This is a genomic window from Flavobacterium ginsenosidimutans (assembly GCF_037478105.1).
GTDB classification, from domain to species: Bacteria; Bacteroidota; Bacteroidia; order Flavobacteriales; family Flavobacteriaceae; genus Flavobacterium; species Flavobacterium ginsenosidimutans.
The window spans coordinates 4786731-4844401 of sequence record NZ_CP147988.1 but is presented as its reverse complement, the minus strand read 5'-3'; the positions used below and the strand labels follow the sequence as shown (position 1 = coordinate 4844401).

48 protein-coding genes and 1 other RNA gene (2 of these 49 cut by a window edge) are annotated in these 57671 nt (G+C 33.2%); 25 read left to right on the top strand and 24 right to left on the bottom strand.

The window, feature by feature from the left end:
• Positions 1–6784, bottom strand: the 5' portion of a protein-coding gene (locus V6624_RS20760; RefSeq protein WP_338840032.1) for a gliding motility-associated C-terminal domain-containing protein. 5417 nt of this gene lie to the left of the window's left edge; the window shows 6784 of its 12201 coding nt (coding positions 1–6784); its start codon is at positions 6782–6784; the stop codon falls past the left edge of the window.
• A 16-nt stretch (positions 6785–6800) separates the two neighbouring features.
• Positions 6801–7202 (bottom strand): hypothetical protein, encoded by a 402-nt coding sequence (locus tag V6624_RS20755; RefSeq protein ID WP_162614902.1) that lies wholly within the window; start codon positions 7200–7202, stop codon positions 6801–6803.
• A gap of 648 nt (positions 7203–7850) precedes the next feature.
• Here V6624_RS20755 and V6624_RS20750 point away from each other — a divergent pair.
• The 6 genes from V6624_RS20750 to V6624_RS20725 all read left to right on the top strand — a co-directional run bounded on the left by V6624_RS20750 (position 7851) and on the right by V6624_RS20725 (position 13299).
• Positions 7851–8336 (top strand): SixA phosphatase family protein, encoded by a 486-nt coding sequence (locus tag V6624_RS20750; RefSeq protein ID WP_111283496.1) that lies wholly within the window; start codon positions 7851–7853, stop codon positions 8334–8336.
• Between the two features lie 5 nt (positions 8337–8341).
• Positions 8342–10420, top strand: coding sequence for a polyphosphate kinase 1 (ppk1, locus tag V6624_RS20745; protein ID WP_162614903.1), 2079 nt, complete (start codon positions 8342–8344; stop codon positions 10418–10420).
• 33 nt (positions 10421–10453) lie between these two features.
• A complete protein-coding gene (locus V6624_RS20740; RefSeq protein WP_008467933.1) occupies positions 10454–11344 on the top strand; it encodes a Ppx/GppA phosphatase family protein in 891 nt (296 codons plus the stop codon).
• A gap of 19 nt (positions 11345–11363) precedes the next feature.
• The gene (locus V6624_RS20735) at positions 11364–11936 is read left to right on the top strand and encodes a TMEM175 family protein (protein ID WP_111283426.1); all 573 of its coding nucleotides are present in this window, start codon (positions 11364–11366) and stop codon (positions 11934–11936) included.
• Between the two features lie 22 nt (positions 11937–11958).
• Positions 11959–12519, top strand: a complete 561-nt coding sequence (locus V6624_RS20730; RefSeq protein WP_338840029.1) for a Crp/Fnr family transcriptional regulator — start codon at positions 11959–11961, stop codon at positions 12517–12519.
• A 201-nt stretch (positions 12520–12720) separates the two neighbouring features.
• Positions 12721–13299, top strand: coding sequence for an NAD(P)H-dependent oxidoreductase (locus V6624_RS20725; protein ID WP_111283430.1), 579 nt, complete (start codon positions 12721–12723; stop codon positions 13297–13299).
• Positions 13300–13383: 84 nt separating this feature from the next.
• Here the strand turns inward: V6624_RS20725 and V6624_RS20720 are convergent, their stop codons facing one another.
• Together V6624_RS20720 and dnaX are read right to left on the bottom strand one after the other, a co-directional pair.
• Positions 13384–13671: a DNA polymerase III gene (locus V6624_RS20720; RefSeq protein ID WP_239455556.1), complete on the bottom strand. Its 288-nt coding sequence runs from the start codon at positions 13669–13671 to the stop codon at positions 13384–13386.
• Between the two features lie 398 nt (positions 13672–14069).
• Complete coding sequence (gene dnaX / locus V6624_RS20715) at positions 14070–15155, bottom strand: DNA polymerase III subunit gamma/tau (RefSeq protein WP_111283434.1); 1086 nt, start codon at positions 15153–15155, stop codon at positions 14070–14072.
• A 243-nt stretch (positions 15156–15398) separates the two neighbouring features.
• On the opposite strand from dnaX, the gene V6624_RS20710 reads away from it, so the two are divergent.
• The 4 genes from V6624_RS20710 to V6624_RS20695 all read left to right on the top strand — a co-directional run bounded on the left by V6624_RS20710 (position 15399) and on the right by V6624_RS20695 (position 16938).
• On the top strand, positions 15399–15878 hold the full coding sequence (locus tag V6624_RS20710) for a BON domain-containing protein (protein ID WP_338840028.1): 480 nt from the start codon (positions 15399–15401) through the stop codon (positions 15876–15878).
• Between the two features lie 7 nt (positions 15879–15885).
• Entirely contained in the window at positions 15886–16257 is a 372-nt protein-coding gene (locus V6624_RS20705; RefSeq protein ID WP_338840027.1) for a LysM peptidoglycan-binding domain-containing protein, read from the top strand.
• Positions 16258–16403: 146 nt separating this feature from the next.
• Positions 16404–16652 (top strand): type II toxin-antitoxin system ParD family antitoxin, encoded by a 249-nt coding sequence (locus V6624_RS20700; protein WP_338840026.1) that lies wholly within the window; start codon positions 16404–16406, stop codon positions 16650–16652.
• Complete coding sequence (locus V6624_RS20695; RefSeq protein WP_338840025.1) at positions 16645–16938, top strand: type II toxin-antitoxin system RelE/ParE family toxin; 294 nt, start codon at positions 16645–16647, stop codon at positions 16936–16938. Before V6624_RS20700 ends, V6624_RS20695 begins: the two co-directional genes overlap by 8 nt.
• A gap of 99 nt (positions 16939–17037) precedes the next feature.
• Here the strand turns inward: V6624_RS20695 and V6624_RS20690 are convergent, their stop codons facing one another.
• Positions 17038–17331 carry a hypothetical protein gene (locus tag V6624_RS20690; protein WP_111283442.1) on the bottom strand — a complete coding sequence of 98 codons (294 nt, stop codon included), beginning with the start codon at positions 17329–17331 and terminating at the stop codon, positions 17038–17040.
• A 126-nt stretch (positions 17332–17457) separates the two neighbouring features.
• Between V6624_RS20690 and rnpB the strand changes: the two genes are divergently transcribed.
• The 3 genes from rnpB to V6624_RS20675 all read left to right on the top strand — a co-directional run bounded on the left by rnpB (position 17458) and on the right by V6624_RS20675 (position 20113).
• An RNA gene (rnpB, locus tag V6624_RS20685) (RNase P RNA component class A) lies at positions 17458–17785 on the top strand.
• A 32-nt stretch (positions 17786–17817) separates the two neighbouring features.
• Entirely contained in the window at positions 17818–19068 is a 1251-nt protein-coding gene (locus tag V6624_RS20680) for a cation:dicarboxylate symporter family transporter (protein WP_111283444.1), read from the top strand.
• Between the two features lie 124 nt (positions 19069–19192).
• Entirely contained in the window at positions 19193–20113 is a 921-nt protein-coding gene (locus V6624_RS20675; RefSeq protein WP_338840024.1) for a 2-dehydropantoate 2-reductase, read from the top strand.
• A 142-nt stretch (positions 20114–20255) separates the two neighbouring features.
• Here the strand turns inward: V6624_RS20675 and V6624_RS20670 are convergent, their stop codons facing one another.
• The gene (locus V6624_RS20670) at positions 20256–20450 is read right to left on the bottom strand and encodes a hypothetical protein (RefSeq protein WP_111283448.1); all 195 of its coding nucleotides are present in this window, start codon (positions 20448–20450) and stop codon (positions 20256–20258) included.
• 176 nt (positions 20451–20626) lie between these two features.
• Here V6624_RS20670 and V6624_RS20665 point away from each other — a divergent pair, with 176 nt between their 5' ends.
• A complete protein-coding gene (locus V6624_RS20665; RefSeq protein WP_111283450.1) occupies positions 20627–21175 on the top strand; it encodes a hypothetical protein in 549 nt (182 codons plus the stop codon).
• A gap of 32 nt (positions 21176–21207) precedes the next feature.
• Here V6624_RS20665 and V6624_RS20660 read toward each other — a convergent pair whose 3' ends face one another.
• Positions 21208–21897, bottom strand: coding sequence for a response regulator transcription factor (locus tag V6624_RS20660; RefSeq protein WP_111283452.1), 690 nt, complete (start codon positions 21895–21897; stop codon positions 21208–21210).
• Positions 21898–21907: 10 nt separating this feature from the next.
• On the bottom strand, positions 21908–23266 hold the full coding sequence (locus V6624_RS20655) for a sensor histidine kinase (protein WP_111283454.1): 1359 nt from the start codon (positions 23264–23266) through the stop codon (positions 21908–21910).
• Between the two features lie 139 nt (positions 23267–23405).
• On the opposite strand from V6624_RS20655, the gene V6624_RS20650 reads away from it, so the two are divergent.
• The 3 genes from V6624_RS20650 (at position 23406) to V6624_RS20640 (ending at position 27052) form a co-directional block, all read left to right on the top strand.
• Complete coding sequence (locus V6624_RS20650) at positions 23406–25520, top strand: TonB-dependent receptor domain-containing protein (protein WP_338840023.1); 2115 nt, start codon at positions 23406–23408, stop codon at positions 25518–25520.
• A 71-nt stretch (positions 25521–25591) separates the two neighbouring features.
• Positions 25592–26260 carry a hypothetical protein gene (locus V6624_RS20645; protein ID WP_338840022.1) on the top strand — a complete coding sequence of 223 codons (669 nt, stop codon included), beginning with the start codon at positions 25592–25594 and terminating at the stop codon, positions 26258–26260.
• 111 nt (positions 26261–26371) lie between these two features.
• Positions 26372–27052, top strand: a complete 681-nt coding sequence (locus V6624_RS20640) for a hypothetical protein (RefSeq protein ID WP_338840021.1) — start codon at positions 26372–26374, stop codon at positions 27050–27052.
• Positions 27053–27099: 47 nt separating this feature from the next.
• Here V6624_RS20640 and V6624_RS20635 read toward each other — a convergent pair whose 3' ends face one another.
• From V6624_RS20635 to V6624_RS20625, 3 genes are all read right to left on the bottom strand, one after another.
• Entirely contained in the window at positions 27100–27522 is a 423-nt protein-coding gene (locus V6624_RS20635) for a hypothetical protein (RefSeq protein WP_111283462.1), read from the bottom strand.
• Between the two features lie 162 nt (positions 27523–27684).
• Positions 27685–28290, bottom strand: coding sequence for an RsmD family RNA methyltransferase (locus V6624_RS20630; RefSeq protein ID WP_111283463.1), 606 nt, complete (start codon positions 28288–28290; stop codon positions 27685–27687).
• Positions 28287–29108, bottom strand: coding sequence for a DUF3822 family protein (locus V6624_RS20625; RefSeq protein ID WP_338840020.1), 822 nt, complete (start codon positions 29106–29108; stop codon positions 28287–28289). The genes V6624_RS20630 and V6624_RS20625 overlap by 4 nt, the downstream gene beginning before the upstream one ends.
• Positions 29109–29413: 305 nt before the next feature.
• On the opposite strand from V6624_RS20625, the gene V6624_RS20620 reads away from it, so the two are divergent.
• From V6624_RS20620 to V6624_RS20600, 5 genes are all read left to right on the top strand, one after another.
• On the top strand, positions 29414–30823 hold the full coding sequence (locus V6624_RS20620) for an ATP-dependent DNA helicase (RefSeq protein ID WP_338840019.1): 1410 nt from the start codon (positions 29414–29416) through the stop codon (positions 30821–30823).
• A gap of 74 nt (positions 30824–30897) precedes the next feature.
• Positions 30898–31728 (top strand): 4,5-DOPA dioxygenase extradiol, encoded by an 831-nt coding sequence (gene ygiD / locus V6624_RS20615; RefSeq protein WP_338840018.1) that lies wholly within the window; start codon positions 30898–30900, stop codon positions 31726–31728.
• 292 nt (positions 31729–32020) lie between these two features.
• Entirely contained in the window at positions 32021–32833 is an 813-nt protein-coding gene (locus V6624_RS20610; RefSeq protein WP_111283466.1) for a class I SAM-dependent methyltransferase, read from the top strand.
• A 213-nt stretch (positions 32834–33046) separates the two neighbouring features.
• Positions 33047–33781 carry a 3-deoxy-manno-octulosonate cytidylyltransferase gene (kdsB, locus tag V6624_RS20605; RefSeq protein WP_338840017.1) on the top strand — a complete coding sequence of 245 codons (735 nt, stop codon included), beginning with the start codon at positions 33047–33049 and terminating at the stop codon, positions 33779–33781.
• A 207-nt stretch (positions 33782–33988) separates the two neighbouring features.
• Positions 33989–35232 (top strand): IS3 family transposase gene (locus tag V6624_RS20600; protein ID WP_422389319.1). Its coding sequence is split into 2 segments (ribosomal slippage): positions 33989–34328 and positions 34328–35232, totalling 1245 coding nucleotides; the frame shifts between segments, so codons are not numbered across the junction.
• Positions 35233–35275: 43 nt separating this feature from the next.
• Here the strand turns inward: V6624_RS20600 and V6624_RS20595 are convergent.
• From V6624_RS20595 to V6624_RS20550, 10 genes are all read right to left on the bottom strand, one after another.
• On the bottom strand, positions 35276–37690 hold the full coding sequence (locus tag V6624_RS20595) for an alpha-ketoacid dehydrogenase subunit alpha/beta (protein WP_338840015.1): 2415 nt from the start codon (positions 37688–37690) through the stop codon (positions 35276–35278).
• Positions 37691–37879: 189 nt separating this feature from the next.
• A complete protein-coding gene (locus V6624_RS20590; RefSeq protein WP_338841921.1) occupies positions 37880–40627 on the bottom strand; it encodes an aminopeptidase in 2748 nt (915 codons plus the stop codon).
• 269 nt (positions 40628–40896) lie between these two features.
• Complete coding sequence (locus tag V6624_RS20585; protein ID WP_111283468.1) at positions 40897–41625, bottom strand: TIGR00730 family Rossman fold protein; 729 nt, start codon at positions 41623–41625, stop codon at positions 40897–40899.
• On the bottom strand, positions 41622–41786 hold the full coding sequence (locus tag V6624_RS20580) for a hypothetical protein (protein ID WP_338840014.1): 165 nt from the start codon (positions 41784–41786) through the stop codon (positions 41622–41624). Before V6624_RS20580 ends, V6624_RS20585 begins: the two co-directional genes overlap by 4 nt.
• Positions 41787–41972: 186 nt before the next feature.
• A complete protein-coding gene (locus tag V6624_RS20575) occupies positions 41973–43067 on the bottom strand; it encodes a hypothetical protein (protein ID WP_338840013.1) in 1095 nt (364 codons plus the stop codon).
• 12 nt (positions 43068–43079) lie between these two features.
• The gene (uvrA, locus tag V6624_RS20570; protein WP_338840012.1) at positions 43080–45911 is read right to left on the bottom strand and encodes an excinuclease ABC subunit UvrA; all 2832 of its coding nucleotides are present in this window, start codon (positions 45909–45911) and stop codon (positions 43080–43082) included.
• A 100-nt stretch (positions 45912–46011) separates the two neighbouring features.
• The gene (locus V6624_RS20565) at positions 46012–46965 is read right to left on the bottom strand and encodes a Fic family protein (RefSeq protein ID WP_338840011.1); all 954 of its coding nucleotides are present in this window, start codon (positions 46963–46965) and stop codon (positions 46012–46014) included.
• A 63-nt stretch (positions 46966–47028) separates the two neighbouring features.
• Positions 47029–48813, bottom strand: a complete 1785-nt coding sequence (locus V6624_RS20560; protein ID WP_111283472.1) for a chloride channel protein — start codon at positions 48811–48813, stop codon at positions 47029–47031.
• Positions 48814–48885: 72 nt separating this feature from the next.
• A complete protein-coding gene (ggt, locus tag V6624_RS20555) occupies positions 48886–50568 on the bottom strand; it encodes a gamma-glutamyltransferase (protein ID WP_338840010.1) in 1683 nt (560 codons plus the stop codon).
• A gap of 31 nt (positions 50569–50599) precedes the next feature.
• Positions 50600–51184, bottom strand: coding sequence for an acyl carrier protein phosphodiesterase (locus V6624_RS20550; RefSeq protein ID WP_338840009.1), 585 nt, complete (start codon positions 51182–51184; stop codon positions 50600–50602).
• A 206-nt stretch (positions 51185–51390) separates the two neighbouring features.
• On the opposite strand from V6624_RS20550, the gene glmM reads away from it, so the two are divergent.
• The gene (gene glmM / locus V6624_RS20545) at positions 51391–52779 is read left to right on the top strand and encodes a phosphoglucosamine mutase (RefSeq protein ID WP_338840008.1); all 1389 of its coding nucleotides are present in this window, start codon (positions 51391–51393) and stop codon (positions 52777–52779) included.
• A 242-nt stretch (positions 52780–53021) separates the two neighbouring features.
• Here glmM and V6624_RS20540 read toward each other — a convergent pair whose 3' ends face one another.
• Both V6624_RS20540 and V6624_RS20535 read right to left on the bottom strand, forming a co-directional pair.
• Positions 53022–54506: a glycosyl hydrolase gene (locus tag V6624_RS20540; protein ID WP_338840007.1), complete on the bottom strand. Its 1485-nt coding sequence runs from the start codon at positions 54504–54506 to the stop codon at positions 53022–53024.
• Positions 54507–54710: 204 nt separating this feature from the next.
• Entirely contained in the window at positions 54711–55583 is an 873-nt protein-coding gene (locus tag V6624_RS20535; protein WP_111283477.1) for a lysophospholipid acyltransferase family protein, read from the bottom strand.
• Between the two features lie 111 nt (positions 55584–55694).
• Between V6624_RS20535 and V6624_RS20530 the strand changes: the two genes are divergently transcribed.
• A complete protein-coding gene (locus V6624_RS20530; RefSeq protein ID WP_111283478.1) occupies positions 55695–56333 on the top strand; it encodes a rhomboid family intramembrane serine protease in 639 nt (212 codons plus the stop codon).
• A gap of 51 nt (positions 56334–56384) precedes the next feature.
• On the top strand, positions 56385–57074 hold the full coding sequence (locus V6624_RS20525) for an SIMPL domain-containing protein (RefSeq protein ID WP_111283479.1): 690 nt from the start codon (positions 56385–56387) through the stop codon (positions 57072–57074).
• 82 nt (positions 57075–57156) lie between these two features.
• Here V6624_RS20525 and V6624_RS20520 read toward each other — a convergent pair whose 3' ends face one another.
• Positions 57157–57671, bottom strand: the end of a protein-coding gene (locus V6624_RS20520) for a HAMP domain-containing sensor histidine kinase (protein WP_338840006.1). It continues 589 nt past the right edge of the window; the window shows 515 of its 1104 coding nt (coding positions 590–1104); its start codon lies beyond the right edge, outside the window; it ends in the stop codon at positions 57157–57159.

Below are 57671 nucleotides of genomic sequence, written 5' to 3'. Positions count from 1 at the left end.
CATCTTTTACTGTCCATGTATTGGTGTAGGTTCCAGCATTTGCGCATCCTTCAGAAGCCGTGAACTGTCCGCTTACTTTTACGATATTTGAAACATCGGCATCGCATAAATCTGAAGCAGATGGGAATAAAGCCTGAGCATTTGCAAGTCCAGCTGTGTCGCTGCATTCTAAAGTAACGTTTAGAGAACCCGCAGCAGTTGTCCAGCTTGGCGCAGTAATATCTTGAACAATAATAGTCTGACTAACCGGAAGTGAAATGTTTTCACAAGCATCTTTAGCAGTCCATGTTCTTGTTACAGTATATGATCCTGCACAATTTCCCTGAACAGTGTTATCTACATATGTTAATGAAGAAATAGTTCCATTATTATCCGTAGCAGTTGCTTGTACAAAAACAGGCTCTTCTGGACAATTGATAGTTGTTGTTTGTGGCAGTGCATCTATAACAGGTATGATTGAATCACCATCTAAAATCGTAAATGATTCAGAAATTGTACATCCATTTGCATCAGTAATAACAACTGTATAATTTCCAGCAGTTAAATTATTTGCAGTTGCAGTTGTCTGTGCAGGAGTTGAATTCCAGTTGTATGTATATCCTGAAGTTCCTCCAGAAACAGTTACTGTTGCAGAACCATTACTACCTCCACCGCAAGTAACATCTGTTTGAGTTTTTACTGCACTCAATGCGTTTTGTGGTTGCGTAATTGTTATCGAACAAGTTGTAGTATAATTTAATTTATCTGTTACGGTTACAGAGTGTGAACCTGCAGTTAAGTTTATTGCTTGTGCTGTAGTTTCTCCATTATCCCAAAGATAAGTATAGTCTCCGTTACCACCTATAGCATTTACAGTTGCTTTACCATTATTTTCACCAAAACATTTTACAGCACTGTCTTGAGAAATACTGCAAGAAAGCACATTAGGTTCAGTTATAGTAACAGTACAAGATGTTGTACACCCTTTTGAATCAGTAACAGTTACTGAGTGAAGTCCTGCACTTAATCCAATTGCTGTTTGTGTAGTTTCGTTATTATCCCATTGATAAGTGTAATTGCCATTACCGCCAATTGCTGTTACAATAGCTTCTCCATTGCTTAAACCGTTTGAAGTAACCGCTTTAGTTTGAATAACTGAACAGGTTAGAACTTCAGGTTGCCCTACAGTCACAGAATTTGTCTGTGAAGAGCATGAATCAGTTACAGTTAAAGTATATGTTCCGGCAGGCAGGTTTGAAACTGAAGCTGCTGTTCCCACTTCTGCGTTAGCGCTGTTTTTCCAAGAATAGGCAACAGTTCCCACAGAGTTTGCTACAGTTCCCGCAGTTACGGTTCCGGTGCTTGCCCCATAGCATGAAGCATCCGTTTTAGATGAAGCTCCCAAAGCCAAAGCTGCAGAAGGCTGTCCAACAGTTACAGAATTTGTTTGGGATGAGCATGAATCCGTCACAGTTAAAGTATATGTTCCGGAAGGCAGATTAGAAACGGAAGCTGCTGTTCCGACTTCTGCGTTTGCGCTGTTTTTCCAAGAATAGGCCACAGTTCCCACAGAGTTTGTTACAGTCCCCGCAGTCACGGTTCCGGTGCTTGCTCCGTAGCATGAAGCGTCTATTTTAGATGAAGCCCCCAAAGCCAAAGCTGCAGAAGGCTGCCCAACAGTTACAGAATTTGTCTGGGATGAACAGGAATCCGTTACGGTTAAAGTATAGGTTCCGGCAGGCAGGTTTGAAACAGAAGCTGTTGTTCCCACTTCTGCGTTAGCGCTGTTTTTCCAAGAATAGGCAACAGTTCCCACAGAGTTTGCTACAGTTCCCGCAGTCACAGTTCCGGTGCTTGCTCCGTAGCATGAAGCATCCGTTTTAGAGGAAGCCCCCAAAGCCAAAGCTGCAGAAGGCTGTCCAACAGTTACAGAATTTGTTTGGGATGAGCATGAATCTGTCACGGTTAAAGTATATGTTCCAGCTGGCAGATTAGAAACAGAAGCTGCTGTTCCGACTTCTGCGTTAGCGCTGTTTTTCCAAGAATAGGCAACGGTTCCAACAGAGTTTGTTACAGTTCCCGCAGTCACGGTTCCGGTGCTTGCTCCGTAGCATGAAGCGTCTATTTTAGATGAAGCCCCCAAAGCCAAAGCTGCAGAAGGCTGCCCAACAGTTACAGAATTTGTCTGGGATGAACAGGAATCCGTTACGGTTAAAGTATAGGTTCCGGCAGGCAGGTTTGAAACAGAAGCTGCTGTTCCCACTTCTGCGTTAGCGCTGTTTTTCCAAGAATAGGCAACGGTTCCAACAGAGTTTGTTACAGTTCCCGCAGTCACAGTTCCGGTGCTTGCTCCGTAGCATGAAGCATCCGTTTTAGAGGAAGCCCCCAAAGCCAAAGCTGCAGAAGGCTGTCCAACAGTTACAGAATTTGTCTGAGACGAGCATGAATCTGTCACGGTTAAAGTATATGTTCCAGCTGGCAGATTAGAAACAGAAGCTGCTGTTCCGACTTCTGCGTTAGCGCTGTTTTTCCAAGAATAGGCAACGGTTCCAACAGAGTTTGTTACAGTTCCCGCAGTCACGGTTCCGGTGCTTGCTCCGTAGCATGAAGCGTCTGTTTTGGATGAAGCCCCCAAAGCCAAAGCTGCAGAAGGCTGCCCAACAGTCACAGAATTTGTTTGGGATGAGCATGAATCCGTCACGGTTAAAGTATATGTTCCGGCAGGAAGGTTAGAAACAGAAGCTGCTGTTCCCACTTCTGCGTTAGCGCTGTTTTTCCAAGAATAGGCAACGGTTCCAACAGAGTTTGTTACAGTCCCTGCAGTCACAGTTCCAGTGCTTGCTCCGTAGCATGAAGCGTCTGTTTTAGATGAAGCTCCCAAAGCCAAAGCCGCAGAAGGCTGTCCAACAGTTACAGAATTTGTCTGTGAAGAGCATGAATCCGTTACGGTTAAAGTATATGTTCCGGCAGGCAGGTTTGAAACTGAAGCTGTTGTTCCCACTTCTGCGTTAGCGCTGTTTTTCCAAGAATAGGCAACAGTTCCAACAGAGTTTGCTACAGTTCCCGCAGTCACAGTTCCGGTGCTTGCTCCGTAGCATGAAGCATCCGTTTTAGATGAAGCTCCCAAAGCCAAAGCTGCAGAAGGCTGTCCAATGGTCACAGAATTTGTCTGGGAAGAGCATGAATCGGTCACAGTTAAAGTATATGTTCCGGCAGGCAGATTAGAAACAGAAGCAGTTGTTCCGACTTCTGCGTTTGCGCTGTTTTTCCAAGAATAGGCTACAGTTCCAACAGAGTTTGTTACAGTCCCTGCAGTCACAGTTCCAGTGCTTGCTCCGTAGCATGAAGCGTCTGTTTTAGATGAAGCTCCCAAAGCCAAAGCCGCAGAAGGCTGTCCAACAGTTACAGAATTTGTCTGTGAAGAGCATGAATCCGTTACGGTTAAAGTATATGTTCCGGCAGGCAGGTTTGAAACTGAAGCTGTTGTTCCCACTTCTGCGTTAGCGCTGTTTTTCCAAGAATAGGCAACAGTTCCAACAGAGTTTGCTACAGTTCCCGCAGTCACAGTTCCGGTGCTTGCTCCGTAGCATGAAGCATCCGTTTTAGAGGAAGCTCCCAAAGCCAAAGCCGCAGAAGGCTGTCCAATGGTCACAGAATTTGTCTGGGAAGAGCATGAATCGGTCACAGTTAAAGTATATGTTCCGGCAGGCAGATTAGAAACAGAAGCAGTTGTTCCGACTTCTGCGTTTGCGCTGTTTTTCCAAGAATAGGCTACAGTTCCAACAGAGTTTGTTACAGTCCCTGCAGTCACAGTTCCAGTGCTTGCTCCGTAGCATGAAGCGTCTGTTTTAGATGAAGCTCCCAAAGCCAAAGCCGCAGAAGGCTGTCCAACAGTTACAGAATTTGTCTGTGAAGAGCATGAATCCGTTACGGTTAAAGTATATGTTCCGGCAGGCAGGTTTGAAACTGAAGCTGTTGTTCCCACTTCTGCGTTAGCGCTGTTTTTCCAAGAATAGGCCACGGTTCCAACAGAGTTTGCTACAGTTCCCGCAGTCACAGTTCCGGTGCTAGCTCCGTAGCATGAAGCGTCTGTTTTAGAGGAAGCACCCAAAGCCAAAGCCGCAGAAGGCTGTGTAATAGTGATTGTCAATTTTCCTTGGCATCCATTTGTATCAGTTGCAGTAACCTCATAACTTCCAAATCCTAAATTGCTTAAAGTTTGAGAAGTGCCAGCATAAGCAGATCCATTTTTTTTCCATGAATAGCTATAAGGGGCAACACCGCCAGAAGCATTGTTTACAGTAATAGACCCTGTAGATTGATTAAAACAAGTTACATCTACATGAGAAGCTATTACTTCAGTTACAGTTACAGTACTTTTTGTAACAACAACTGGTTTTATATCGTAACAATTAGAAGCGTTTGTTCCTTTAATGTAATATGTGCCAGGAATCGCGGTTGCATAATTTGCATACGGAATTGTCGCTGCCGAATCTGTCCAATAGGTGTAAGTTAATCCTGATGAACTTCCAGCAGTAATGCTTGTAGCAGTCAAATCTAACGAAGTGGCTGGCGCACAAATAGGAAGCGGATTAGTTATTGTTACTGTAGGTTTCGCATTTACATTAACTACAATAGCTTTTTTAGGACCAATACAAGCGTTTGTTTTTCCTTCGGCTACATAATAAGTAAATTGCCCTGCAGTATCAGTAGAAGGAGTTAACGTTTGCTGTCCTGTTGAATTCGCATTTAGATAATAGTATAATATATATTCCGGTTTACTTGGTACAGCAGTTAATGGAACTGCAGTATCACCAACACAATAATTTAATGGAGTAGTAACTGTCGGCATTGTTGTAATGCTTTCGATAGTTATAGTAAATTGGAAATAACATCCACCAGTAGCTCCAGGAGGAATTGCATAATATGTTGATGTACCAACTGTAGCAGGGAACGGATTGTTAATTGTATATTGCGTTGTTGTTCCAGCAACTACTGGATATGCATTGTAAAATGTAGATCCAGGAGGAAACGAACCTGTTACATCTGTAATTGGTATTGAAGACGCACCATTACAAAAAGTAAAAGCAATAGTAGGCGAAGTTGCCTGACAATTTGCATTAGTATAATTCGTAGAATTTATTGTGGTCTGAAGCGGAGCAGAAATCGCAGTTCCTGTACAGCTTCCAGATGATGTATAACCTAAGATTAAAGCTTTATCAGTTACGGTTACGCCAGAATTAACACCTTTTCCACTCAATGAACCGTTTACTTGAATTACATTGCTGCAATTTGAATTTTTAAGTAAAGCGCAGTTTTCTGTAGATTTTAATTTGAATGTTAATTCTGCTAAAACAGTATTTGGATCAGAAGGAAGTGGTAATGTTCCTATATCCCAAACAATTGACCCATTTGCACCAATTGTAGGTTCATACGTCAAAGCATTTGGTGTAGGAGCAGGAGTGAAATTTACTGTTTTTGCTAAACTTCCGCTTACAAACGTAGCGTTGTACGGGATCGGAATAACAATTTTACTATTTTGTATTGCTTCAGATCCTCTGTTTTTTATTTGAATTTTATAACCAAGTTCTTGACCAGGTAAAACGGTGTATGGACCAGCACCAGCAGCACTTCCATTAATTGTTGTTGCAGTAAGAACACCTTCTATTTCTGGCACATAAGCATCGACTGCCATGACAATAGAGAAGATGGTGTAGGTGTCAATCGTTGATCCGTACTTAAAAGTGGTCGAAGTTTGATTGTTTCCAATAATATCTTTAGCACTGTTTGGAAGATCAAACATACTGATGTCAACTCCTGAATTATTAACCAAATTAGGGTTTCGGGAATTTCCTCCAGTACTGATCGATGAATTAAAGAAATTATTTGCCGTATTTCCTGTTCGGCTTAAACTAAGATAATTGTTGGTATTTAATTTTTGAATTTGAAAATAATCTCCGTCATAATTCACATCACCTTCACCAGCCATAACCCCAAGTTTAATTCCAACAGGGCCTGAGGCTACAGAGTTAAATCCAGAAACTGGAATGCTGTAATTTGCAGTTACTGAATTTTGTACAAAAGCATGACCATCAAAAACAGTTATATCTCTGTTTTTCATATTAGAGTTTTCATAGACTACTACCAAACCCCATCCAGCATATTTTCCAATTGAACCTCCATCAGATCCTTCAGTCGCTGCAATATTAGCTGCGAAGTATTCACCAACTCCATTTGTTCTTACATAGTCTGTAACTTCTGCATAAGCAGTAAACATATTGTTATCGGCATTTGTTGGAAAATAAATATCGGTAGCTGTAAATTCATCATAACTGCTATCAAGCGGACCTTTAAATAAAATTTTTCTTTTATCTAAAGTTTTGGTCACCCCATTTTTAGTAACAGAAAAAGAGTTAGGGCTATTATTTGCATCAGAAACCCTTCCTGTCCAGTACAATCCAGCATAAACGATATTGTAGCAGTTTGTCAATTTTGTTCCGCTATCGTTTAGCAAATCTAAAGTCGCAGAAGAAGAGTTATGCGTTTGATTATCACTATCCTTATCGACATAAACCATTGCATTTGTTCCATTGGTTCTGTCAACAGCATAATTCTGTAAAGTCAAGTTAGTATTCCCCATCATCGTAAAATTCCCTTTAATTTTATAGATAGTTTTTGTAGGAGAATACGAAGAAGTTCTTTCTTTAAACGGTTTTATAACTTGCGCTTTTCCTTCAGTAATGCCAATAACAAGCATCAAAAAGAAATAAAAAACCGCAAAATGTTGAGAGTAGAATTTTTTCATAGTAATGGGTTTTAAATTATCCGCCTATAGAGATTTTATAAATAAGAATATATTTTGAAGAGTCATTTTTAATCAGATTATTAATGACAGAAGGGCTGGTTTCAATTTCTGAAATGATGAAAATGTATTGCAACTTTTCAAAGCCAGAGAAAGAATTTAGATCGATAGATTTATTTAAATCTGATGACTTCTCAATTTTAATCGTGGCAATTTCAATATTGTTTTTTAAAGACACAGAAGTATTTAGACTATTGATTGAGTTCATATCTGTAAATAAGACAGTAGGCTGATCGCCATAAACGTTTATTTCCCCCGACGAAGAATAAACCGCCGACTGTAAATCATACAGAAGATGCTTGACGTGGCTAAGCTTAGAATTCTGACCAGAGTTTTCTAAGTTTGTTAAGTACGAATCCACATTCTCACTTTGAGCAAATGAAAAAGTTGTTATCAAAAAAAACAGCAGGAAAAAAATGCTCTTTTTGAAGATATTTCTTTTCGAGAAAAAAATATACTTACAATTGTTTACAAATTTTACTGCTTTTTCAAGAGTAGATTTAGTTTTCATAACTTAAGATTTTGTTTTAAAGTATTTATGAAATTTTAACAGAATCAAAGTTATATTAGAGTTTTTCTAATTATATTTTTTTATCTGTAACTAACCTAAAAACTCGTTAAAGTGTTCGTTTTTTATTAAAATTTCCGTCGAAAACGATTTTTTTTAACTTTAAAAAGCAAAAAATATCGTCTTAAAATTTTGACTTTTTGTCTAAAATGGAAACTTTTTAAACTGGCTAAATAATTAATAATCAAGTATTTGGTTAAAATTTTACGAAATTGCAAAATATCGATCAAATACTTATTTTATAGATGAAGTACATAAAACACAAATTTTGAAGATTATTTTTTTTTAACTTTTTGTGTTTTGCGAATAATTCATTCTTGTTAAAATTTAGATATAATGTTAACAGAAATAAAAAATAGAAAAGGTTTAAAATAACTTTTGTAAATTAGAACTTATTTAAAAAAAGAACCTCCAAATCAGGGTTTTAAAAAATTGATGCTTATGAAAAATCTCATTTTAATACGTCATGCCAAATCAAGTTGGGAAGCACCATTAAAAGATTTCGATCGTCCTTTAATGAAGAGAGGAATTTTAGATGCGCATGATGTTTCATTAAATATTTCTAAATATCTTCCAAAGACTTATATTATCTGGAGTAGTACTGCAGCGAGAGCTTCAGAAACGGCTTTGATTTTTGCTCAAAACATTTCTTACCCCATAGAAAGTATCGTTTACAGAGACGATCTTTACACTTTTGACGAAAAACAATTAGAAAAAGTTATCAAATCGTGTGATAATAGTTTTGAAAGCGTTATTCTTTTTGGACATAACGAGGCTATTACAAATTTTGTTAATAAATTTGGGGATGTTTTTATAGAAAATGTTCCAACTTCGGGATTTGTGTCATTGCGATTTGACTCTGACAGCTGGGATGCAATCAATAAAGGCAAAACACATAAAACTATTTTCCCCAAAGATTTAAAATAATAACAGTGTACGAACAGAAATATATCGATAGAGAAAAAAGCTGGTTAGCGTTTAATGCAAGAGTTCTTCAGGAAGCTGGAGATAATACGGTTCCTCTTTTAGACAGACTCCGTTTTGTTGGAATTTTTTCAAACAATTTAGATGAATTTTTTAGAGTTCGGTACGCAGCCATTCGACGATTAAGTCTCTCTGGTATTTCTGGCGAAAAATATTTAGGTGGTATTTCTGCTCATCAATTAATTAAGGATATTACCGAAATCGTAATTCAGCAGCAATCTGAAAGTTTACGTATTTTAGGAAATATCGAAACAGAGCTTGAAGCTGAAAACATCTTTATTATAAACGAAACTCAAATTACCCCAAAACAAGAATGTTTTTTGAAGGACTTTTATAATCAAAAATTAAGTCCAGAATTGGTAACCATTATTTTGAATGATTTAGCTGTTTTTCCAATTCTAAAAGATACATTAGGTTATTTGGCAGTTCGTTTAGAATTGGCTAATGAAGAAGTTCGTTATGCTTTAATCGAAATTCCGAAAACTATAAATCGTTTTGTAGTTCTTCCTTCTGAAGACGAAAAACAATATGTAATCTTAATTGATGATGTTATCCGTTTCAAACTGAAAAACATCTTTAATATATTTGATTATAAGAGTGTTTCGGCACACATGATCAAAATTACTCGTGACGCCCAATTAGACATCGATAGCGATTTGAGTAAAAGTATGCTCGAAAAAATTGCTTCATCGGTAAAAGACCGTAGAATTGGAGAGCCAGTTCGTTTTATTTATGATAGTTTAATTGAAGATGACACGCTTCATTTCTTCTTAGATAAAATGAAAATTGTAGAAACAGATAGTATAATTCCGGGTGGAAGATACCACAATCGTCGTGATTATATGAGTTTTCCAAATTTAGGACGTTACGATTTATTATATAAACCAAACGAACCAATGCCGGTTCCAGGGTTGAGTTTGGAAGGAAGTATTTTAGAAAAAATCTCTAAAAAAGATTATTTAGTTCACGCCCCATACCAATCATTTTCATATTTGACAAAATTTTTGCGTGAAGCAGCTTTAGATCCAAAAGTAACAAGTATTAAAATTACTTTATATCGTTTGGCAAAGAATTCGCAAATTATCAGTTCGCTAATTAATGCTGCCAAAAACGGAAAAAGAGTAGTGGTTCAGATCGAACTTCAAGCGCGTTTTGATGAGGCTTCGAATATTTCGTACGCAGAACAAATGCAGACAGAAGGAATTGAACTTATTTTTGGAATTAAAGGCCTTAAAGTACACAGTAAAATTTGTGTTATAGAAAGATTGGAAGAAGGTAAAAACCGTCGTTACGGATTTATTTCTACCGGAAACTTCAACGAATCAACAGCTAAAATTTATACCGATGTAACACTTTTAACTTGCCATCAAGGTATTTTAAAAGATACATCAAAAATATTTGAGTTTTTTGATATCAATTATAGAGTTCACAGATACAAACATTTAATCGTATCGCCACATTATACAAGAAGCAAATTTATAAAGCTGATTGACCGCGAAATTCTTCATGCTTTGGCTGGCAGAAAAACGCACATAAAATTAAAAATGAATAGTTTGTCTGATTTTAAAATGATCGATAAATTATATGAAGCAAGTAACGCAGGAGTAAAAATCCAACTTCAAGTAAGAGGAATTTGCTCTCTAATTCCAGGAATTCCGGGAATGAGCGAAAACATCGAAGCGATAAGTATCGTTGATAATTATTTAGAACATTCAAGAGTTTATATTTTTGGAAATGCAGGGTTAACCGAAGTTTATATTTCTTCTGCCGATTTCATGACAAGAAATTTAGATGGAAGAGTTGAGGTAACTTGTCCAATTTATGACCTTGAAATTAAAAAAGAATTAATTGATAATTTCAACATTGCCTGGAAAGGAAATGTAAAAGTGAGATATCATTCGTATAAATTAGATAATAAGTATAAGCCAAAGAACAATCATGCCCCGTTTAGAGCACAATTTGAGACCTATAAATATTATCAGAATAAAGTAGCAGCGCTAGAAGAGGTTCCTCAAAAAGTAAATTAATAATTAAAACCAATTTCAAATCATAAAGTGAGTATGATTAATATTAGGAAGTTTGCAGCAATAGATATCGGTTCGAATGCCATGAGGCTTTTGATAGCTAACGTTGTAGAACAAGAAGGAAAAGAACCACAGTTTAATAAAAGTTCCCTCGTTCGTGTACCAATTCGTTTAGGACAAGATGCCTTTACGGTTGGAGAAATTTCACCAGAAAATATCGATCGAATGGTTGATGCAATGAAAGCATTCAATCTTTTGATGAAAGTACATAAAGTTGAGCGTTATATGGCATTTGCAACTTCTGCAATGCGCGAAGCATATAATGCTAAAGAAGTCGTGGCTTTAATTAAGAAAAAAGCCGACATAAAAATCGAGATTATTGATGGTAAAAAAGAAGCAGCAATTATCGCTTCAACAGATTTGCATCATTTAATTAAATCTGACGAAACCTATCTTTTTGTCGATGTTGGTGGTGGAAGTACCGAGTTTACATTATTTTCAGATGGAAAAATGATTACTTCACGATCTTTCAAAGCAGGTACCGTTCGTTTGTTGAACAATATGGTTCATGATGTCGTTTGGGATGAAATCGAAAAATGGATTAAAACCAACACAGCAGATTACGATGAGGTAACGCTTATAGGTTCTGGAGGAAACATTAACAAATTGTTTAAAATGTCTGGAAAACAGCAGGAAAAACCGCTTTCGTATATTTATGTTAACTCGCAGTACGCATTTTTAAACTCTTTGACTTATGAGCAGAGAATTGCCGAATTAGGTTTAAACTCTGACCGTGCCGACGTAATTATCCACGCAACTCGTATCTATTTGAATGCGATGAAATGGAGTGGAGCACGCCAGATTTATGTTCCAAAAATTGGACTTTCTGATGGTATCGTAAAAGCGATGTATTACGGTAAAATTTAATTTTCTTATTTTTTTATAAATGAATAAAGGTAGGCTTGAAGCTTTTAGTGATGGTGTTTTAGCAATCATTATCACGATTATGATTTTAGAAATTAAAGTCCCTCACGGAAACGAATTCGCTGATTTGAAGCCTTTAATTCCTAAATTTCTAAGCTATGTTTTGAGTTTTATTTATGTTGGAATTTATTGGAACAACCATCACTATTTACTTCATGGTTTATCTAAAGTAAACGGAAAAATACTTTGGAGCAATTTGCATTTGTTGTTCTGGTTATCCCTAATTCCAGTTTCTACAGGTTGGGTTGGAGAACATAATTTTGAAAAAGCCCCTTTAGCATTGTATGGAATTATTTTGCTGGGATGTGCAGTAGCTTATATTATTCTGCAGAAAATGGTTTTAGATGTAGAAGGTATAAATTCGCCTTTACGAAAAGCTATTGGTAAAGATGTAAAAGGTAAAGTTTCTGCAGTTCTGAATGTTATTGGAATTGTTTCCTCATTTTACAATCAATGGATTTCTGGTGCTTGTTATGTTATCGTGGCTTTAATTTGGCTTGTTCCGGATAAAAGAATCGAAAGAGTTTTTTCTTAAATATTGATTTATAATAGTAAAAATGAAAACCGTTTTTCAGTCTGTTCAAGATTTTTCTGAGGAAGAATTAAATCTTTTAGATGATTTAATTACATTTCGTACGTTGAAAAAAGGAGAACTTCTATTAACTGAAAACCAGATTTGTAATGAAATAGTATTTATAAAAAAAGGAATTCTTCGTTCTTTTTTTGTCAATCATAAAGGCGATGAAATCACAAATTGTTTTGCTTTTGAAAATGAATTTATGGCATCTTTTGCCAGCTTTATTACTGAAGAAAAAGCAGAAGAAAATATTCAGGCTCTAACCGAAACAGAATTGCAGATTCTGGATCGGAAAGCATTGGAAAAGCTTTATAAATCAGGATTCAATTGGCAGGAAACGGGTCGAAAATTGACCGAGTTAGAATTTGTAAATCTGCATAAAAGAATGGTTTCTTTTCAGAAATTGTCTGGAGCAGAACGTTACGAAGAATTGTATCAGAATCATCAAAAATACATACAGTTAATTCCGATGCAATATTTAGCTTCTTATTTAGGAATTACCCCAAGACATTTAAGCCGAATTCGTAAAGCTGTTTTATAAACTTTGAATTTTTGTTTCACGCAGATTTAAAATGATTTAAGTAGATTTTTTTTAATTCTATTTATTCTGATATTAAAATCTGCGCAAATCTTGACAGTCTTCAAAATCTGCTTTATCGGCAAAATCTGCTTGAAAAAAAAGAATAGGACATTTGTCCTATAAAAGAAAATGTACTAATAGTATTTTTGGAAAAACATTGATATGAAAAAAATACTGATTGTAAACGGACATCCAAATGCAGAAAGCTTCAATTTTGGAATTGCAGAATCTTATAAAAATGGAGCCATTGCTTCAGGCGCAAAAGTAGAAACCATTACAATTGCCGATTTAAAATTCAATCCAAATCTTCAATTTGGATATCAAAAACGTACAGATTTAGAACCAGATCTTCTAGAGGCTTGGCAAAAAATACAAAATGCAGAACATCTAGTTTGGATTCATCCCGTTTGGTGGGGCGGACTTCCTGCAATTACAAAAGGTTTTATCGATCGTTTATTTCTTCCTGGAATGGCATTTCAGTATCGCGAAAATTCAGTTTGGTGGGATAAATTACTAAAAGGTAAAACAGCACATATTATTACAACTTTAGATCAGCCAAGCTGGTATTATCGTTTGTTTTTTGGAAGACCTAGCGTGAATCAATTAAAGAAATCTACTTTAGAATTTTGCGGTGTAAAACCGGTTAAAGTAAGTTATATTGGAATTGTAAAAGGTTCTAATGAAGAACAACGAAAAAAATGGCTAGATAAAGTCTATAATTTCGGGTTCAAAAATAAATAATTGGAGTAATTATTTAGTAACACGAAACAGAAAAAAATAGCATAAAAAAGAAAAATTCGTGAATTTGTGGCTATTAAAAAAAAATTAATCCTTCAAATCCAATCCAAATGTAGAACGCAAAAGCTCGATGTTTGGATTGATTTCCAAGAAACGATTGTATCGATCTTGGTTGTTGTAAGTTCTTTTCGTTTCAGCCTGTTCATTTACAATTACTTCAATTGTAATATCGTGATTATGTAAATGGCCTTTTAAATGCCCTAACAAACCATTCATCTGACTTTCAAATTCTAGTTTCGATCCTTCATTTGGCAATTCATAAGAAATTGTTGTTCCGTTCAGAACAGGATCACTAATCAATAGAATCGATTCCATGATCTTGAGACCTTTTTGACCTAAACGTTCGGCATATTTGTTCCAATGAAGACGCATATCGGTTTCGTTAAACTCTTCGGTCGGTAAAACAGAAGATGGCTTAACATACGATTTACTGCTTGCTTCTAATTCTTTTTTCTTACGGATACTGGCAAGAGAAAAAGCTGAAACTTTTGGAGAACCACTTGTATCTATTTTAGGAGTCTCCTGAGCCTGAACTATTGGAGTTTCAGCTGGAGTTTGAACTGTGTTTGGAGTATTTACAACAGCAGTATTAGTAGCATTGCTATTTGCATTTTCTTCCGAACTTGTTTGTGCTTTTGTATTTTGATTTTCTTTGCTTGGACTTACAACTTCAACAATAGAAAAGCTTCCATTTTTATAATAAGTTGGCGGAATTATGAATTGCTCAGCTTTTTTTTTTCTCCATCAAAGTTGATAGAGGCTAATTGCATCAAACATAATTCAACTAAAAGTCGTTGATTCTGACTTAATTTGTATTTTAAATCGCAGTCATTTGCAAGGTCAATTCCTTTCAATAAAAATTCCTGAGAACATTTTTGAGATTGAACCGCATACATTTGCTGAGCTTGTTCTCCAACTTCTAATAAAGCAATAGTCGAAGGAGTTTTACTCACTAATAAATCTCTAAAATGCGATGCTAGACCAGCAATAAAATGATGTCCGTCAAAACCTTTAGCAAGAATATCATTGTATGCTACTAAAAGATCTGGAATTTTATTTTCTAGAATTAAATCGGTAACAGTAATATAAGTTTCGTAATCTAAAACGTTTAGGTTTTCGGTTACGGCTTGACGAGTTAAGTTTGTTCCGCAGTAAGAAACTACACGGTCAAAAATTGACAAAGCATCACGCATTGCACCATCTGCTTTTTGAGCAATAATGTGCAGTGCATCATCTTCAAAAACGATTCCTTGACTTTCAGCAACATCAGCTAAATGTTCTTTAGCATCTTTTACCGTAATTCTTTTGAAATCAAAAATCTGACAGCGAGATAAAATCGTAGGAAGGATTTTGTGTTTTTCTGTTGTTGCTAAAATGAAAATAGCATGTTTTGGCGGTTCTTCTAACGTTTTAAGAAAAGCATTAAAAGCTGCCGAAGACAACATATGGACCTCGTCAATGATATATACTTTGTATTGTCCAGTTTGTGGCGGGATTCGAACCTGATCGATAAGGTTACGAATATCATCAACCGAGTTGTTTGAAGCAGCATCTAGCTCAAAAACGTTAAATGCAAAATCTTCTGTAGGGTCGTCATATCCAGGCTGATTTATTTTTCTAGCCAAGATACGCGCACAAGTAGTTTTACCAACTCCACGCGGTCCTGTAAATAAAAGAGCAGAAGCTAAGTGATTGGTTTCAATAGCATTCAACAAAGTGTTTGTAATGGCTTTTTGTCCCACAACATCCTTAAAGGTCTGCGGGCGATATTTACGTGCCGATACTACAAATTGTTCCATATTCTTTTTTATTCGATAGCAAATATAGTCTGAAAATTACCAAATCACAAATCTGAAAATCATAAAACTTTTAGAAGCTTTTTGAGTAGATTGAGTTTGAGTTCCTAACGTTATATTTTATATAAAAAGACGTTTTTATTTATTCTTTTACTGGAAAACTTATAAAATCCGTAACAATATCATATAATCTTTTGATAGTTAATCTATTTAATTTTAAAAAAGTAATTATTAAAAGAGATTATCATGAAAATCAGATCAATTTTATTAGGAACGGGACTTGCGATTTCTTTAATAGCTTGTGCTCCAAAAGATGCAGAAATTGAAAAAGCAATCAGTGAAAAATTAAGCGATACTCCAGAAATTCAAGTTACAGTTCATGAAGGTGTTGCCACTATTACAGGAACTTGTGATGATGAAAACTTCAAAAAAAATATCGAAAAAAGTGTTCGAGCAACCAAAGGCGTAAAATCTGTTGTGAACACCTGCGAAATTAAAAGAGCAAATCAAGAGCCAGCCGCAGCTACTGTTGTAATTAATTCAGATACCGATTTGGATAAAGCTGTCAGTAAAGTAGTTGATGCTTATGATGGTGTTAGCGCAACTGTTGTTGGAGGTGTTGTTACACTTTCGGGAGAAATTGCAAAAGATAGATTGCAGCCTTTAATACAAAGTATTCAAGAATTGCATCCCAAGAAAGTAGACAATAAATTAACTATTAAATAGGGCGGTTATGAGTTTGCAAGATAAATACAGAGAGGTAGTAAATTTAGCATCCGAAATTGGAATTGTTAATTTGCTGGTAAGAGAACACGATAATGTGCTCTATATTGATGGTACAGCTAAATCGGCTTCTGATAAGGAAAAACTTTGGAATGCGTACGAAAAAATTGATCCTGAATACAGATCGGCAGATGTTGTAATGAATATTGCAGTTACAGAAGGTGCAACAAAAGAATATATTGTGAAAGGAGGGGATTCGCTATCTAAAATTGCTGCGGCTTACGGTATTTCTTGGAAAGATATTTTTGAAGCGAATAAAGACATTATCTCAAATCCAGACTTGATTAAACCTGGCTGGAAGTTAAAAATACCAACAGCATAATTTTACATATGTTGTGTTATAAAAAGTCTGTCTTAATGATGGACTTTTTTGTTGTGATTTTATGTCATTACAAGGAACAAATTAATTAAGTTAATTATGAATAATTACCAATTTTTGGTAACTTTACATTGTTAAAAGAAAAAGTTATGGGAAGAAATACTTCAATATCGCTTGGAAATCATTTTGAAAATTTCATTGAAAATAGTCTTTCAGACGGAAGATATAAGAATGCTAGTGAAGTTGTTAGGGCAGGATTAAGACTTTTGGAAGAAGAAGAAAGTAAATTGATTGTTTTAAAAAAAGCAATTCAGGATGGAGTTAATAGTGGACGTGCCGAAAATTTTGATCCGAAAGAACAGCTTAAAAGTTTAAAAGCAAAGAGAAAAAATGGCTAAATATTATTTGACAAATAAAGCTGTTGAAGATTTAGCTGATATTTGGAATTATACTTTTGATGAATGGTCAGAAAAACAAGCCGATAAGTATTATTTATTACTTTTAGATTCGTGTCAGGAAGTTGCTGAAAATCCTAATCTTGGAAAGAAATACGATAATGTTACAGAAAAATTATTGGGTTATAAATCTAACGAACACATTTTATTTTATCAGATTATTTCAAAGGGAGAAATTGAAATTATAAGAATTCTTCATGGAAGAATGGATTTGAAAAGTAAATTTTGATAACGTTTTATGTCATTCCTAGAAAGGTTTGAATTCCGTTTCTAGGAATGGCATAGATTATTGAATAATTTTTTTGTTCTCATTTTTTTACTTGATTTTCTAACGTCCTCTAATACTTAAATCAAATAAAAATTTTGCTGTCTCCTGATCTGAATCGGCTGAAAAGCCAGCAACATAAACTCCTTTTTTGCCAGAAGTCGATTTAATTCCGTATACAACTGCCTCATCTGCTGGGTCCGAATTCCCCTCGTATCGATACACATGTACAATTTCAAATTTTTCAGGATTTTTTTTAATCGCATCAGCATTTCGATTAAAATCGCATGTAAATCCTTTTTCATTCAATTGATCTAAAGCTTTTGAAACAGTTGCGTAATGATACATTCTTTTCATGATAAACTGAATTTATTAATAATAGATTTCTAAAGATAACTATTTTAAAATTAAAAAGTTAGCGTGAAAGTCATAAAATCTGAAATTTAAAATCATTATTGTTAGTTCATAAATCGCTACTTTTGCAGCGCAGACCGCCTTATCGTCGTCCCGATTCATCGGGAGGGAGGAAAGTCCGGACACCATAGAGAAGCATAGCGGGTAACGCCCGTCGGTTCCGAAAGGGATTAGGACAAGTGCAGCAGAAAGTATGTACAGGTAATGCTGTAGTGAAACCAGGTAAACTCTATGCGGTGAAATACCAAGTATATCGGCATTTAAGGGCTTCTCGTTCGTTGCCGAAGGGTAGGTAGATTGAGTCCATCAGTAATGGTGGATCTAGATAAATGATAAGGTATTGTCTTGTTGCAAAACCAGACAAGAACAGAATCCGGCTTACAGGTCTGCATTTTTTATATATTTGTGAAACTATCTAATCATTTTTTCATGAATATAACCACTCCAAATCCTTCTCCTAAAACCAAGAAAAGTCTTTCCCATTCAGTATTGACGAATCTCACTTTTTGGGTTTTAATTGCCATTATTGCTGGCATTTTACTTGGACATTTTTCGCCAGAAAATGGCGTAAAAATGGAATTTCTAGGGAAGAAGTTCATTCAGCTAATTTCCCTTTTTATTGGCCCAATTATTTTCTTGACTATTGTTTTAGGAATTTCAGGAATGGGAAATCTAAAGAAAGTGGGAAGAATTGGCGTTAAAGCTTTGGCTTATTTTGAAGTAGTTTCGACTGTTGCACTGGCAATTGGCGTTGCAGTTGCCTATATTTTTAAACCAGGAAAAATTGATAAATCAGGTTTAACTTTTGGCGATGCTAGTCAATATACAAAAGGTGCTTCTGAACATTTTTCGTGGTTGCAGTTTTTCTTGTCTAATTTTACGTTACAAGTTTTGCTCGCTGCAATTGTCTGCGGAATCGCCTTGAATTTCTATCAAAAAAGAGAACAGACCATTTTGGTTTTAGAGCGATTTTCGAAAGTCGTTTTTACGGCTTTAAAATATGTAATGTATCTGGCGCCAATTGGAGCTTTTGGCGGAATGGCCTATACAATTGGTAAATTTGGTTTAGCAACTTTAATTCCGTTAGGAAAATTGATGCTTTGCGTTTATTTGACGATGGCACTTTTTGTGTTTCTTGTTTTAGGAAGTATTTTGAGATATTATAAAATCAGTATTTTTTCGATTTTAAAATATATAAAAGAAGAACTTTTATTGGTTTTAGGAACTTCATCTTCTGAAGCGGCTTTACCAAGTATTATGGTCAAACTGGAAAGAATGGGTTGCAGTAAATCGGTTGTAGGATTGGTGATTCCAACAGGTTATTCTTTTAACCTCGATGGAACTTCGATTTATCTTTCGATGTCGGTACTTTTCATCGCGCAATTGTATGATGTGCATTTAAGTTTTTTTGAAATTCTAACTGTAATCGGAATTTTGATGATTACTTCGAAAGGTGCGGCAGGAGTTACAGGAAGCGGATTTATTGTTTTAGCTTCGACTTTAACAGCGTTGCATAAAATACCAGTTGAAGGTTTGGCGTTCTTATTGGGAGTTGATAAATTTATGAGCGAAGCCAGAGCAATTACCAATTTGATTGGAAATACTGTGGCGACAATCATCATTTCGAAAACAGAAAGAGATTTTACAGAATTAAATTTGAATCCAGTTTTAGAGGAATAGTTTTGTTTTAGCCACGAAGACACAAAGGCGGTACGTTTTTGTTTTTCCTTTGGGCTTAAAATTACTTTACTAGATTCAAAAAAACTTTACGACTTAGCGCCTTCGTGGCATTAATTAAATTATCATGAAAACAAGAATAGGAATTTTAGGGCTTGGTGGCGTAGGAGGTTACTTTGGTGGACTTTTAGCGAAAGCATATAAAAGCATTGATAATGTAGAGATTATTTTTATTGCACGTGGCGAAACACAAAAAGCCATTACAGAAAGCGGATTGAAAATTGTTACGGACGAAACCGAAACAGTTGTTTTTCCAGATTTGGTTTCTAATAATCCAGAAGAAATTGGAATTTTAGATTATTTGATTTGCGCTACCAAAACATACGATATTGAAGAAAGTTTGACTTCTTTAAAAGATTGTGTAAAAGCGGAAACAGTATTTCTGCCATTATATAATGGTGTCGATGCACAAGAAAGAATTAAAAAAATATTTCCTAAAAATGAAGTGCTTCAGGGCTGTGTTTATATCGTTTCGATGATTTTTTCACCAGGAACAATACGTAAGATTGGTTTTTACGAAAAAGTATTTTTTGGATCAAAAACGACTCCTTTTGCCGTTTTAGAAGAATTGCATATTATTTTTGAAAAAGCAAAAATAGAAAGCTACTTGGTTGAAAATATTGAAGAAACCGTTTGGGAAAAGTTCATTTTTATTTCTGCATTAGCTTCTGCCACTTCTTACTTGAATCAGAATATTGGACAGATTTTAAGTAATTCTGAATCTAAAGTAACGTATATAGAATTGCTTCACGAAATTGAAGATGTAGCGAGAGCGAAAGGCTTAAAACTGCCACATGATATTGTTGCTCAATCTGTTGTAAAATTGGAAAAATCGCCAAAAGAAGCAACATCATCTATGCACAGGGATTTACTTGCAGGAAAGAATACAGAAGTAATTTCGCTTACACAATTTGTAGTAAACGAAGGAAAAAAGTATGGATTAAAAACACCGCTTTACGAAAAAATTGCTGCAATTTTAATGAAGTAATACAAATGCAAAACACATAGAAACATAAAACTAAATTATTTGAAAAGCTTGCTTTCAGACTTGGTAATTTGATTGCCAATTTAAGTGAAACGACTTTTCAATTATAAGTTTATATCTCTATGTGTTTCTAAAATGTTTAGGTCTAAGATTCGTCTTTTGTTGTACGTACCAAACTAATTCCAGAAGTAAAAAATACGATTCCTAATATTCCGTAAATAATTAATGATTTTATATCTCTGGTTTCGCCCGATGTATCAGCAAAAATCACGGCCGTATAAATAAGTCCTACAATTCCGAGAATCGTTAATAATCCTCCGAAAAATCTTTTTAGGTTCATGATTGTTAGATTTAAAAGTTTATAACAAAGTTATACTCTAGAACCTTACATGTTGTTATACAATTGTTTATGAAAATTATATGATTTCAAGGATAGAATTGTAAGAAAATAAAACTGAGTTTGAGAATTTCGCATGGTTTAATTGTTATTTTTGCCTCAACTAACCAATTGATATAATGACAAAAAACTACTTTTTATTACTCTTATTTATTATTCCATTTAGCGCAGTTCAAGCGCAAGAAGAAGCTCCAGTTTCCGTTGCTAAAAATCAATTTAAAATCAATTTGCTATTTCCTGGTTTCGTTTATGAACACGGATTTTCAGAAAAAAACACACTTTATTCTGAGGTTGCTTTGGGTATAGGCTATAGTTACAATGACTATTATGGAGAATCAAATACTTATATTGCTCCATTAATTACAGAACAATTTCGCCATTATTATAATTTACAAAAAAGAGCAAATAAAGGTAAAAGAACAGAGCGCAATTCTGGAAATTATTTAGCATTAAATGCTACTTACTATTTCAAACCTCTTACAGGGAATTCAGAGCATTTTAATTATGTCCCCTCAACTGCAGTTGCGGTGCTTTGGGGATTGCAACGTACTTATAAAGGAAGATTTAATTTAGAATTTAGTGTTGGTCCCGGAGTTCAATTTGACAAATACGAAACTCAATTTATTCCTGCCGGAAACTTTACTTTAGGTTGGGTAATTGGAAAATAATTCTCCTATTAAAATAGAAAAACCTTGACGAATCAAGGTTTTTCTATTTTAAATTCTAAGCCAATATTGCGAACACTTTCGATCTTAATTTTTGGATCAGAATTGAAATATTTTCTAAGCCTGCTGATAAAAACATCCATACTTCGACCTGAGAAATAATCGTCTTTTTTCCATACCGACATTAAAATTTGATCTCTTTTTAATAACTGATTGTGATTTAGATATAAATACTCAATAAGAGAAGCTTCCATTTCTGTAAGTTGCTGAACGTGATTTTTATTATTAAGCGTTAATCGTTCATTATCAAAAATATACGAACCAATTTCAATTATATTATTTCCTTCTAAACTTCTTTTTTGATCAATTCTTTTTAAAATATTCTGTAAACGAAGAACCAATTCATCAACTTCAAAAGGTTTCGCAATATAATCGTCTGCGCCAAGTTTCAAGCCAATGATTTTGTCTTCTTTTAACTTTCTTGCAGTTAGAAAAATAAAGGGAATTTCGGGATTGATGGTAATTATTTTTTCGGCCAATGAAAACCCATCCATTTTGGGCATCATTACATCAAAAATACAAATATCAAAAGTCTGGTTTTTAAAATAGTCTAAAGCTATTTCGCCATTTTCTGCCCAGATTACTTCAAATTGATGCAGTTCTAAATATTGTTTTAAAATCGCGGCAAAATCAAAATCGTCTTCGGCTAAAAGTAATCTTTTCAAAATAAGGGAATTAAACTTTTAATAAAATAGTAAACTGAGTTCCTTTTCCTAAATCGCTAATAACGCTAATAGAACCTTGGTGCGCTTTTACGATTTGGTTAACATAATACAAACCTAATCCTAAGCCTTTTGTATTGTGAAGATTTCCTTGTTCTACACGATAAAATTTCTCAAAAAGAAGCGATTGTTTGTTTTTAGCAATACCAATTCCATCATCTTCAATGCTAATAGAAAATTGGTTTTCTACGATTTTAGTTTTTACTGTAATCGTGTTCGAACCATATTTTACAGCATTTTCTAAGACATTTAAGAAAGCCGTTGTCAAATGAAATTTGTCTAAAACCAAAATAGTTTTCTCCGTTTGAAAATCGGTTTTTAGGTTGATTTTAGGAAAAGTAATTTTAAAATCATTTATAATAGAAAGCATAAAATTTTCTATTTCGATTTTTTCTTTTTGCAATTCAATTTCATTTTCAGCCAAAGAATTTGCCATAACTTGATCAATCAAATTCTGAAGACGATTGTTCTGACGTGAAATGGTATTGACAATCGCATTGAAATTTTCGTCATTATCACGAATGTTTTTTTGCTCTAAAATCTTTGTTGAGATTCCTAAAGTTGCCAAAGGCGTTTTAAGTTCGTGTGTTATATTATTGATAAAATCGGTTTTAACATCGCTCACTTTTTTTTGTTTAATTAATCCTTTTATCGCAATTATAAAAAGACTAATCAAGGTTGTAATAGAGATAAGGGATAAAATCAAAATAATTGTCATTCGTCTTAAAATGATTATTTCCCAATCGATAACCGAAACATACATCGAATCTTCAGTCAATAATTGATATTCTTGATTTTCAAAAGTTCCGTTTGTCGTTCCAACATAATTTCGAACCAAAAAAGCTTGATTTAAAGAAGCTAAATTTCCATAAAGCTTGTTTTTTATAAATGGCTTTTCAGAGAAAATAGTGTCTACTTTTTGAGTGCTTTTATAAAGAATAAATTTGTTGAGTACAATTGCAAAATCAATTTTGAAATTTGGCAAATCCCTTTCAAATCTCCGCTGAATTTCCTTCGTTAAAGCCCTTTGAAAATCATTTTTTAAAACACCATTTTTTACGTTCAATTTGGTGTTTTTACCTTTCATATAATTTTCAGAAAGGCTTTTGTATAACGCTTCTTTTTTAGAAACTAAAACAGAATCGATATCACTGTAATCATTGGTAATCTGCGCAATTTCATTTTTGATTTGTGTATGAAACTGTGCCACTTTGTAGTCATAAGTGGTTTTTACCAAATAGCATTGCACAGCCGTCAGTACAATTAATGCGACAATAGAAAATGCGATTAGTAAATTGATTTTTTGTTTCATATCCGTTTGAAAATCTGTTTCAAAAATACAGTTTTTAGTAAACAAATAGCAGATTAACCTTGCATTAACCTACGATTAACTTTCAGAAGTAGGTTTTCAAAGCATTTTTGCAGCAATGCTAACCATTATCAATTTTAAAATGAATATTTATCTGCCATTAAAACTGCTTGTTGCAATTTTACTTTTTTTCCTTTCATTTATGGCAAATGCTCAAAATGAAACTCCAAAAGATTCGATTTCAAATCAATTAAATGAAGTTGTAATCAGTCAGGAGAAAAAAACGTTTACAAACTCACACGGAAATATAAAAGTTGATGTTGCCAATTCGGTTTACAGTACAATTCCAAATCCTATTGATTTGCTTTCAAAGCTTCCATCGGTTCAAGTAAGTACAGATCGTGAAAGTATTTCGATTGTTGGAAAAGGAAATCCTTTGATTTATATTGACGGACAAAAAGCAACCATAAACGATTTGAATGCTTTAACAGTTGCTGATATTAAAACAGTTGAAATTATTAAAAATCCGTCTTCAAAATATGAAGCCGAAGGCCGCGCAGTGATTTTAGTCACAAGAAAATTAAGTAAAAAAGACAGCTTTAAAACTGAAATTTCTGAGGTGGCATCTTTTAAAAGAAATTACAATAATTATTTAGGTTTTAATTCCAGTTTTAAAAAAGGTAAATTAGAATGGAAAGCCAATTTCAATTATAATAAATTGAATCCTTGGGAAAATCATACTTTAGAATATGAGATTCCAAAAGCTTCGATTGTTTCTAATTATGATGTAATGGCAAATACAAAACGCAATCAATATATTTTTGGCGGTGGCGTGTTTTACAAAATAAAAGAGGAAGATTATTTTTCAATTAATGTAAATGGAAAACTCCAAAATGATACTTTCGACATCAATACTTTTACGTACAATAAAAATCAAAATAAGGAAAACAATGTTTTTACTTTAAGTGATAATGCAAGTAAAAAGAATTTTGTAAATGGTTTTATGAATTATTCTAAAAAGATTAAATCGATTGACACACAGTTATTTGCTGGTTTTCAATATTCAAATTTTAATCAGCATTTAGAAAGTTTAGTGGCCAATAATTATAATGAAACCAATTTTGAATTGTCGCAAAACCGTGATCAGAAATTTAATGTTGATGTTTTTTCGGGAAGAATTGATTTGGAGAAAAGGTTTAAAAATGAAATGAATCTGGAATACGGCGGATTGTATTTAAAAGCGAAATCAAAATCTGATGCAACGATTTTTGATTTTGAAAAAAATGAAAGTGCTGTTTCAAATTATGATTTTAAAGAAGAAAACTTGGCGGCCTATATTCAGTTTTCGGGAAAACTAAAAAAGATCGATTTTTCATTCGGATTAAGAACAGAAAACACAAATGTGTATTCAAAGTTTAGAACAGAAGCTTCTCCTTCAATTGATAAAAATTACACTAATTTATTTCCTAAAGCCGACTTTACACTTTCCATTGATAGTACAAAAAGCATCAATGTAAATTATGCGAAAAGTATTGAGAGGCCAAAATATTCTTCGTTAAGCCAAATAGCAACTTACATCAATCCGTATTTTTTGTATGGAAGCAGTATAAATTTAGGTCCGGCATTTGTGGATGAAGTTTCGAGTTCATTTCAATATCTGGATAAAACTTTAAAATTGAGTTATTTTCAAACCAAAAACGTGACCAATCCGAGTTTTATCTTTAATGAAGAAACAAATGTGCTGATGATTACTGATATTAATTTTAAGAGAGAAACGGGTTTTACAATAGATTTATCACTTCCATTTACCTATAAATTCTGGACAACAACAAATAATTTGGTTTTTGTAAAAAGTAAGGTTGAAGATGATACAGCAGTTTTACATCCTTCAAAACCATATTTATATTATTACTCCAATAATACATTTAAATTACCTAAAGATTTTACTTTCGTTTTATCTTTTTGGGGAATGACAAAACAAAACGATGGAATTTTTGAACGAAAAGCTAATTTTATAGTCGATTTGTCGCTTGCAAAAGCATTTGGCAAAAACTGGAATTGTACTTTAAATTACAATGATATTTTTAAAACCACGAGTTATACCGATGGTTTTACGGTAAACAATATAAATTCGAAGTTTAAATATTTGGTCGATGCAAATGAGATTTCGATTGCAATTCGTTATTCTTTTGGGAAAGTAAAAGATTCTGAGTTTAAAGAAAAAAGCGTTAATGAAAGTGAAAATAGGATTAGATAAAAGTAAGTTAATTCTTTCTTTTCTGGAATGGTTTTTGAATATTTGATTTTTTAAAATTAAATATTTGAATAATGAAGTTTTGTAATCTTAAAAAAGGAGTTTTATTTATTTTATTAGTGTTGTCGTTTTCAGCCGGAAAAGCCCAAGCTATTAGAGGTTTCGGAAATGTTACGGCTTATAGTGTTAGCAATGATTTTAAAAAAGGTGCAATTGTCTATATTGGTGGGGGAGCAGAATTTGAGTTCCATCCTTTATTTAAGCCAGAAGTAAGCCTTAGTTATTCTCTTATGGGACTCAACGATCAAGAGTTTTATGATTTTGACACTAATACTTTAGAAAAACTATCTGGAGATGTTTATATGCTAAACTTTAATGTAGGACCTAAAATATACTTTTGGTATAGCGGAGAAACTTTTGATAGCGCCGCCTGCTGGTATTACATAGTTCCCAAAATAAACATGTCAAGAATTGTTGCTAATGGGAATTATCAATTTATTGATTATGATGATCCACAGAATAATTTAATTCAAAAAGGACACAGAGCAGATTGGCAGCATTCTTTTGGTTTAACTCTTGGAATGGAATTTCCAATATTTAATTCAGATGCTATAGCTCTAAGTGTTACAGTAAATAAAACTAATATGGGAAAAACTTTAAATAGACTTCCTTACAACAATACAGATTATGGCACTTTATTAGCTGGAGCAGGAATTAGTTATTATTTTGGAATTAAAAAGTAATCTAATAAAAAATTTCTATGATGATTCGAACGCTGACGAAAAAAAAGTAAGTTAATTCTTTCTTTTTGGAATGATTTTTGAATATTTAATTTAAAATTAAATATTTGAATGATGAAATTTTATAATCTAAGAAATGCTGTTTTATGCCTACTATTTTTATTGTGTTTTTTTAATGTTAAAGCTCAAGAAATGAGAGCTTTTGGTAATTATTCTATGTATTTTGGGAATAAAAATACTGGAACAATAAGAAGTGTAGAGGCAGGAATAGATCACGGAGATTTTCCATCATTAGCTTTTCAGCTTTCAGCAAGTTATTTAAACTCTGATAATAAAGACAAAGAACATTATGATTATGATAATTATGTTTTAGAAAAACTGTCTACAAAAGGTTCTGCTATAAATACTAGTTTAGGTTTAAAACTTTATAATGTTTTTTTAGATCAGTATGAAGAAAAGACGTTTACTTATTATATAATGCCAAAATTGAATCTAGCGCGGATACGAGCAACAGAAAATTTCAGTAGCACTGATTATTTTTATCCTTCCCATTCTTTTGATGAAGAGCGAAGTATTTCAAGCTGGCAAGTTTATTTTGGAATAGAAATTGGCTATGAAATTTTTCTTTCTGAGAATAATTCAAATTCGATTGCAATTTGTGCTTCTTATAATCGAATAAATCTAACGAAAGGCTTAAGCAAGATTTCTCATGAAAATTTTCAATATGAAAGACATGATAGTTTTGGAGTGGGACTTTCTTTTTATCTAGGAGTAAAAAAGCCATCAAAGAAATAAAAAGAAGAGAAAACTCTTAATTTTAAGAGTTTTCTCTTCTTTTTAAGTTATTGTTTTATATATATTCCAGGCATTAAACCTGTAGATTCAATTTCAGATTCTGATATTCGTATAAAACTAAATTTTTTGCTTGGTGCATCATTTAGGCAATTATACTTTATGCTATAATAATCTATTAATTCAACTTCCTGAACATTTGGATTTTGATAATTACCATACTCTTTTAAGTAATATCTTTCATAATCAAATATTTCAGTAGTAGCAGAAGTATATTTTTGCATAGGATATTTGTATAACAAATTGTCTTCAGTAAATTGAATCATTCTGTCTTTGTTGTCTTTCCAAGTTCCCTGAATCCAAACTGGCGGATCCATATATCGTGGTCCGTTGTATTTTTTTTCTTTATAATCATCATCTTTCGAACAAGAGATTAAGGAAATGAAAGCAAGTGATAAAAGGAATTTTTTCATGATTTGAATTTTATACAAAAAAATGTAGAAAATCTATACAGAAATAACCGTTTAGGACTTTTTTATAATATATTAAGACATTTTTGATTTTAAAAATTAGTCAAAAGAAACCCCCTTGTAAAATTCATTACAAGAGGGCAATATATTAAAAAATGAAAAAAACTATCCTTCGTCTTCTTCAGATTCTTTTATTGAAAGGTCGTGAGGTAATTCTTCGTCATCATCGGTTGAATTTAGTTCAAAAAAACTGAAGAAAGAACCGCCGTAACTTTTCTGAAACGAGAAATTACTCATATGCTCAAGTTTTGTATATTTTGAATGCTCAATAATCATCATTCCGTCATCTTCAAGCAAACCTCTTTCAAAAACTGTCAAAACAATCTTTTCAAAAGTCGCCTGATCTAATCCGTAAGGCGGATCTGCGAAGATAATATCGTAAGTTGTTTTAGAATTTTCTAAGAATTTAAAAACATCGCTTTTAGTTGCAGCAATATCAAAATCGTATTCTGACGAAACTTGTTTAATAAATTTAACGCAACCAAAATCACCATCAACAGAGGTGATAGGAGCGCTTCCGCGTGAAGCGAATTCGTAACTAATGTTTCCCGTTCCCGAAAAAAGATCTAAAACCTTTAAGCTGTCAAAACTAAAATGGTTATTCAAAACATTAAACAATGCTTCTTTACTCATATCAGTCGTTGGTCTAACAGGTAGATTTTTTGGCGGAAAAATTCTGCGTCCTTTGTATTTTCCTGAAATGATTCTCATGATTGAAATAAGATATAATGTTTTTGATTTTGAGCAGTTGTAAAATTGTTCTTTTCCTTAAGTTTAGCAACGTCTAGAAAAGAAATATGGCGAACATATTTGTAAGCAATTTCAAAATAAGGGTCATTTTCTGTAATTGTTCCCAGTAATTCTAATTTAAAACTTTCTGGGTTCAAACTCAATTGTTCAGCTGTAAATAGAACATAATAAATGAAATCTTCTGGTGTATGATATTCAAAAGAATTGAATAACAGAAGCTTTTGATTTTGAACCACAATAATTTCGAAATTCTCAGGATTAAAATTCACGATCATTTTCTTATCGTCATTATTGCGCGAATTGTCCAGAATTTTTTCGACCAAAATTGTATTAGCATGTTTGTAATCAAAAGATCCTACGTTGTCAATCAAGAAATTATTGATGTTTATGTATGGAATATAAACAGAATTCATTTGATAGTTTGGAATTTGATCGAAAGTGAAAAAATCCGTTTCAAATACTTTTTTTGTGTATTGAAGATAACTCCCTAAATAGTTTTCATCAAACAAAGCAGTTGGCACAAAAGTCGAAAGATTATTATTATGAATAACCATTACTTCGTCGTAAGTCTCTTTTAATTCAGGATTATTCTTGAATGCCTCGCTGAATAAATCTTCAATTTTTGCGGTTTTAGTTGACGTGTCAAACTTTATTTCTTTAAAAGAAGTAATAATATTATTTAAAGTATCAAAACAGCAATATGAAAATCCAGTCAGTGAAACCTGAATAGAAAGTTTTCTGTAATTTTTTGAAGTAATGTTAGTATTTTGTAATGACATAGTTGATTTACAATTCGTTACCTGTTTTAAATCAAGAAAGAATTTAAGCGACCACAAACTTACAAATTAAAAAGGAACAATTATAATTGCAATTTCAAAAAACAATTTCAATCTAAGTTTAAAAGAAGGTTAAGAAAAAGTGTATTTATTTGAAAGTTAATAAGTTGTGTTTTTTATGAATGTAATTTGCTTGTTTTTTTGAATATTGAGCATAATTGCAAGTAAATTTTAAAGTTTGGAATTTGGAATTTGATTCTTGGAATTTAAAATTAAAAAAGTCGACCTTTGTGTTTCAATATTACTTTATGAATTCTGCACAGTTTTACGGTATTTTACAAAAACGATTTCCTTTTGCTCCAACTTACAAACAGGATATTTTTTTTCAGAAAATTGCGATTTTTCTAACCGAACCTCAAAATGATACAATTTTCGTTTTGAAAGGATATGCTGGAACAGGAAAAACGACCGTTATTTCGACTATTGTCAATAATTTAGGCGACATCAACAAAAAATACGTTTTGCTTGCACCAACGGGACGCGCTGCAAAAGTAATTGCCAATTATTCGAATAATCCTGCATTTACAATTCATAAAAAGATCTATTTTCCTAAGAAATCTTCTGGCGGAGGAGTCGCTTTTACCAAACAAGTCAACAAACATAAAAACACCATTTTTATCGTCGATGAGGCTTCGATGATTTCAGATAGTACTTTAGACAGCGGTTCGCTTCTGGACGACTTGATTAATTATGTATATTCTGGAAATAATTGCAAAATGATTCTTTTGGGAGATACGGCACAGTTGCCTCCTGTGAATTTAGATATTAGTCCAGCGCTTGATATTCAGACTTTGGGTATTCATTACGATAAAGAAATCGAACATATCGAATTGGACGAAGTAATGCGTCAGGAAGAAAGTTCAGGAATTTTATACAACGCAACAGAATTGCGTGAGTTGCTGAAAGAAAGTTTTATAACCGAATTTAAATTCAATGTAAAGAAGTTTAAAGATATCGTTCGATTGACTGACGGTTACGATATTCAGGACGCGATTAATACGGCATATAGCAATTATAGTATTGAAGATACTGCTTTTATTGTTCGTTCAAATAAAAGAGCAAATCAATACAATGAGCAAATCAGAAGCCGAATTTTATTTAAAGAAAGCGAACTTTCGGTTGGAGATTTTTTAATGGTTGTAAAAAACAATTATTTCTGGCTAAAAGAGACCGACGAAGCTGGATTTATTGCCAACGGTGATATTATCGAAGTTTTAGAACTTTTCGGAATCAGAGAATTGTACGGATTTAAGTTTGCGAAAGTAAAAATAAGAATGGTCGATTATCCAGAGCAAAAACCTTTTGAGACGGTTTTAATTTTAGATACTTTGACAAGTGAATCGCCTTCTTTAACTTACGAAGAATCAAATCGTTTGTATGAAGAAGTGATGAAAGATTATGAAGATGAGCCAACCAAATACAAGAGATTTCAAAAGGTAAAAGAAAACGAATATTTCAATGGTTTACAGGTGAAATTCTCTTACGCGATAACATGTCATAAATCGCAAGGGGGGCAGTGGAATACGGTTTTTATCGAACAGCCATTTCTTCCAAATGGCATTGACACTGATTATATTAGATGGCTTTATACTGCTATGACACGTGCTAAAAATAAGCTATATTTGATAGGATTTAAAGACGAGAGTTTTGAAGAATAGTTTTTTAGCCACGAATTCACGAATTATTTAAACAAAAATCCGTGAATTCGTGGCTAACAATAAATGCTTTTGCAATGACAACACTAAACGACTTACATTCGATTTCATCTACGTTTTCGAATACCGATAAAATGCCAGTTCTATTTTTAGGACACGGCAGTCCAATGAATGCTATTGAAGAGAATCAGTTTGTGACTGGATTTCGAGATTTGGCAAAAACACTTCCGCAGCCAAATGCTATTTTATGCGTTTCTGCGCATTGGTTTACCAAAGGAACAAAAGTGACTTCGATGGAAATGCCAAGAACGATTCATGATTTTGGAGGTTTTCCGCAAGCGCTTTTTGATGTGCAATATCCCGCAAAAGGAAGTCCAGAATTGGCAGTCGAAACAAAGAAGATTTTGGATCCAGTTATGGTCGAATTAGACGAACATTGGGGATTAGATCATGGCGCTTGGAGCGTAATTAAACATTTATATCCAAACGCAGATGTTCCTGTAATTCAGCTGAGCATCGATTACACTAAATCAGGACAATATCATTTTGAATTGGCTCAGAAACTGCAAGCACTTCGTTATAAAGGCGTTTTAATTATCGGAAGTGGTAATATTGTCCATAACCTAAGAATGGTTGATTTCAGAAATTTTGATAAAGACAATTACGGTTACGATTGGGCAATTGAAGCAAGAGAAACCGTAAATAATTATTTGTTAGACGGAAATTTTCAGCCGTTAATTGATTTCGAAAAACTTAATAAAGCTGTTCAATTGGCAGTTCCCACGCCAGAACATTATCTTCCGTTGTTGTATACTTTAGGTTTAAAAGATAAAAACGATGAATTGGAATTGTTTAATGATAAACTTTTGGCAGGTTCGTTGAGTATGACTTCGGTAAAAATATTGTAATAGTATTTGTTTTCCAATCGTTTTCCATTTATGTGATAATGGTCTAAAAGTTATAATCTACACAATTTGTTTAAAAAATAAATTGGTGAGATAGTAAAATGTTTCATGCAAATTTGTTTATTTTTACATAAGTAATTGTTTGTCAGTTGATTATTTGGTTTGTATCTTCTTTTTTAATTAGTTTTTTAAATGCCTTTTGTGATTAACTGGTGATAATTTAAAAAATGATAGAAGATGATTACAAATTATGTAAAAGTGCGGCATCAGCACTATAATCACTGATAAAACTAAGATGAATCCAAACAAAGCATTATGGGAAAAAGGCGATTTTACGCGCGTTGCAGAATCTATGAGAGAAAGTGGTGCGGAATTGGTTGCTAAAATTGGAATTAAAGAGAATAGTAACGTTTTAGATCTCGGCTGTGGTGACGGTACCACCGCAATACCTTCGGCAAAACTAGGAGCCAATGTTTTAGGTGTTGATATAGCAAGAAATTTAGTTGAAGCTGGCAATCTTCGAGCAAAAAAGGAAGGATTGGTTAATATTGTATTTAAAGAAGGTGACGCAACCGATTTGAATGAATTGAAAAATCAATCTTACGATGTTACGATGAGCATTTTTGGGGCAATGTTTGCTCCAAAACCTTTTGATGTTGCTAAAGAAATGGTTCGTGTCACACGGCCTGGAGGTAAAATTATTATGGGCAATTGGATACCTGGAGATCCAACGTTGATTGCACAAATCTTGAAGATTAGTTCTGAATTTACACCACCGCCTCCTGAGGGTTTTGTAAGCCCAATGCTTTGGGGTATTGAGGATAACGTAATCGAAAGATTTACAAATGCGGGTGTTCCTAAAGAAAATATTTCTTTTGAGAGAGATACCTTTACATTTAAAGCAGCATTCCCTCCTTCGGAGTGGCTAAATCGATTAAAAAATTACTATGGCCCAACTATGAATGCTTTTGAAGCTGCAGAACAAAATGGAAAAACTTCTGATTTGTATGCTAAACTTGAAGGATTAGTTAATAGCCAAAACAAAAGTAATGACACAAATTCTACATTAATTCCCGCAACTTATCTTCGTGTTACAGTTTTGGCTTAATTTGTTGTCTTAATAAATAAGACAACAAAGCTGTTAATAATAATCAATGTATTGTTTGCTAGTAGAAAGAAAATTATTGAACATAATTTTCATCCTTTACAGAAATAGAAAACAGAAAATTTAAAAGTAATTTTTGCATATTTGCAAACACTTAAAACGGGTGAAAATTAAATTACTAAATTTTGAGTTTTTTAAACTCAGCAAAATATAAGAATGAAAATAATAGCGGTAATTCCAGCCAGATATGCTTCAACACGTTTTCCTGCAAAACTAATGCAGGATTTGGGAGGCAAAACAGTAATTCTAAGAACCTACGAAGCTTCAGTAGCAACAAATCTATTCGATGATGTTTTTGTTGTAACTGATTCTGATCTAATTTTTGATGAAATTGTTTCTAATGGTGGAAAAGCGATTATGAGCATCAAAGAACACGAATCAGGGAGCGACCGAATTGCTGAAGCTATTGCCGATCTCGATGTCGATATTGTAGTAAACGTACAAGGCGATGAACCTTTTACAGAAGCAGAACCTTTAGCGCAAGTTTTATCTGTTTTTAAAAATGATCCCGATAAAAAGGTTGATTTGGCTTCGTTGATGCGTGAAATCACAAATGAAGATGAAATCAATAACCCGAATAATGTAAAAGTGGTCGTAGATCAATCACAGTTTGCATTGTATTTTTCACGCTCTGTAATTCCGTATCCAAGAGAGAAAAATGTTGGAGTACGATATTTCCAGCACATCGGAATTTACGCTTTTAGAAAACAGGCTTTATTAGATTTTTACAGCCTTCCAATGAAAACTTTAGAAGCTTCTGAGAAGTTAGAGCAGTTAAGATATTTAGAGTTCGGAAAACGTATCAAAATGGTCGAAACAACACATGTGGGTATTGGGATTGATACGGCTGAAGATCTGGAAAGAGCGAGAGCTATGCTGCGTGATATTTAATTAATTGATTTTTAATCATTATACACAATTTTGTCATCCTGAGGAACGAAGGATCACACTAGAAACTACGCATAGAATGTCGCCAATCTTTGTCGATTTACGAGTGTGATCCTTCGTTCCTCAGAAACAAAAAAAGCTCCAAAATATTGGAGCTTTTTTTAATATCTTGTCTCGTCCTAAAATAAGTTGACACTAAATTGACTTATTATGAAAGATAAAGAAAACAAAAGAGACAGGCGTTCCCAGCGGGATTACAACATGGCTTTTAAATTAGCTGTAGTTTCCCAAGTCGAAAAAGGAGAAATGACTTATAGACAAGCTCAAAAAAACTATGGAATACAAGGAAGAAGTACAGTTTTGGTGTGGCTCAGAAAATTTGGTAACTTAGACTGGAGCAAACCAAACTTGTTATTTATGTCTAAATCTAAAGAAACTCCGGCACAAACCATTAAAAGGCTTGAAAAGGAATTAGCAGATGAACAGCTAAAAAATAAGATACTTAATACCATGATTGATATTTCTGATAGTCAGTACGGTACTCAGATTCGAAAAAAGTTTTCTCCCAAACCATCTTCCGCCTCAGGCAAGAAGCAGGAATAAGTTTATGTAAAAGTTGCCGATTGTTTGGGATCAGCAGGCAAGCTTTCTATCAAGGGCAGAACAGAATTGCTTTAAGAGAATCTGAGCTACTCAAAGTTAGAGATTTGGTTATCGGTATAAGAATGGAAATGCCTCGTATTGGCACTCGTAAATTATACCATATTCTTTGTGATCAATTTTTACAAAAGGGAATTAAGATAGGCCGAGATGCATTTTTTGATTATTTAAGAAGAGAAAAATTACTTGTAAAACCAATAAAGAGCTATACAAAAACTACTTTTTCAAAACATTGGCTGCACAAATATGATAATCTTTTGAAAGAATGTAAAATTGAACGTCCTGAACAAGTATACGTAAGTGATATCACTTATATAAAATCACAGCAAAAAACTCATTATCTCTCCTTGGTCACTGATGCTTACAGCAGAAAAATAGTTGGTTACAAACTTAGTGATGATATGAATGCAGAAAGTGTAGTTCAGGCTTTAAAAATGGCAGTGAGGAGTAGAAAATCGGTACTGCCGCTGATACATCATTCTGATAGAGGTTTGCAATATTGTTCAAAGGTTTATCAAAATGTATTAGCCAAACACAACATTAAACCATCAATGACAGATGGATATGACTGCTATCAAAATGCATTAGCGGAAAGAATTAATGGAATTTTAAAAAATGAGTTTTTAATTTATAAATGCCAGGATGGAGCCACATTGGAAAAGCTTATAAAGGAGTCAATAATTATATATAATACAAAAAGACCACATCTAAGTTTGATGATGAAAACTCCTAACTTTATACATGAAAAAACCAGCCAAGAAAGCCTGGCTGGTTTATGTAAATTTTTATTGTAAACTGTCAACTTATTTTAGGACGAGACATCTAAAACATTCTAAATTACTGGTATAAAGCAGGGAATTTAGAAGGATTAACTTCATGCATCATATCGTAAATTTTCTCGTAAATATCTTCTGCAGAAGGTTTAGAGAAATAGTCACCGTCAGTTCCGTATGCAGGTCTGTGCGCTTTTGCTGCCAAAGTCTGTGGTTTGCTGTCTAAATATTTGTAAGCGTCTTGCTCTTCTAAAATCTGCTGTAAAATGTATGCTGAAGCTCCACCAGGAACATCTTCATCAATTACTAAAAGGCGATTTGTTTTTGCAACACTTTTTACAATGTCTTTGCTAATATCAAACGGAAGTAAAGATTGAACGTCAATAACTTCGCAGTTAATTCCTTTTTCTGCTAATTCATTAGCTGCTTGCATAACCAATCTTAAAGTTGATCCGTAAGAAACTAAAGTAATATCTGAACCTTCTCTTAAAGTTTCTACAACTCCAATTGGTGTTTTAAATTCACCAAAATTCAAAGGTGTTTTTTCTTTTAAGCGGTATCCATTTAAACATTCAATAACCAAAGCAGGTTCGTCACATTCTAACAAAGTGTTATAAAAACCAGCGGCCTGTGTCATGTCTCTTGGAACCAAAACGTGAATTCCACGAATCGCATTGATAATCATTCCCATTGGAGAACCAGAATGCCAGATTCCTTCCAAACGGTGTCCACGAGTTCTAATGATTAACGGCGCTTTTTGTTTTCCAACCGTTCTATATTGTAAAGTAGCTAAATCGTCACTCATGATCTGAATAGCGTACAATAAATAATCTAAATACTGAATTTCAGCAATCGGACGTAAACCTCTTAAAGCCATTCCGATTCCTTGACCAATAATAGTCGCTTCGCGAATTCCAACATCAGCAACACGAAGTTCACCGTATTTTTCCTGCATGCCTTCTAGCCCTTGATTTACGTCACCGATGTTTCCAACATCTTCACCGAAAATTAAAGTCTCAGGATATTTCGCAAATAAAGCATCAAAATTATCACGCAAAATCATTCTTCCGTCCAAATCTGGTTTTGCATTTTCTGCATATTTTGGAAGAACTTTTTCTACTGAAAATACATTTTGAGCAGATTCAGAATGCTGATTGCTGCTGAATTTTTCTTGAGTTTCATTCAAGAAGTTGGTAATCCAGTTTGATAAAATAACTTTGCTGTTTGGAACTTCAATAAAACGAAGAATCTTTCTAGCATAAACCAATAATTCCTTTTTTAAAGGCGCTTTAATTGCAGCCAATTCAGAAATTAATTTTTTGATTCTATCTTTATGATCAATGCTTGCTTCAGCAATTTGTTCTAATAAATTAAGAAGATTTTTTTGTTCTTCTATAATTGGATTAATAAAAGCATCCCAAGCATATTTTTTAGCTTCAAGAACTTCTTTCTTTAATTGGAAATCAAGTTCTGCTAATTCTTCTGGAGAAGCAATATTAATGGCAATCATCCAAAGACGCATTTGACGAATACAGTCAAAATCTTTTTCCCAAGCCAGTCTTTCTGCACTTTTGTAACGTTCGTGAGAACCAGAAGTAGAGTGGCCTTGAGGTTGAGTTAATTCGTTAACGTGAATTAAAACAGGAATATGTTCTTCGCGTGCAATTGCTCCAGCTCTTTCGTAAGTCGAAACCAATTCGGCATAATCCCAGCCTTTAACTCTAAAGATTTCATAACCTTTAGAATCTTCATCGCGTTGATATCCTTTTAAAATTTCAGAGATATTTTCTTTAGTAGTTTGATGTTTAGCATGAACAGAAATTCCGTATTCATCATCCCAAACACTCATAACCATTGGAACTTGCAGAACTCCAGCTGCATTTATGGTTTCAAAAAATAAACCTTCAGAAGTACTTGCGTTACCAATAGTTCCCCAAGCTACTTCATTTCCGTTAACAGAAAATTTATCTTTAATAGTGATTCCGTCAACTTCTCTATATATTTTTGATGCTTGTGCTAAACCTAATAATCTAGGCATCTGCCCAGCGGTTGGAGATATATCAGAACTTGAATTTTTTTGTTTTGTCAAATCTTTCCAAGAACCGTCTTCGTTTAAACTGTGCGTTACAAAGTGTCCGCCCATTTGTCTTCCCGCAGACATCGGATCGAAAGCTAAATCAGTATGACCGTATAAACCAGCAAAAAATTGTTTTGCATTTAATTCGCCAATAGCCATCATAAAAGTTTGATCGCGATAGTATCCAGAACGGAAGTCTCCATTCTTAAAAGCTTTTGCCATTGCTAGCTGAGGAACTTCTTTTCCGTCGCCAAAAATTCCAAATTTAGCTTTTCCTGTTAATACTTCTTTTCGACCTAAAAGACTACATTCACGGCTTGTTACAGCGATTCTGTAGTCATTCAATACCTCAGTTTTGAAATCTTCAAATGTCAGTGTAGTATTGCTTTTTTCTTTTATCATCATTTTGAGAGGTCATTGTTTATGTCGCGAAATTACTTAAAAACAATCAATAATCATAATTCTTTAAACTAAATATAATTTAATTATTTGTATTCAAATTCAAAAAACTACGTATTTTTTTTAAGTGATTTTTATGTAAAATTTAATTTTGTTGATAATTTCGCAAGTTTTTGTTTAAAATTTATTTGATTAAAACCATTTTCGGGTAAAAAGTGTGACTAAAGTTTTTGGCGAAAAAGTGATTATAAATCGTATTTTTTCATTGTATTTAGGTTGTGATATTTCCCATCCGTTATTAGAATATACCGGAAAATAGAGTTCAAAGTAATCTGGAACCAAGTTTAAACGCACGCCACTATCGTACGCAAAAAACTCGCTTTGGTGTTTATTCTTTAAAAAACCAACGTCTCCGTAAAGTTCCACCCAGTTCCAAACAGCATAACTAACATTTAAAGTTGTCATCCATTGGTTAGCATAAGATGGTTCTAATTGTGATTTAAAACCTCCCTCAGCAATTACATATTGCTGGCTAAAAAAGCCAGTGGTCTCAGATCTTCCAAATAAGTTATAATCAAATAAGTAATCGGTTGGGCGATCCAAACCAAAGCTGAAATAATCTGAATTTGTCTTATTATATACAAAAGTACCAGCGTATAATCGTAAATTTAGCTTTCGATTGTTTTGAAATAATCTTCTATATTCGACTTCACCTGAAATTTTTCCGAATCCGCTTGAAAATTGTAAATCATTCATATAGCTAAAATGATCAATCAATTCTGTTTTGCTATTAACATATCGAGCATTAAAAACAGAATAATTTGGCTCAGAATTATCAGTAATATAGGCACTAGCCTCACGGTTTACTATTACTTGGCGAAATAGAAAAGTTTGTTTTCTATTGTCTCTAAAATCTTTTTCGCGAATGCGAAACACTACCATCGGATTCAATCTTAAATAAGTTGCATCTGGAGCGTAGTGAAAGTAATTTTGACTAATAGAATAACGTACATTAAATAAAGTGCTATGTCTATAATACTGATTCCACGAGAAGGCTGAAGAGCCAGAAAATGTTCCAGCATTTATAGAGTAAGCAGGATTTATGTCAAAATTAAAAGGCTTGTCTAAAATGGTTTTGTTCTGAAAACGAATTCCAGGTGTGAAACCATCATATAAATTATAATTCAGTGTTGGGATATATAAAATCTGATTGTAGTTTGGATCTTCTAAATCTTTAGCAAAATTAAATTTTATAGGGCGATTTAACGAAACATGTTTTAATGATTTCCAGTTGTTTCTCTGATTGTATTCTGGAACTTCATTATCATAGTTAATTACAATTTTGTCCGCATTTTTTCTTTCAAATTCGTAAACAGAATCTTTGGTTTTAGGCTCAATCCATTCTTTAAAAACAACTTCATTTTTCTTAGTTCCGTAAACTGGAATAGGAGCGTAGATGCCTGTTTTGCTTTTAACAGAAAACTTAACGCTGTCTGCTGTTCTCGAAACATTAGTGAATTTATAATCGATAATATCGCGAGAATCAATAATTGTATTGAAAAACCAATCTATATTTTTCGAACTTTTTTGGGTTAAGATTTTTTCAAAATCATAGCGATTTGACTGTCCAAATTTGTTCAGATTATAAAACTCTTTTACACTTTCAGGAACAATATTATGATTTAAATAATCGTCTAAATAACTCAAACTTAAACCTGCGCGATATTTACTGGCAATTTGTTCGTTAAATTTTATTAGCGTGTTTTTAGGATCTCCTAGCGGCTGATCTAGATTTTTACGAGCCATCAGCATATAATAATAACTGTATTGCTCATTAAAAGTGATATTTGTAATGTTATAGCTTTTAAACAGTTTCATGTCTGAAAGTTTACCTAACATTTTCAGGTCCTTATGATTTTCTTCCATGTATTTCATCATGGTATAAATCTGGATTCCATCATAAACCCAATTGTCTTTTCTAGGATCTAAAGTCAAACTATTTTTGAGATAATTATTCAAAAATGTTTTTAAAAACTGAATTTCAAAGATAAAATCATCTGAAAACGGACTTATAAATGAAGGAAGCTGATTGAGTCCGTAAAATGGATTTCGATCGTAATCAGCTTGAGAAACTGTTATTTTTTGATGTGGATATTTTCCAATAAAATTATCGGCAAAAGAAACTACTCGATCTATAATTATGGCTTTCTGGATTTCGTCAATTTTTTTGTTTTTCAAATTGGTTGAAACTTCCAATAATCCATTATCATAGGTTCTAAAAGTATTTTGTTTTTCGATGTAAAGGCTAAAATCAGTTCTATTTTTTCCTTCGAAAGAATAAATGCTGTAATCTTGGTTTGTGATATCTTTTGTAACTGGATTTAAATCGGTTACAATTGAGTATTGATTTGGAATTTTAATTTCAACTTCATAGTCAGTTACAGCATTAGCAATATCGTCTAAATTGAAATTGTTATACTTTATGAAACGATGATTTTCAAATCTAGCTGGAGTTAAAAACCAGTTTTTTAAAGCCATACCGCCATTTTGATCAAAACCAAAACGAGTGAATTTATCATTCGGAATTTTTACAATATAGTTAAGATGTAAATCGATTTTTTCACCTGGAGGAAGTTTGCGATTTAATCTCACAATAACATAATCTGGATTTTCGGCACTTCTTTCCCATTCTAGAGCCATAAAATTGGAATCCATCAGATTTATTATGGTAGTTTTTCCTCTATCTGCAGCTTTTGCTAAATGAAAACCTCTGTAAAATTCATCAGAAAAACGTTTGGCCAGTGGCGTGTTTTTATCAGCAAATGCATTGTTCCAATCGTTTAAAGTAATCGAAATTAAGGAATCGTTAGAAGTGTTATGATACGTAATATCCTGTTTTACATTCAGTGTTTTAAGCTCAAGATTTACCGCCACTTCCATCTTAGAAAGATGTTGTGCAGAAAGTTTCATCGAACAGAATAAAACTAAAATGAGGCAAATAATTTTATAAAGTGCTTTCAAATAATGGCTTAAAAAATTAGCAGATATACTTAATTTACGGACATATTGTGACTTTGGTTTTCTGTAAAAATAGCATAAAAAAAGCTGTTTTAAAAAACAGCTTTCAATTTTTACGATACTTTACGTAATTTAACGATAAATGGTATTATGTTCGTAGGGAAATACGATCTCGCCTGAGATAATTAAATTTAGAAATTCGGACTTAAATCGTATTTTTTATAGAATTTATCTAATACATCTACAACTTCATCTTCAGTATCAACGATTTTAAATAAATTCAAATCTTCTGGGCTTACGGTATGCATTTTTTCAACCAAAACGGTTTTAACCCAGTCAATCAATCCAGACCAGAATTCAACTCCTACCAAAATAATTGGGAATTTTCCAATTTTCTTAGTTTGAATCAAAGTAATCGCTTCAAACATTTCGTCTAGAGTTCCAAAACCACCTGGCATAACCACAAAACCTTGCGAATATTTCACGAACATTACTTTTCTAACAAAGAAATAATCGAAATTCAAGTTTTTATCGTGATCAATATACGGGTTAAAATGCTGCTCAAATGGAAGCTCGATATTCAAACCAACCGAAGTTCCACCACCCAAATGCGCGCCTTTATTTCCAGCTTCCATAATTCCGGGACCACCTCCTGTAATCACACCGTAACCTGCTTTACTGATTTTATAAGCGATTTTTTCAGCTAATTTATAATACTTATCATCTGGTTTTGTTCTTGCAGATCCAAAAATCGAAACGCAAGGACCAATACGTCCCATTGCTTCATAACCATTTACAAACTCAGACATAATTTTAAAAATTGCCCAGCTGTCATTGGTTCTAATTTCATTCCACGTTTTTTGTTTCAAACGGTCCTGAATTACTTTATCTTCATCATTATCAAAATCTTCTAATCTCATTTTAGGTATTTTAATTTATTATTATGTTTTATGTAATCGGAATAAGGAGCTAGTTCCTGCTGTCCGCTATATTCCCGATAAACAAAAACTACGGCTAAAGAGCCTTGTTTTTCTAAATCGGGAGATGCCGCTCCCATCAGGGCTAGGGCAGTTGGCTTCAAATAAACAATTGGTTTAATTGAAAGATCTTTCTTTAAAAACTTTGAATTTTTCAGAAAAAGCGGACACTAAATTAACGCTTTTTTCTAGAAATCTGTTATTATTAGATTGTAAAAGTAAAGGAATTAGACTTTTTTGTATATGTGTGTTGAATACCAGTTGCTTGTGAAGTAAGAAAAATATTTTTTTTAATAATAATTTATCTTTCGAGTTCTTTTAGAATGCGTAGATCCATTTCTAATGATTGTAATTGTAATCCAATTATCATTCATGTCGTATTCATAATCGTATTCTAAAACATCAGAATCTTTATCGTTGTTACTGTCAGATTTTATTATTTCAGAAATGACATTATTATTCTCATCGTATTTATAATTAAGAATTACTCCTTCTTTAGATAATTCAACAATGTTATTTTTTACATCGAATTCAAAGGCATAAGTATCCGTGACTTTATATTGAGCAGAATTAACCGATTTCATTCTGTTAAAGTCGTCATATTTTATAGTGATTGAATTTTCTATTTTATTTGAAAAAGAAATATCAATTTTTGAAATTTCTCCTTTCTCATTTAGATGGTAAACTTTTTTCTGATGATTGGAATTGAATATTGTTGAATCTTTTTTTAATTCTTGAATGGTATGATTCTTGACTCCAAGATTATATATTTTTTCAGTAATCTCATTATCACTATATTCATAAAGAGATAAAGACCCAGAAATGAATGTTGCATTTTCTCTGATGTCATATTGATATTTTTTTACTAATTTATTCTTGTCTATGTATTGATAATCTTCAATATGTCTTTCGATAATATTTTGTTTTTGATCATAATTGGTAAGTGATTTTTTTATGATATTATTGTTGTAATCGTAGAAAATACTATCTGTAGAAGATAATTTATCCGCAATATTGGTTCCAATAGCGTACGCTTGTCTTGTAATAATTTTGTTGGAGTAATTGAAAGTTATTTTTTTATGGTCATAAAAATTCTCAATCTTTTGTATTTTACCATCAACTGTAAACTCTACGAAATACATTTTGGCTTTATCATTATTGTAATAATAACTAACATCTTTAATAGGTTTGTTTTTGTTGAAAAAAAAGTCTTCTAAATTAATTTCAAAGTAATATTCATTATAAACCTGATAATTTGGTGTTGGATTAATGCTAAATCTATTTTTTACGCTTCGATAAGTATCTTTAGGAAAGTTAAAAGTTTCTATTTGTTGACTAAATATAGTATGACTTACAAATAGCAAAAGGAAAAAGATTTTTTTCATATATTTAAAATATTACTCTAACTCTTTTTTCAAAAACTTAGCTGTATAACTTTTTTTATTTTGAGCCACTTCTTCTGGTGTTCCTTTAGCAACCAATTGTCCGCCACCTTTTCCACCTTCAGGACCAATATCAATAATATAATCGGCAAGTTTTATAACATCCATATTATGCTCGATCACAAGAATTGTATTTCCTTTGTCAACCAATTTATTGATTACTTCCATCAAAACACGAATGTCTTCAAAGTGTAAACCCGTAGTTGGTTCATCCAGAATATAAAATGTATTTCCAGTATCTTTTTTAGATAATTCTCCAGCCAGTTTAATACGTTGCGCTTCACCACCTGAAAGCGTTGTACTTTGTTGTCCAAGTGTAATATAACCTAAACCAACATCTTGAATCGTTTTGATTTTTCTGTAAATCTTCGGAATATTTTCAAAAAACGGAACCGCTTCATCAACCGTCATATCCAAAACATCAGAAATTGATTTTCCTTTGTATCTAATTTCTAAAGTTTCTCTATTGAAACGTTTTCCTTGACAAGTTTCGCATTCTACATAAACGTCTGGTAAAAAGTTCATTTCGATTGTTCTTACACCAGAACCTTCGCAGGTTTCGCAACGTCCGCCTTTTACGTTAAAACTGAAACGACCCGCTTTATAACCACGAATCATACTTTCAGAAGTCATTGTAAACAGATTTCTGATTTCGGTGAAAACCTCTGTATATGTCGCCGGATTTGAGCGTGGTGTTCTACCAATCGGACTTTGGTCAATATCAATTACTTTGTCAATGTGCTCTAAACCTTCAATCTTTTTATAAGGCTGTGGTTTTTTTACGCCATTAAAATAATACGCATTTAAAATTGGATAAAGTGTTTCATTAATCAAAGTCGATTTACCGCTTCCTGAAACTCCTGTAACACAAGTTAATTGTCCTAATGGAATTTCAATCGAAACATTTTTAAGATTATTTCCTGTTGCTCCAGTTAGTTTTAAGAATTTGCCATTTCCTTTTCTTCTTTTCTTCGGAATGTCAAATTTCATTTTACCATTCAAATATTGAGCGGTAATGGTATTTGAAGCCAAAGTTTCTTTCGGAGTTCCAATACTAATGATTTCTCCTCCGTATTTTCCAGCTTTTGGACCAATATCAATTACATAATCTGCAGTTTCGATCATGTCTTTATCGTGTTCAACTACAATTACAGAGTTTCCAATATCGCGTAATTGTTCTAAAGATTGAATCAACTTTTCGTTATCTCTTTGGTGCAAACCAATACTTGGTTCATCCAAAATATATAAAACACCAACCAATTGCGAACCAATTTGTGTTGCCAGACGAATTCGCTGTGCTTCACCACCAGAAAGTGATTTTGAACTTCGGCTTAAAGCCAAATAATTCAAACCAACATTCATCAAAAAGTTCAATCGGTCTTTAATTTCTTTTACAACTTCAGAAGCAATTAAAAGCTGTTTATCTGTTAAATGGCTATTTAAATCATGAAACCACGCTGTTAAATCAGAAATATCCATATCACACAGTTCGGTGATATTTTTTTCATTTACTCTAAAAAATAAAGCTTCTTTTTTAAGACGAGAACCATCACAAACAGGACAGTTAACTTCGTCCATAAAATCTTTTGCCCAACGTTTTATGCTTGTTGTAGCGCTTTCGTCATACTGATTTTTAATGAAATTAGAAATTCCTTCAAAATCGATTTTATATTCTCTTGTTACGCCAAGGTCTTTAGAATTAATCGAAAATTTATCTTTTCCGCCATATAAAATCATTTGCATCGCTTCTTCTGGAATTTTCTCTATTGGATCTGTAATTTTAAATCCGAATTTTTCTCCAATGGTTTCCAATTGTTTGAAAATCCATGAAGATTTGTATTCGCCAAGCGGAGCAAAACCACCAGCTTTTATAGATAATTTCGGATTTGGAATAATTTTTTTAACGTTGATTTCGTGAACAGTTCCCAGTCCGTTACAATGTGGACAAGCTCCTTTTGGAGAGTTAAAAGAGAATAAATTTGGTTCTGGATTTTGGTATGAAATTCCAGTCGTAGGGCACATTAAATTTCTACTGAAATAACGTACTTCATTAGAATCTTGATCTAAAATCATCAACACATCCTCGCCATGATGCATTGCTGTATTAATGCTTTCAGATAATCTTTTTTGAGTATCAGGATTATCTTCAATCACCATTCTATCTACAACAATTTCAATATCGTGGGTTTTATAACGGTCTAATTTCATTCCGGAAACCAAATCCTGAACTTCTCCGTTTACACGAACTTTCAAAAATCCTTGTTTGGTAATTTGTTGGAAAAGTTCGGCATAATGACCTTTTCTGGCTTTAATAACTGGAGCAAGAATATTAATTCGTTTTCCGTTATAATCCTGAATAATCAAATCTTTGATCTGTTCATCAGAATAAGAAACCATTTTTTCTCCAGTGTTATAACTGTAGGCATCTGCGCCACGTGCGTATAAAAGCCTTAGGAAATCGTAAATTTCTGTAATAGTTCCAACCGTCGAACGAGGACTTTTGCTGGTCGTTTTTTGTTCAATTGCAATAACTGGAGAAAGTCCGTCGATTTTATCAACATCCGGACGTTCCAATCCGCCAAGGAATTGTCTGGCATAAGCCGAAAAAGTTTCTACATAACGACGCTGTCCTTCAGCATAAATCGTATCAAATGCCAAAGATGATTTTCCCGAACCTGATAAACCAGTAATTACAACTAGTTTTTCACGTGGAATTGAGATATCGATATTTTTTAGATTATGAACTCTTGCACCAAGAACTTCAATAGTATTGTCTTTATCTAACATAATTTTGAGCAAAACGCAAAGTTACCACTTTGATTTGTTCTTTTAGTGCTCGATAGCAAAAGTTTATGTTATAAATAGTAACAAAAAACGCTAGTTTAAACTAGCGCTTTCTTTTTCGGGTTGCCATATAGTTTTCAATAGCTTCTCTTGTGGTGTACCAATTTCGGCCTTCTTTATAAGCATCAATTTTTCCTGTTCTAGCCAATAAACTGACATATTCTTGGCCATAAGGTGTATCAGGTTCACTAACAATATTTTGAATAGATTGATAATCATAAGTGCTATCAGGCATTGCACCGAGGTAAATATTGAGTGTTCGTTCAAGCGCTTGGCACATTAAAAGGGTTAGTTTCTGATAATTACCGTTATTCGCCTGATTGAGTGCTTCGTAATATTTTTTTCTGTCATTTTTAAGAATAATGGCTGGCGGAAAACCGCATCGCATCAATAATAAATTCATGCTTAAACGAACCGTGCGCCCATTTCCATCAAAAAAAGGATGAATCCAGACCAGTTTATGATGATAGATTGTTGCTAGTTCAATATCGTTTAAACCTAACGGATTTGTATTGATAAACTCTATTAATTCGTCTAAATAATCGGAGACTTTATTGGCATTTGGAGGCATAAAATTTGCTCCCGAAATTCGAACTCCTCCATTACGAATTCTGCCTGCAAAATCTTCTTCAATAGAACGCATTACCAAACCATGAATAGATAAAATATCTATACTTCTTAGCTTATAATTTTCATCTACAATAGAGTAGAGGTAGTCAATAGCTTTATCATGATTATGGGTTTCAAAATGTTCACGAAGCGATTTGCCTTTAATGGTAATTCCTTCTTGAATAACCATTTGAGTTTCTCTCAGGTTTAGCGTATTTCCTTCAATACTATTGGAATTATAAGTCCATTCTAAGGAAAGACTTTCTCGTATTTTATTCAAAGCAATATTAGGCAATGGCCTGCTGTTTTGCAGTTCTTGCCTTTTTTGATACAATCGATCAAAGGTTGATTGAAATTCTTCTCGGTATGTTAGGTCAATATTAAACATAATCCTACAAAGATACTTCTTAATATCGGATAAATAAAATTTTTAACGTATCCGATATTAAAGTTATTCAATAGTCATAGAACGCAGTTTTGTTCTATAAGCTTCTAGCGCTATTGATTTGGAAATAAAGCCATGATATTTTCCATCTCTTAAAACAGGAAGAAAAGCAGATTTCGAGTTTTCAAATTTCTTCATCACAATTTCCATGCTGTCAAGAGAAGAAATTGTTGCTGTTGGCGCTTTCATTACATCTTTTATCTGTGTGTATTTTACGCGGTAGGCATTGAAAATAATTTCTCTAATATCATTAAAATGAACAACCCCGACTAAATCTTTATCATTATTTACAACAGCAAAAACAACTTGATTGGAATGCGAAATAAGATCAACCAATTTGCTTAAATTTTCTTCAGGATGAACAGTTAAATAATCGCATTGAATAATGCTGTCAATATCTAAAGTTGATAAAATGTTAGAATCTTTATTGCTAGTAAATGCATGTCCTTTTTTGGCTAATCCTTTTACGTCCAGCGAATATTTTTCGTAACGTTTAGAAATCGCAAAACTGATTGAAGAAACAATCATAAGCGGAATCATTAATCCGTAACCTCCAGTAATTTCAGCGATTAAGAATATAGCCGTCAACGGAGCATGAAATAAACCGCTCAAAATTCCAGCCATTCCAACCATCGTAAAATTGGTAATTGGAAGCTTTGATAAACCGATTAAAGTAATAAATTTAGAAAAGAAATAGCCTAAATACGATCCTAAGAATAGAGAAGGAGCAAAGTTTCCTCCGTTACCACCACTTCCGATAGTCAATCCCGAAGCAAAAACTTTCATCATCATTGTTGCACCAACAAAAAGCAGTAAAACCCATTGGCTGTTTCTAAAATCAGCAAACAAAGTATTGTCTAGCAATTTTCCAGGATCTGTTTCTGCAAGTGTTCTAATGCTTTCGTAACCTTCACCAAACAATGTTGGGAAAATAAATATTAATAATGCTAAAAGTGACGAACCTATTAAAGCTTTTCTGTATGGATTAATTTGCTGTTTCGCAAAATAATGTTCAACTCTCTGAAAATTTCTCGAATAATAAATCGCAACCAAGCCAGTAAGAACTCCTAAAATTACATAGAAAGGAATATTATGAAAATTAAAAGTTTCTTGCTGTTTAAAACTCAAAAGAATGCTTTCATCTAAAACAATAGCAGAAACCAAAGCACCTGTAGCAGCAGAAATCATAATAGGAGTAAAGGCAGAAATACTGACATCTACCAATAAAACTTCAATTGCAAAAAGAACTCCTGCAATGGGAGCGTTAAACGCAGCCGCAATTCCCGCAGCAACACCGCAGCCAATTAATAAAGTCCTGTCTTTGTATTGCAGTTTATAATTTTGAGCAAAATTAGAACCAAATGCAGCTCCAGTTATCACGATCGGACTCTCTAAACCGGCAGATCCTCCTAAACCAACGGTTAACGAACTTGTAATAATCTGCGCATACATTTGCTTTTTCGGAATAATACTTGCTTTTTTTGCAACGGCATAAAGTATTTGTGAAGTTCCTTTTTGAATGGTTCCGTTGAGTACTTTTTTTACAACAAATACCGTTAATAAGATACCAATAATTGGAAGAATACTATTAATGAAACTCAATTTTAGAATTCCGTTGATGTATGTGGCAAAAGAGAAAACGCTGTGCGCGAATGTTTTAAGGATGATTACAGCCAGCGAACAAGATATTCCTATTAAAACGCTTGATAAAAAAAGAAACTGCTTTGGAGTCATTAATGATTGAGCCAAGGCAATTATGCTTTCTAGTCTTCTGAAATATTTTTTTAGCATTCCGTTTTAAAATTATCTGACTTACAAAATTAGGTTATAATCTTAGATAAAAAAAATAAAAACCGAAAACGATTAGAACCCAACAGCGGTATCATCTCCTCGAAAATCGGCTCCTCCTTCTAATTTTTTATCTGGTAAAACCAAAATAGCATCTACTTTTCCAATAATTGGAGTTGGCTTTTCGTTAATTAAATAGCTTTTAGCTTTAAGCTGATCAATTGTTTTGGTTTCGAAAGTGTTTGGTTCAAATGTAATTAAATCGGGTAGCCATTGATGATGAAAACGAGGTGCATTTACAGCTTCTTGCATACTTAAATTATATTCGTAAACATTTAAGATCGTCTGTAAAACCGAAGTTATAATCGTTGATCCGCCTGGAGTTCCAACAACCATAAATAATTTGCCATCTTTCTCCACAATAGTTGGTGTCATCGAACTCAGCATTCGTTTTTGTGGAGCAATGCTGTTGGCTTCATTTCCAACTAAACCAAACATATTTGGAGAACCTGGTTTAGCGCTAAAATCGTCCATTTCGTTATTCAAAAAGAAACCTAATTCGTCGCAATAATATTTAGAACCATAACCATCATTTAAAGTTGTAGTTGCCGCAATTGCATTTCCAAATTGATCTACAATCGAATAATGAGTCGTTTCGGTGCTTTCTGCATAATTTACTTTTCCTTCTTTTATTTCTGAAGAAAGAGTTGCTTTTTCAGGATTAAAACTTGCCATTCGGTTTCGTAAATAATCTTCTGCCAATAATTCTTTTATCGGAATTTTGACAAAATCTGGATCGCCCAAAAAGAAACTTCTGTCTGCGTAAGCTCTTCTTTCAGCTTCAACAATAACTTGAATTGCTTCTGGCGAATTATGTCCCATTTTTGCTAAATCGTATGGCTCAAGCATTTTTAAAATCTGCGCTAAACAAATTCCGCCACTGCTTGGAGGAGACATCGATGTTATTTTTAAACCTTTATAAGTAAATTGAAGCGGTTTTCTCCATTTTGCTTCATATTTAGCCAAATCTTGCATGGTGATAATACCGCCTTTTTTCTGAAGATAATCAACTAAGATTTTTGCAGTTTCCCCTTTGTAGAATTCATTTCTTCCTTTTTTCTGAATTCTTCTTAAAGTTTTGGCAAGAGCAGGATATTTGATCGTATCATTTTCTTTGAAATTTCCAGATAAAAGCGAATTATCACCGTTTATTTTTACAATGCTTTCGTGGTAATCTTTTAAACTTTTTTCTTGTTTTTTTGTTACAACAACACCTCTTTCAGCTAAAGCGATAACGGGTTCCAAAATTTTAGAAATAGGCATTGTTCCGTATTTTTTATGTACAGCAAAAACGCCCGCAATAGTTCCAGGAACACCAATAGCGAGAGCAGTTTCAGTGCTTTTTCCTTTTATAACATTTCCATTGCTGTCCAAAAACATATCTTTTGTAGCAGCTAATGGCGCTTTTTCGCGATAATCCAAAGAACCAACTTCGCCATTTGCTTTTCTGTAAACCATAAATCCGCCACCGCCAATATTTCCCGCAAAAGGAAAAGCAACTGCAAGAGCTAATTCGGTTCCAACCATTGCATCAAAAGCATTTCCGCCTTTTTTCATAATGTCAGATCCAATTTTTGAAGCTTCTTCTCGAGCAGAAACTACCATTGCTTTTGTAACAACTAAACCAGTCGGATTTGTCTGCTGCGCTTGAGCGATATTTATATAGAGAAATGCTACTAAAAGCGTAATTTTTTTCATAAGCAAATAGATTTAATTGAAAAAAAACAGTTTAAAGAGAAAGTAATTTTTCTTTGGCATGTATTTTTATGTCTTCAAAGAATGAAGTAAATTCTTCTTCAAATTCGTGGTAAAATTCATTCAACTCTTCAATTGCGAATTGCATTTGAGAAATATTTTTAGACCTTCGATCCATTTGAGTCAGAATTTGGTGAATTCCTTCTGTTGTACGATAACTCAAAAGCCAGTTTCTTTCGATCATATAGGGCATTAAACCTTGAGTCTTTTCAGTTAGAATATCGTAATTATCATGAAGCGAATTGTAAAATCGGCTTATAAAACTTTCTAATTTCTCATCTGAATAATTGGTCCAGTTTTTTGCCAAAAAATGATCATACACAATATCTACAATAACTCCCGCGTAATGATGGTATCTTTCGTGTAAACGTTTTGTACTGGTTCTAAAAATATCGTGAGAATCGGTATAAGTGTCAATAAATCGATGCAGCAAAATTCCTTTTTGCACATCTTCAGGAAAATGTTCAAATTGTTTTCCGCGAATTCCATCTGCCATAAAATTCCCGATTTTTATCAAATCATTTTCTCCAGAAAGGTATATATGGGCTAAGAAATTCATTTTTTTTACTATTTCTAAGATACTTAACAGATAAGTTTCTAAGTTATTTTAGTAAATGTATAAAAACTTTTTTAAATCATTTTGTTATAAAAATAACGAGTTGCAAGTAGTTTCTTATAGGTTAAAATTAAAATCTTGGAAACATAGCACCTTAGGAACTCAGTAACTTTTTTATATTTGTAAAAAAATAACCCTAACTCACAAAAATGACTCTAATAAAATCTATTTCTGGAATCCGCGGAACGATCGGAGGAAAAGTAGGAGATAATCTAACTCCTGTTGATGCAGTAAAATTTGCATCAGCTTATGGAACTTTCTTAAAAAATAATATTGCTAAAGATAAATTGACTGTTGTAATTGGCCGTGATGCAAGAATTTCAGGACCAATGATTCATAATTTAGTTGTGAATACTTTAATTGGTTTAGGAATCGATGTTATTGATCTTGGACTTTCTACAACACCAACTGTAGAAGTTGCTGTTCCTTTGGAAAAAGCAGATGGCGGAATTATTTTAACCGCTTCTCACAATCCTAAACAATGGAATGCTTTAAAATTATTAAATGCAAAAGGCGAATTTTTAAGCGGTGTAGACGGAGCTAAAATTCTTGAAATTGCTGAAGCTGAAGCTTTCGATTTTTCTGATGTTGATAGTTTAGGCGAAATTATTTCGAATGACGCTTACATGGATATTCATATCGACGAAGTTTTAAACTTGCCTTTAGTGAATATCGAAGCGGTAAAAGAAGCTAAATTTAAAGTGGTTGTTGACGGTGTAAATTCATCAGGAGGAATTATTATTCCTAAACTTCTAAAATTAATGGGAGTTGAAGTGGTAGAATTGTACTGTGAACCAAACGGACATTTTCCGCATAACCCAGAACCTTTAAAAGAACATTTAACTGATATTTCTGAGCTTGTTGTAAAAGAAAAAGCTGATTTTGGTATTGTTGTAGATCCAGATGTGGATCGTTTGGCTTTTATTAGCGAAGACGGAGAAATGTTTGGTGAAGAATATACTTTGGTTGCTTGCGCAGATTATGTTTTGAGCAAAACTCCAGGAAATACAGTTTCTAATATGTCATCTTCTCGTGCTTTAAGAGATGTGACTAATGCACACGGCGGAAGCTACGAAGCAAGTGCAGTAGGAGAGGTGAATGTGGTAGAATTAATGAAGAAAAACAATGCTATTATTGGTGGTGAAGGAAATGGTGGAATTATCTATCCTGAATTGCACTACGGAAGAGACAGTTTGGTAGGAGTTGCTTTGTTTTTAACGCATTTAGCGAATAAAAAAATGACAGTTTCTGCTTTGAGAGCTTCTTATCCAGAATATTATATGAGTAAAAATAAAATTGAATTAACACCTCAAATTGATGTTGATGCGATTTTGGCTCAAATGACCGAGAAATATAAAAACGAAGATATTTCAACAATTGACGGTGTAAAAATTGATTTTGCTACAGAATGGGTTCATTTAAGAAAATCAAACACAGAACCAATTATTCGTATCTATACTGAAGCACCTTCTCAAGATGCGGCAGATAAATTAGCGCTTCGAATTATTGATGAAATTAAAGTGATTGCTGGAATTTAAGATTTCTGTTTTTAAAATAAAAAAGCCTCTTTAGTATTTCTAAAGAGGCTTTTTCTGTAAAAAAATCATTCCGTTAGGAATGTCTCATTGGTAGAATCAGATTTTTAAATGAGGTTATACGTTCCGTAGGAACGTCTGATTAATCCCAGATGAATTCATTTCGCAAAATCAGGTGTCCCTATGGGACACAAATGCAAACGACACTATTTTTTTCTACCGACGAAACATTCCTAGGGAATGAATTAGTTTTTAATTATTTTAATTGATTTTTTAATATTTCCGTATGACGCATTTACAATATAAACTCCTTTTGCCAATTTTTCTCCAATTTTAATATCCTCATTTGTTGAATAATCCGAAGAAGAAAAACAAACATCACCTTTCATGTCAATTATTTTGATGGTTAAAGGTTCTGTTGCGCTTGATTTAATATGTAAAGTTGATTGTGTTTTTACAGGATTTGGATAAATTGTAAAACTCTCTTTTTCTAAATCATTATCTTTAACGCCTAGATTAGCAACCGCTATATCGATAAAATTAAAATTGAAATCATTTGATTTGAATTTGATTTTCAGATATACTTCTCCTTTTGGCAATGCAACTCCATTTACTACTTTATCAGCAAAAGTTTGCCAGTCTCCAGTTGGCGGAAAAGTTTCGTCTGCTTTTACCACAACATCGTTTACTAGAATATCAAACTTTCCATCAAGAACAGGAGAAGCGACTCTAAAAGTTAGATTGTAAGTTCCTGCATCGGCAACATTCAGCATAAATTCGTTCCAATCTCCTTCATTAATGTAACAAACATTTTGTCCGGTGCTAGAGTCTGTTGTTGCTTGCAAACCAGTTCCTTTTCTTCTGTAATGTTTGTTTGCTGTAACACGACCCGGAACATTCATTTTTTTCGTGGTATAAGGAACATTAATATATTCTGTGCCAATTGGTCTTAAAACACCGCTTGTAGGACTTAGTAATTGTCCTTCTAACATATCTGTCCAAGTTGGATTTACTCTGCCAGAAAACCAAGAATAACGAAAGATATCAGGATCGTTTTCATAATTGGTTACAATGTCTTTCATAAAAGCAGTTTTGTCCGCAGCACTTTGAATAACTCTATTTGCAAATTCAGTGATCCAAAGTGGTCTATTAAATTTTTTCAGAAGACTGGTGACGCCAATCACAGAACCTGCAGTAGCATCATAAGTATGAAAAGCAATATAATCTACTTTACAAGTTGGACACAATTGAAAAAACTGGTTGTGCCAAACCACAGGATCTGAAATTCCGCCATAATTACTTGGCCCATTATATGCTGGTGAAGCACTTATGATTTCAAGATTTTTAGCAGCAGCAATTTTCTCAATATTTACCCAAGCATTTACAGCTTCCTGAGGTGTTAATCTTGCGCCGTCGTTAAAATTTGGTTCGTTAAATGCGAGAATATATTTTGCTCCAGGTTTTATTTTATTGATAAAAGCTTGAACATCCACATCATTGACTTTTCCCCAAGCCATTGGGACAAATTCGACTCCTAATGATTCGTAATCAGCATTTACAGCCGCTTCAGGTTCTGGCGACCAATTGTACCACCAAGTAAGTCCAGGTTTTAACGCAAGAAGATCTGCTTTAGAATGACCTCCATAAGCAATTCCTCGTTTTGGACTTTGAGCAGAAACAGTAAAAAACAGAAACAATAATGGAATTGTTAATAGTGAGTTTTTGATCATGGTTAATGATTTTTTGTTTTTTTTAGATAATTAGAGAACTTCAAATTTAAATTGTTTCCTTTTTTTATCCATTCAAAAAAATCTTTACAAAAACACATCAAATCTGCTATCGAAGGCTTGGAAATGCTTTTTTTGATCATTTTAAAGCAAAAAGTCCGAAAAACAGAAGTTGCTTTTCGGACTTTTTGTTGTATTATTTTAAAATTATTGAATACGATGTTTCCATCTTTTGTGTGTCCATAAATAAAATTCTGGAGCTTCAAGAATCTGTTTTTCTAATTCTTTAAGATACATTTCTGTAATTTCAAAATCTTCATAATCTTTTGGATTATCAGCAAGCGAAAGAAAAGTTGCTTCGTAATATCCTCTTTTTACTTTTTTAACTTTTACCATTATTACAGCTAAATCATATTTTTTAGACAGCATTTCGGCTCCAGTATGTACGGGAACTTCAATTCCCAGAAATTTCATTGAGTGAAAAATTCGATCTAATTTTGGAGATTGATCACTTGCTAAACCATAGAGACTTAAAACCCCATTACGTTGGTTTTGTGCCATTGTTGGAATTGCTTTTCTGGTTTCGATCATTTCTGTATTGTATTTAGAACGGATTTTTCGAACCAATTTATCAAAATAAGGATTCGCTAATTTTTTATAAACGGCAACACCCTGAAATCCAAGTTTAGGATTGATAGTTAAAAGCCATTCATAACTTGCATAATGCGAAGCCACAAGTATTACACTTTTGCCTTTTCTAGCATAGTCAAGCACAAGATCGATGTTGGTTACCTGGAATCTTCTTTCCATTTCTTCAGGAGACATACTCATTGTCTTGATCATTTCTAAAAACATATCGCACATATGTTTATAGAATTTCTTTTCGATATCTTTTCTTTCAGAATCACTTAAATGGGGTAATGTAAGTGCAAGATTTTCACGAACCACTTTTTTACGATATCCTATTACTCTGTAAACCAAGAGATATACAAAATCTGAGAATAAGTAAAATAAACGAAAAGGTAATATAGAGATAAGCCAAAGTATTGGATAGGCTAAAATATAAACAATAAATTGCATGTAATTTTTTTTACAAATATAAATGAAAAATGATTAAAGAGTGATATTTTGCTTTCTTGCTAACTTATCTTTAAGAATGATTATATTTACAATTCACAATAATTATTATTTATGAATATCATTTTAGCAGGTATTATCGTTGCAAACGCTGTTATTAGTTACAAAGGATTTAATGATCTTTCTTTTTTTAGAAAATATGAATTTCATGTAGGAAGTATTCGTTCTGGCGAGCAATTGCGAATGTTGTCTTCAGGATTTTTGCATGTAGACATGATGCATTTAATATTCAATATGCTGACACTCTACTTTTTTGCGCCAGTTGTTTTAGATTGGCTTGGAACGTTTTCTTTTGTTTTGGTTTATTTTGGAAGCTTGATTTTTGGAAGTCTTCTTACGATGTTATTTCATAAAAACGATTACAGTTATCGTGCAGTTGGCGCTTCTGGTGCTGTAACTGGAGTTTTGTATTCGGCGATTTTACTTGAACCGAATATGATGCTCGGAATATTTTTTGTAATTCCGATACCGGCTTATCTTTTTGGAATTTTGTATTTATTATATTCAATTTACGGAATGAAAGCTAAAAATGATAATATTGGACACACGGCGCACTTTGGAGGTGCTATAGGCGGTTATTTAATTACTTTAATAAAAATGCCTTCATTATTTGCAGACCATACAATGATGGTAATTCTGCTTGCAATCCCGATTGTTATACTTTTTGTAATGGCAAAATTGGGGAAATTGTAATGCTGGCATAACTTTTGAAAAGCTTTTATTAAATATTAAAATTTAACAAAAATGAAAAAACTAGTATTATTTTTAACAATCATGTTTATGACTATGTCTTACGGCCAAGAAATCAAACAAGTACCTCTAATTAATGTTAATGGAGAAGGAAAAGTAAAAGTAGCCCCTGATCAGGTTTGTATTTCAGCTTCTGTTGAAACAAAAGGGAATAATGCTAAAGACGTTAAAAAACAAAACGACGAAAAGATGGATGCTGTTTTGAAATTCATTAAAAAAATGAATATTCCAACAGCAGATTTTAAAACAAAACAAGTTGCTTTAAATCCGCAGTACGATTATGAGAAAAAGAAAACTTCTTATAACGCTACACAAACGGTAGAAATTGTAGTAAAAGATTTAGCTAAGTACGACGAGTTGATGGAAGGTCTTGTTCAGCAAGGAATTAACCGAATTGACAGAGTTTCTTTTGAATCATCTAAAATGGCTCAATACGAATCTGAAGCTAGAAAATTAGCTATGAAAGATGCTAAAACTAAAGCTGAAGAGTATGTGTCTGTATTAGGACAAAAAGTAGGTAAAGCTTTTACAATTTCTGATAATTCGCAAGTTTATCACCCTCAGCCAATGTACGCTGCGATGAGAATGAAAGAAGCAGATTCAATGGGAGCTTCAAACGAAACTCTTGCTATTGGTGAAATCGAAATTACAGCAAATGTTAGTGTAAGTTTTGTATTAGACTAGACGTTTATAAAATTCCAATACTAAAAATCCAAATTCCAAATTAACTGGGGTTTGGATTTTTTTATGTTGGATTTTTTATAATTTAAACAGCTTTTAATGGCAAAGTAAATTTAAAAACACTTCCTTTTCCTATTTCACTTTCTACCCAAATTTCGCCTTCATGAATATTTACGAATTCTTTGCAAAGTAGTAATCCGAGTCCGCTTCCGAGTTCGTTTTCTGTTCCTTTTTGAAGAACCTTTCCGTTGATTTTGAATAATTTTTCTTTTATATTTTCAGGAACTCCAATTCCGTTATCTGTAATGGAAATTTCTACTTGATGGTTTATTTTTTGAAGCTTAATTTTAATTTCGCCGTTCTTGTCGGTAAATTTAATTGCATTACTTAGTAAATTACGTAAAATGGTGCTAATCATGTTTTGGTCTACTTCGGCTTCAATAAGATCAGCAGATTCGAATAAGATTCTTATATTTTTATGTAAAGCAACATTTTTACCTAATTCAATATTTTCTTGGATCAAAGCATTTAGCAATAGTTTTTTAGGATTGAAAGCAATCATTCCCGTTTGAACTCGTGACCAATCCAACAGATTCTCCA

What these genes read in the sequence shown, in the direction of transcription:
- V6624_RS20630 (WP_111283463.1), bottom strand. Translation starts at nt 28,290, where the DNA reads ATGAGAATCATTTCAGGAAAATACAAAGGACGCAGAATTTTTCCGCCA.
- V6624_RS20530 (WP_111283478.1), top strand. Translation starts at nt 55,695, where the DNA reads ATGAATATCATTTTAGCAGGTATTATCGTTGCAAACGCTGTTATTAGT.
- V6624_RS20705 (WP_338840027.1), top strand. Translation starts at nt 15,886, where the DNA reads ATGAGTTTGCAAGATAAATACAGAGAGGTAGTAAATTTAGCATCCGAA.
- V6624_RS20585 (WP_111283468.1), bottom strand. Translation starts at nt 41,625, where the DNA reads ATGAGATTAGAAGATTTTGATAATGATGAAGATAAAGTAATTCAGGAC.
- V6624_RS20575 (WP_338840013.1), bottom strand. Translation starts at nt 43,067, where the DNA reads ATGAAAAAAATCTTTTTCCTTTTGCTATTTGTAAGTCATACTATATTT.
- glmM (WP_338840008.1), top strand. Translation starts at nt 51,391, where the DNA reads ATGACTCTAATAAAATCTATTTCTGGAATCCGCGGAACGATCGGAGGA.
- V6624_RS20565 (WP_338840011.1), bottom strand. Translation starts at nt 46,965, where the DNA reads ATGTTTAATATTGACCTAACATACCGAGAAGAATTTCAATCAACCTTT.
- V6624_RS20680 (WP_111283444.1), top strand. Translation starts at nt 17,818, where the DNA reads ATGAATATAACCACTCCAAATCCTTCTCCTAAAACCAAGAAAAGTCTT.
- V6624_RS20700 (WP_338840026.1), top strand. Translation starts at nt 16,404, where the DNA reads ATGGGAAGAAATACTTCAATATCGCTTGGAAATCATTTTGAAAATTTC.
- ygiD (WP_338840018.1), top strand. Translation starts at nt 30,898, where the DNA reads ATGACAACACTAAACGACTTACATTCGATTTCATCTACGTTTTCGAAT.
- dnaX (WP_111283434.1), bottom strand. Translation starts at nt 15,155, where the DNA reads ATGGAACAATTTGTAGTATCGGCACGTAAATATCGCCCGCAGACCTTT.
- V6624_RS20535 (WP_111283477.1), bottom strand. Translation starts at nt 55,583, where the DNA reads ATGCAATTTATTGTTTATATTTTAGCCTATCCAATACTTTGGCTTATC.
- V6624_RS20735 (WP_111283426.1), top strand. Translation starts at nt 11,364, where the DNA reads ATGAATAAAGGTAGGCTTGAAGCTTTTAGTGATGGTGTTTTAGCAATC.
- V6624_RS20625 (WP_338840020.1), bottom strand. Translation starts at nt 29,108, where the DNA reads ATGTCATTACAAAATACTAACATTACTTCAAAAAATTACAGAAAACTT.
- V6624_RS20695 (WP_338840025.1), top strand. Translation starts at nt 16,645, where the DNA reads ATGGCTAAATATTATTTGACAAATAAAGCTGTTGAAGATTTAGCTGAT.
- V6624_RS20525 (WP_111283479.1), top strand. Translation starts at nt 56,385, where the DNA reads ATGAAAAAACTAGTATTATTTTTAACAATCATGTTTATGACTATGTCT.
- V6624_RS20590 (WP_338841921.1), bottom strand. Translation starts at nt 40,627, where the DNA reads ATGGAAGTGGCGGTAAATCTTGAGCTTAAAACACTGAATGTAAAACAG.
- V6624_RS20560 (WP_111283472.1), bottom strand. Translation starts at nt 48,813, where the DNA reads ATGCTAAAAAAATATTTCAGAAGACTAGAAAGCATAATTGCCTTGGCT.
- V6624_RS20620 (WP_338840019.1), top strand. Translation starts at nt 29,414, where the DNA reads ATGAATTCTGCACAGTTTTACGGTATTTTACAAAAACGATTTCCTTTT.
- V6624_RS20650 (WP_338840023.1), top strand. Translation starts at nt 23,406, where the DNA reads ATGAATATTTATCTGCCATTAAAACTGCTTGTTGCAATTTTACTTTTT.
- V6624_RS20595 (WP_338840015.1), bottom strand. Translation starts at nt 37,690, where the DNA reads ATGATAAAAGAAAAAAGCAATACTACACTGACATTTGAAGATTTCAAA.
- V6624_RS20740 (WP_008467933.1), top strand. Translation starts at nt 10,454, where the DNA reads ATGATTAATATTAGGAAGTTTGCAGCAATAGATATCGGTTCGAATGCC.
- V6624_RS20690 (WP_111283442.1), bottom strand. Translation starts at nt 17,331, where the DNA reads ATGAAAAGAATGTATCATTACGCAACTGTTTCAAAAGCTTTAGATCAA.
- V6624_RS20610 (WP_111283466.1), top strand. Translation starts at nt 32,021, where the DNA reads ATGAATCCAAACAAAGCATTATGGGAAAAAGGCGATTTTACGCGCGTT.
- V6624_RS20710 (WP_338840028.1), top strand. Translation starts at nt 15,399, where the DNA reads ATGAAAATCAGATCAATTTTATTAGGAACGGGACTTGCGATTTCTTTA.
- uvrA (WP_338840012.1), bottom strand. Translation starts at nt 45,911, where the DNA reads ATGTTAGATAAAGACAATACTATTGAAGTTCTTGGTGCAAGAGTTCAT.
- V6624_RS20750 (WP_111283496.1), top strand. Translation starts at nt 7,851, where the DNA reads ATGAAAAATCTCATTTTAATACGTCATGCCAAATCAAGTTGGGAAGCA.
- V6624_RS20675 (WP_338840024.1), top strand. Translation starts at nt 19,193, where the DNA reads ATGAAAACAAGAATAGGAATTTTAGGGCTTGGTGGCGTAGGAGGTTAC.
- V6624_RS20550 (WP_338840009.1), bottom strand. Translation starts at nt 51,184, where the DNA reads ATGAATTTCTTAGCCCATATATACCTTTCTGGAGAAAATGATTTGATA.
- V6624_RS20655 (WP_111283454.1), bottom strand. Translation starts at nt 23,266, where the DNA reads ATGAAACAAAAAATCAATTTACTAATCGCATTTTCTATTGTCGCATTA.
- V6624_RS20720 (WP_239455556.1), bottom strand. Translation starts at nt 13,671, where the DNA reads ATGGAATCGATTCTATTGATTAGTGATCCTGTTCTGAACGGAACAACA.
- kdsB (WP_338840017.1), top strand. Translation starts at nt 33,047, where the DNA reads ATGAAAATAATAGCGGTAATTCCAGCCAGATATGCTTCAACACGTTTT.
- V6624_RS20665 (WP_111283450.1), top strand. Translation starts at nt 20,627, where the DNA reads ATGACAAAAAACTACTTTTTATTACTCTTATTTATTATTCCATTTAGC.
- V6624_RS20645 (WP_338840022.1), top strand. Translation starts at nt 25,592, where the DNA reads ATGAAGTTTTGTAATCTTAAAAAAGGAGTTTTATTTATTTTATTAGTG.
- V6624_RS20670 (WP_111283448.1), bottom strand. Translation starts at nt 20,450, where the DNA reads ATGAACCTAAAAAGATTTTTCGGAGGATTATTAACGATTCTCGGAATT.
- V6624_RS20730 (WP_338840029.1), top strand. Translation starts at nt 11,959, where the DNA reads ATGAAAACCGTTTTTCAGTCTGTTCAAGATTTTTCTGAGGAAGAATTA.
- V6624_RS20540 (WP_338840007.1), bottom strand. Translation starts at nt 54,506, where the DNA reads ATGATCAAAAACTCACTATTAACAATTCCATTATTGTTTCTGTTTTTT.
- V6624_RS20635 (WP_111283462.1), bottom strand. Translation starts at nt 27,522, where the DNA reads ATGAAAAAATTCCTTTTATCACTTGCTTTCATTTCCTTAATCTCTTGT.
- V6624_RS20725 (WP_111283430.1), top strand. Translation starts at nt 12,721, where the DNA reads ATGAAAAAAATACTGATTGTAAACGGACATCCAAATGCAGAAAGCTTC.
- ggt (WP_338840010.1), bottom strand. Translation starts at nt 50,568, where the DNA reads ATGAAAAAAATTACGCTTTTAGTAGCATTTCTCTATATAAATATCGCT.
- V6624_RS20640 (WP_338840021.1), top strand. Translation starts at nt 26,372, where the DNA reads ATGAAATTTTATAATCTAAGAAATGCTGTTTTATGCCTACTATTTTTA.